Source organism: Leifsonia sp. Root4, from assembly GCF_001425085.1.
GTDB lineage: Bacteria > Actinomycetota > Actinomycetes > Actinomycetales > Microbacteriaceae > Microterricola.
The window spans coordinates 338756-394899 of record NZ_LMDN01000001.1 but is presented as its reverse complement, the minus strand read 5'-3'; the positions used below and the strand labels follow the sequence as shown (position 1 = coordinate 394899).

53 protein-coding genes (2 of these 53 running past the window's edge) are annotated in these 56144 nt (G+C 68.6%); 32 read left to right on the top strand and 21 right to left on the bottom strand.

Features of this window, described 5'->3' with window-relative positions; translation table 11 throughout:
* The 14 genes from ASC66_RS01910 to ASC66_RS01845 all read left to right on the top strand — a co-directional run.
* On the top strand, window positions 1-58 hold the 3' end of the coding sequence (locus tag ASC66_RS01910) for an ATP-binding cassette domain-containing protein (protein WP_055833936.1). 905 nt of this gene lie to the left of the window's left edge; only the last 58 of its 963 coding nucleotides appear in the window; its start codon lies off the left edge, out of view; its stop codon occupies window positions 56-58.
* Window positions 55-846 carry an ABC transporter permease gene (locus tag ASC66_RS01905; protein WP_055833934.1) on the top strand — a complete coding sequence of 264 codons (792 nt, stop codon included), beginning with the start codon at window positions 55-57 and terminating at the stop codon, window positions 844-846. Before ASC66_RS01910 ends, ASC66_RS01905 begins: the two co-directional genes overlap by 4 nt.
* 355 nt (window positions 847-1201) lie before the next feature.
* Complete coding sequence (locus tag ASC66_RS01900; RefSeq protein ID WP_055833931.1) at window positions 1202-2014, top strand: L-threonylcarbamoyladenylate synthase; 813 nt, start codon at window positions 1202-1204, stop codon at window positions 2012-2014.
* Entirely contained in the window at window positions 2011-3267 is a 1257-nt protein-coding gene (locus tag ASC66_RS01895) for an MraY family glycosyltransferase (RefSeq protein WP_055833928.1), read from the top strand. The genes ASC66_RS01900 and ASC66_RS01895 overlap by 4 nt, the downstream gene beginning before the upstream one ends.
* Window positions 3264-3779, top strand: a complete 516-nt coding sequence (locus tag ASC66_RS01890) for a Cg1360 family ATP-synthase-associated protein (protein WP_055833925.1) — start codon at window positions 3264-3266, stop codon at window positions 3777-3779. Before ASC66_RS01895 ends, ASC66_RS01890 begins: the two co-directional genes overlap by 4 nt.
* 174 nt (window positions 3780-3953) lie before the next feature.
* Window positions 3954-4751, top strand: a complete 798-nt coding sequence (atpB, locus tag ASC66_RS01885; RefSeq protein ID WP_055833922.1) for a F0F1 ATP synthase subunit A — start codon at window positions 3954-3956, stop codon at window positions 4749-4751.
* 48 nt (window positions 4752-4799) lie between these two features.
* A complete protein-coding gene (atpE, locus tag ASC66_RS01880; protein WP_055833920.1) occupies window positions 4800-5036 on the top strand; it encodes an ATP synthase F0 subunit C in 237 nt (78 codons plus the stop codon).
* A 28-nt stretch (window positions 5037-5064) separates the two neighbouring features.
* Entirely contained in the window at window positions 5065-5631 is a 567-nt protein-coding gene (locus tag ASC66_RS01875; protein ID WP_055833918.1) for a F0F1 ATP synthase subunit B, read from the top strand.
* A gap of 5 nt (window positions 5632-5636) precedes the next feature.
* Window positions 5637-6428: a F0F1 ATP synthase subunit delta gene (locus ASC66_RS01870; RefSeq protein WP_055833915.1), complete on the top strand. Its 792-nt coding sequence runs from the start codon at window positions 5637-5639 to the stop codon at window positions 6426-6428.
* Between the two features lie 89 nt (window positions 6429-6517).
* Window positions 6518-8155 (top strand): F0F1 ATP synthase subunit alpha, encoded by a 1638-nt coding sequence (gene atpA / locus ASC66_RS01865; RefSeq protein ID WP_055833912.1) that lies wholly within the window; start codon window positions 6518-6520, stop codon window positions 8153-8155.
* 55 nt (window positions 8156-8210) lie between these two features.
* On the top strand, window positions 8211-9110 hold the full coding sequence (locus tag ASC66_RS01860) for a F0F1 ATP synthase subunit gamma (protein ID WP_055833908.1): 900 nt from the start codon (window positions 8211-8213) through the stop codon (window positions 9108-9110).
* Between the two features lie 40 nt (window positions 9111-9150).
* A complete protein-coding gene (gene atpD / locus ASC66_RS01855; RefSeq protein WP_055833906.1) occupies window positions 9151-10614 on the top strand; it encodes a F0F1 ATP synthase subunit beta in 1464 nt (487 codons plus the stop codon).
* 2 nt (window positions 10615-10616) lie between these two features.
* On the top strand, window positions 10617-10877 hold the full coding sequence (locus ASC66_RS01850) for a F0F1 ATP synthase subunit epsilon (protein WP_055833903.1): 261 nt from the start codon (window positions 10617-10619) through the stop codon (window positions 10875-10877).
* A 119-nt stretch (window positions 10878-10996) separates the two neighbouring features.
* Window positions 10997-11758, top strand: coding sequence for a YaaA family protein (locus tag ASC66_RS01845; RefSeq protein WP_055833900.1), 762 nt, complete (start codon window positions 10997-10999; stop codon window positions 11756-11758).
* 147 nt (window positions 11759-11905) lie between these two features.
* On the opposite strand, the gene ASC66_RS01840 is transcribed toward ASC66_RS01845, so the two are convergent.
* Both ASC66_RS01840 and ASC66_RS01835 read right to left on the bottom strand, forming a co-directional pair.
* Window positions 11906-12481, bottom strand: coding sequence for a DNA-3-methyladenine glycosylase I (locus tag ASC66_RS01840; protein ID WP_055833898.1), 576 nt, complete (start codon window positions 12479-12481; stop codon window positions 11906-11908).
* On the bottom strand, window positions 12478-13098 hold the full coding sequence (locus tag ASC66_RS01835) for a methylated-DNA--[protein]-cysteine S-methyltransferase (RefSeq protein ID WP_082491941.1): 621 nt from the start codon (window positions 13096-13098) through the stop codon (window positions 12478-12480). The genes ASC66_RS01840 and ASC66_RS01835 overlap by 4 nt, the downstream gene beginning before the upstream one ends.
* A gap of 176 nt (window positions 13099-13274) precedes the next feature.
* Here ASC66_RS01835 and ASC66_RS01830 point away from each other — a divergent pair, with 176 nt between their 5' ends.
* On the top strand, window positions 13275-14303 hold the full coding sequence (locus ASC66_RS01830) for a hypothetical protein (protein WP_157509601.1): 1029 nt from the start codon (window positions 13275-13277) through the stop codon (window positions 14301-14303).
* 39 nt (window positions 14304-14342) lie between these two features.
* The gene (locus tag ASC66_RS01825) at window positions 14343-15311 is read left to right on the top strand and encodes an aldo/keto reductase (protein WP_055833892.1); all 969 of its coding nucleotides are present in this window, start codon (window positions 14343-14345) and stop codon (window positions 15309-15311) included.
* Window positions 15312-15375: 64 nt separating this feature from the next.
* Here ASC66_RS01825 and ASC66_RS01820 read toward each other — a convergent pair whose 3' ends face one another.
* Window positions 15376-16116, bottom strand: coding sequence for a zf-HC2 domain-containing protein (locus tag ASC66_RS01820; protein WP_157509600.1), 741 nt, complete (start codon window positions 16114-16116; stop codon window positions 15376-15378).
* Entirely contained in the window at window positions 16113-16619 is a 507-nt protein-coding gene (locus ASC66_RS01815) for a sigma-70 family RNA polymerase sigma factor (protein WP_055833887.1), read from the bottom strand. Before ASC66_RS01815 ends, ASC66_RS01820 begins: the two co-directional genes overlap by 4 nt.
* A gap of 210 nt (window positions 16620-16829) precedes the next feature.
* Between ASC66_RS01815 and ASC66_RS01810 the strand changes: the two genes are divergently transcribed.
* The 4 genes from ASC66_RS01810 (at window position 16830) to ASC66_RS01795 (ending at window position 22769) form a co-directional block, all read left to right on the top strand.
* Window positions 16830-17309: a COG4315 family predicted lipoprotein gene (locus ASC66_RS01810; RefSeq protein WP_055833884.1), complete on the top strand. Its 480-nt coding sequence runs from the start codon at window positions 16830-16832 to the stop codon at window positions 17307-17309.
* 255 nt (window positions 17310-17564) lie between these two features.
* Entirely contained in the window at window positions 17565-19298 is a 1734-nt protein-coding gene (locus ASC66_RS01805) for an ABC transporter ATP-binding protein (protein ID WP_055833880.1), read from the top strand.
* Window positions 19295-21379 (top strand): ABC transporter ATP-binding protein, encoded by a 2085-nt coding sequence (locus ASC66_RS01800; protein ID WP_082491940.1) that lies wholly within the window; start codon window positions 19295-19297, stop codon window positions 21377-21379. The genes ASC66_RS01805 and ASC66_RS01800 overlap by 4 nt, the downstream gene beginning before the upstream one ends.
* Before the next feature lie 142 nt (window positions 21380-21521).
* On the top strand, window positions 21522-22769 hold the full coding sequence (locus tag ASC66_RS01795; protein ID WP_055833877.1) for a DUF4192 family protein: 1248 nt from the start codon (window positions 21522-21524) through the stop codon (window positions 22767-22769).
* On the opposite strand, the gene ASC66_RS01790 is transcribed toward ASC66_RS01795, so the two are convergent.
* The 4 genes from ASC66_RS01790 to ASC66_RS01775 all read right to left on the bottom strand — a co-directional run bounded on the left by ASC66_RS01790 (window position 22702) and on the right by ASC66_RS01775 (window position 26587).
* Complete coding sequence (locus ASC66_RS01790) at window positions 22702-23205, bottom strand: DUF805 domain-containing protein (RefSeq protein WP_055833875.1); 504 nt, start codon at window positions 23203-23205, stop codon at window positions 22702-22704. The genes ASC66_RS01795 and ASC66_RS01790 overlap by 68 nt on opposite strands.
* A gap of 71 nt (window positions 23206-23276) precedes the next feature.
* Window positions 23277-24719, bottom strand: a complete 1443-nt coding sequence (locus tag ASC66_RS01785) for an NAD(P)/FAD-dependent oxidoreductase (RefSeq protein ID WP_055833872.1) — start codon at window positions 24717-24719, stop codon at window positions 23277-23279.
* Window positions 24704-26101 carry an aspartate aminotransferase family protein gene (locus ASC66_RS01780; protein WP_055833869.1) on the bottom strand — a complete coding sequence of 466 codons (1398 nt, stop codon included), beginning with the start codon at window positions 26099-26101 and terminating at the stop codon, window positions 24704-24706. Before ASC66_RS01780 ends, ASC66_RS01785 begins: the two co-directional genes overlap by 16 nt.
* Before the next feature lie 3 nt (window positions 26102-26104).
* Window positions 26105-26587 carry an Lrp/AsnC family transcriptional regulator gene (locus ASC66_RS01775; protein ID WP_055833866.1) on the bottom strand — a complete coding sequence of 161 codons (483 nt, stop codon included), beginning with the start codon at window positions 26585-26587 and terminating at the stop codon, window positions 26105-26107.
* Between the two features lie 43 nt (window positions 26588-26630).
* Here ASC66_RS01775 and ASC66_RS18255 point away from each other — a divergent pair, with 43 nt between their 5' ends.
* From ASC66_RS18255 to ASC66_RS01750, 5 genes are all read left to right on the top strand, one after another.
* Entirely contained in the window at window positions 26631-26828 is a 198-nt protein-coding gene (locus ASC66_RS18255; RefSeq protein WP_055833862.1) for a hypothetical protein, read from the top strand.
* 37 nt (window positions 26829-26865) lie between these two features.
* On the top strand, window positions 26866-27846 hold the full coding sequence (locus tag ASC66_RS01765) for an FHA domain-containing protein (RefSeq protein WP_055833859.1): 981 nt from the start codon (window positions 26866-26868) through the stop codon (window positions 27844-27846).
* 39 nt (window positions 27847-27885) lie between these two features.
* A complete protein-coding gene (locus ASC66_RS01760) occupies window positions 27886-28689 on the top strand; it encodes a PP2C family protein-serine/threonine phosphatase (protein WP_055833855.1) in 804 nt (267 codons plus the stop codon).
* Window positions 28690-28722: 33 nt separating this feature from the next.
* A complete protein-coding gene (locus ASC66_RS01755; RefSeq protein ID WP_055833852.1) occupies window positions 28723-29340 on the top strand; it encodes a double zinc ribbon and FHA domain-containing protein in 618 nt (205 codons plus the stop codon).
* Window positions 29341-29513: 173 nt separating this feature from the next.
* Complete coding sequence (locus ASC66_RS01750) at window positions 29514-32642, top strand: FtsK/SpoIIIE domain-containing protein (protein ID WP_055833849.1); 3129 nt, start codon at window positions 29514-29516, stop codon at window positions 32640-32642.
* Window positions 32643-32758: 116 nt separating this feature from the next.
* Here the strand turns inward: ASC66_RS01750 and ald are convergent, their stop codons facing one another.
* The 3 genes from ald to gabT all read right to left on the bottom strand — a co-directional run bounded on the left by ald (window position 32759) and on the right by gabT (window position 36340).
* Window positions 32759-33874: an alanine dehydrogenase gene (ald, locus tag ASC66_RS01745; protein ID WP_055833846.1), complete on the bottom strand. Its 1116-nt coding sequence runs from the start codon at window positions 33872-33874 to the stop codon at window positions 32759-32761.
* Window positions 33875-33952: 78 nt separating this feature from the next.
* Window positions 33953-34954 (bottom strand): asparaginase, encoded by a 1002-nt coding sequence (locus ASC66_RS01740; protein ID WP_055833843.1) that lies wholly within the window; start codon window positions 34952-34954, stop codon window positions 33953-33955.
* 3 nt (window positions 34955-34957) lie between these two features.
* The gene (gene gabT, locus ASC66_RS01735; protein WP_055833840.1) at window positions 34958-36340 is read right to left on the bottom strand and encodes a 4-aminobutyrate--2-oxoglutarate transaminase; all 1383 of its coding nucleotides are present in this window, start codon (window positions 36338-36340) and stop codon (window positions 34958-34960) included.
* Window positions 36341-36389: 49 nt separating this feature from the next.
* On the opposite strand from gabT, the gene ASC66_RS01730 reads away from it, so the two are divergent.
* A complete protein-coding gene (locus tag ASC66_RS01730; RefSeq protein ID WP_157509599.1) occupies window positions 36390-36860 on the top strand; it encodes an OsmC family protein in 471 nt (156 codons plus the stop codon).
* 550 nt (window positions 36861-37410) lie between these two features.
* Here ASC66_RS01730 and ASC66_RS01725 read toward each other — a convergent pair.
* Complete coding sequence (locus ASC66_RS01725) at window positions 37411-38469, bottom strand: LasA N-terminal domain-containing protein (protein WP_157509598.1); 1059 nt, start codon at window positions 38467-38469, stop codon at window positions 37411-37413.
* A gap of 57 nt (window positions 38470-38526) precedes the next feature.
* Window positions 38527-39321, bottom strand: coding sequence for a lysophospholipid acyltransferase family protein (locus ASC66_RS01720; protein WP_055833834.1), 795 nt, complete (start codon window positions 39319-39321; stop codon window positions 38527-38529).
* Window positions 39322-39463: 142 nt separating this feature from the next.
* Between ASC66_RS01720 and ASC66_RS01715 the strand changes: the two genes are divergently transcribed.
* Entirely contained in the window at window positions 39464-40546 is a 1083-nt protein-coding gene (locus ASC66_RS01715; protein WP_055833831.1) for a 1-deoxy-D-xylulose-5-phosphate reductoisomerase, read from the top strand.
* Between the two features lie 13 nt (window positions 40547-40559).
* Here the strand turns inward: ASC66_RS01715 and ASC66_RS01710 are convergent, their stop codons facing one another.
* Window positions 40560-41471, bottom strand: coding sequence for an NAD-dependent epimerase/dehydratase family protein (locus ASC66_RS01710; protein ID WP_055833828.1), 912 nt, complete (start codon window positions 41469-41471; stop codon window positions 40560-40562).
* Window positions 41472-41626: 155 nt separating this feature from the next.
* Here ASC66_RS01710 and ASC66_RS01705 point away from each other — a divergent pair, with 155 nt between their 5' ends.
* Window positions 41627-42958 carry a M50 family metallopeptidase gene (locus tag ASC66_RS01705; protein WP_157509597.1) on the top strand — a complete coding sequence of 444 codons (1332 nt, stop codon included), beginning with the start codon at window positions 41627-41629 and terminating at the stop codon, window positions 42956-42958.
* 364 nt (window positions 42959-43322) lie between these two features.
* Here the strand turns inward: ASC66_RS01705 and ASC66_RS01700 are convergent, their stop codons facing one another.
* A complete protein-coding gene (locus tag ASC66_RS01700) occupies window positions 43323-44873 on the bottom strand; it encodes a succinic semialdehyde dehydrogenase (RefSeq protein WP_235496630.1) in 1551 nt (516 codons plus the stop codon).
* A 58-nt stretch (window positions 44874-44931) separates the two neighbouring features.
* Between ASC66_RS01700 and ASC66_RS01695 the strand changes: the two genes are divergently transcribed.
* A complete protein-coding gene (locus ASC66_RS01695; protein ID WP_055836131.1) occupies window positions 44932-46308 on the top strand; it encodes an MFS transporter in 1377 nt (458 codons plus the stop codon).
* A gap of 2 nt (window positions 46309-46310) precedes the next feature.
* Complete coding sequence (locus ASC66_RS01690; protein WP_055833822.1) at window positions 46311-47861, top strand: pyridoxal phosphate-dependent decarboxylase family protein; 1551 nt, start codon at window positions 46311-46313, stop codon at window positions 47859-47861.
* Window positions 47862-48106: 245 nt separating this feature from the next.
* On the opposite strand, the gene ASC66_RS01685 is transcribed toward ASC66_RS01690, so the two are convergent.
* The 3 genes from ASC66_RS01685 to ASC66_RS01675 are packed head-to-tail and all read right to left on the bottom strand — an operon-like array spanning window position 48107 to window position 51174.
* A complete protein-coding gene (locus ASC66_RS01685; RefSeq protein ID WP_055833819.1) occupies window positions 48107-49276 on the bottom strand; it encodes an Mrp/NBP35 family ATP-binding protein in 1170 nt (389 codons plus the stop codon).
* Entirely contained in the window at window positions 49260-49838 is a 579-nt protein-coding gene (locus ASC66_RS01680; RefSeq protein ID WP_055833816.1) for a DUF1003 domain-containing protein, read from the bottom strand. The genes ASC66_RS01685 and ASC66_RS01680 overlap by 17 nt, the downstream gene beginning before the upstream one ends.
* Complete coding sequence (locus ASC66_RS01675) at window positions 49825-51174, bottom strand: magnesium transporter MgtE N-terminal domain-containing protein (protein ID WP_055833813.1); 1350 nt, start codon at window positions 51172-51174, stop codon at window positions 49825-49827. Before ASC66_RS01675 ends, ASC66_RS01680 begins: the two co-directional genes overlap by 14 nt.
* A gap of 55 nt (window positions 51175-51229) precedes the next feature.
* On the opposite strand from ASC66_RS01675, the gene ASC66_RS01670 reads away from it, so the two are divergent.
* Entirely contained in the window at window positions 51230-51859 is a 630-nt protein-coding gene (locus ASC66_RS01670) for a YflT domain-containing protein (protein WP_055833808.1), read from the top strand.
* Window positions 51860-51953: 94 nt separating this feature from the next.
* Here ASC66_RS01670 and ASC66_RS01665 read toward each other — a convergent pair whose 3' ends face one another.
* The 3 genes from ASC66_RS01665 to ASC66_RS01655 form a co-directional block, all read right to left on the bottom strand.
* Complete coding sequence (locus ASC66_RS01665; protein WP_055833806.1) at window positions 51954-52571, bottom strand: DUF6636 domain-containing protein; 618 nt, start codon at window positions 52569-52571, stop codon at window positions 51954-51956.
* Between the two features lie 208 nt (window positions 52572-52779).
* On the bottom strand, window positions 52780-54360 hold the full coding sequence (locus ASC66_RS01660) for an aminopeptidase P family protein (protein ID WP_055833803.1): 1581 nt from the start codon (window positions 54358-54360) through the stop codon (window positions 52780-52782).
* Between the two features lie 33 nt (window positions 54361-54393).
* On the bottom strand, window positions 54394-55428 hold the full coding sequence (locus ASC66_RS01655; RefSeq protein ID WP_055833800.1) for an endonuclease/exonuclease/phosphatase family protein: 1035 nt from the start codon (window positions 55426-55428) through the stop codon (window positions 54394-54396).
* Between the two features lie 78 nt (window positions 55429-55506).
* Here ASC66_RS01655 and ASC66_RS01650 point away from each other — a divergent pair, with 78 nt between their 5' ends.
* On the top strand, window positions 55507-56144 hold the 5' portion of the coding sequence (locus ASC66_RS01650; RefSeq protein WP_055833797.1) for a PHP domain-containing protein. It continues 232 nt past the right edge of the window; 638 of the gene's 870 nt are visible here — the first part of the coding sequence; its start codon is at window positions 55507-55509; its stop codon lies beyond the right edge, outside the window.

The window sequence follows — 56144 nt, the reverse complement described above, 5'->3', positions numbered from 1 at the left end:
CGATTCAGAGGCGCGGCGGGCGACCGTAGACACTCTCACCGGAAAGGCACTGCGATGATCCTCGAACCACTGACCACGCCCAGACGACTGCGCCCGTTCGTCGCAGAGGCCACGTTCATCAAGCGCAGCCTGCTGCACTCCGTGCGCAACGCCGACGTGTTGGTGATGGCCATCGTGTTGCCGACGATGCTGATGTTGCTGTTCACCTTCGTCTTCGGCGGTGCACTGGCCAGCGACGGTTCCTACGTGAACTACGTCGTACCCGGCATCATCCTGCTCTGTGCCGGATTCGGTGCGGCATCCGTCGCCGTCGACGTCTCCAACGACATGACCACGGGCATCATCGACCGCTTCCGCACCATGCCGATCCCTGCCGGAGCCGTGCTGGCCGGTCACGTCATCGCGAGCGTCGTGCGGAACCTCTTCGCCACCGCCGTCGTGGTGATCGTCGCCCTGCTCGTCGGGTTCCGCCCGACCGCCTCGTTCACGGATTGGCTCGCGGCGCTGGCCGTCGTCGCCGTGTACATCCTCGCCATCACGTGGCTCTTCGCCGCCATCGGACTCGCAGCGTCGAGCCCGGAGGCCGCAAGCGGCTACGGCTTCATCCTGCTCTTCCTGCCCTACCTCTCCAGCGCCTTCGTTCCGGTGGACACGCTGCCGAGCTGGCTGCAGTGGGTCGCGCAGAACCAGCCGATCACGCCCATCATCGAGACGATCAGAGGGCTCCTGCTCGGAACGCCCATCGGCGACTCCGTCTGGCTGGCGCTCGGGTGGTGCGGGCTGATCCTCGCCTTCTCGATCACCTGGGGCGCGATCCTGTTCGGGCACAGGACCGCCCGCAGCTGAGCCCGCCCCGCTGGTTGAGCTTGTCGAAACCCCGTCCCGCGGGTCGAGCACACGCCGATGGTTGAGCCTGTCGAAACCCCGTCCCGCGGGTCGAGCACACGCCGATGGTTGACCTTGTCGAAACCCCGGCAAGCAGCGGTTGCGGTTCGTGGGATTTCCTTGGTGGGGGCTGCCGCCTTTCGCGACGCTGCGCGTCGCGCTGGTTGAGCCCACCCCGCTGGTTGAGCCTGTCGAAACCCGCCGTGACGGATTTCGACAGGCTCAATCAACGGGAACCCCGATGGTTGAGCCCACTTCGCAGCCGCGGCCGGGCGTGCCAGATCTGTTCAGAAAGCCTGCAGTAGAATCATCGGAAATGGCTCCACACATCTACGACTGCTCGGTCGACACCGAACTCATGTCCGGAATGCGGCTGGCGCGCTCGGCGATCGGCCGTGGCGCGCTCGTCGTCATGCCCACCGACACGGTGTACGGCCTTGCCGCCGACGCCTTCAACCGCGACGCCGTGCAGCGACTCCTGGACGCCAAGGGCCGCGAGCGCAGCTCGCCGCCGCCCGTGCTCATCCCCGGCGTCGCAACGCTCGACGCCCTGGCCGCCGAGGTGCCGCAGGCCGTACGAGACCTCGTCGACGTGTTCTGGCCCGGCGGCCTCACCGTGATCCTGCGCGCGCAGCCATCCCTCAGCTGGGATCTCGGCGAGACCCGCGGCACGGTCGCGCTACGGATGCCGCGCAACCCCATTGCTCTCGAACTGCTCAGCGAGACCGGCCCGCTCGCCGTCTCCTCCGCAAACCTCACCGGCCTGCCGGCCGCGACCGACGCGGCGGGCGCCGCAGCGATGCTCGAAGACCGAGTCGACGTGTACCTCGACGGTGGGACGGCCGGCGTCGACTATGACGCCATCGGGGAACGCGCCGGCGACACCTCCTCGACGATCGTCGACGCCACCCACCTCGGCGAGCCCGGCGGACTGCTGCGCATCGTGCGCGCAGGTGTCATCTCCCGTGAACAGATCCAGGCCGTCGTCGGCGACCTCCTCGCCGGCGCGGACGCCGAAGCGCCCCAGGCGCCCGAGGTCAGTTCGCCTGCTGACGAGACCGTGACCCCCGAGGTCAGTTCGCCTGCTGACGAGACCGTGACCCCCGAGGCCCGGGAGCCGAGCGCGTGACGCTATTCGTGGTGCTCTCGCTGATCTCGGCGCTGGTCACCTTCGGCCTCTCGCTGCTGGTCTACCGTCTGGCGCACCGCTACAAGCTCTACCCGAAGATCCGCGCCAGGGATGTGCACACGCGTCCGACCCCGCGCCTCGGCGGCATCGCCATGTTCCTCGGCATCGTCATGGCCTTCCTGGTCGCCTGGCTGATCTCCGCTCAGTTCCCACCGCTCAAGATCATCTTCGACAACCCGGAACAGATCTTCGCGATCCTCGGGGCCGCGCTGCTCATCGTGCTGATCGGAGTCGCAGACGACATCTGGGACCTCGACTGGATGACCAAGCTCGCCGGCCAGTTCCTGGCGGCCGGACTCATCGCGTGGAAGGGCGTGCAGGTCTACTCGCTGCCTCTCGGCGGCGTGACGGCCATCGGCTCGTCCTGGATCTCGCTGCTCATGACGGTCTTCGCGATCGTCCTGGTCATGAACGCGATCAACTTCATCGACGGCCTCGACGGCCTCGTCGCGGGCGTCGCCCTGATCGGCAACGGTGCGTTCTTCCTGTACACCTACCTGCTGGTGCAGCAGACATCGCCGAGCAACTACTTCAACCTCGCCTCCCTCATCGCCGCCCTGCTCGTCGGGGCCTGCGTCGGCTTCCTGCCGCTGAACTGGCATCCGGCACGTCTCTTCATGGGGGATGCCGGCGCGCTGCTGATCGGCCTGCTGATGGCGACATCCGCCATCGCCGTCACCGCGCAGATCAGCCCGGCCTCGCTCGCCGGATCCGAGCTGTTGCCGGCGTTCATTCCGATCATCCTGCCGTTCGCCGTGTTGCTGATCCCGCTGCTGGACTTCAGCCTCGCCGTCTTCCGCCGGCTGCGCGCGGGCAAGTCGCCGTTCAGCGCCGACCGGAAGCACCTGCACCATCGTCTGCTCGACATGGGCCACTCGCACTTGCACGCCGTGCTGATCTTCTACGGCTGGACGGCCGTCGCCTCCATCGGTTGCCTGCTCTACTTCGTGCTGCCCGTCTACTTCGGCCTGTCGACGATGTACGCGACCGGTTTCATCGTGGTCGGCCTCGTCGTCTGCGCCGTCGTCACCCTGGCGCCCCTCAGCAAGCGCAAGGCGCTCGAGGTGGCCAGCCAGGCCGCGCCGGCCAATTCTCCGGATGCCGCGGCATCCGCATCGCTTGACCCGCTCGACGAGGCGTCAGAAGTACTCGATGCCATCGCCACACCCCCGATCCCCAAGGAAGCATCATGACCGGCACAACGCCAGCCAGCCAGCCCGCCAACAACACGCCGTCGTCGAACCCCGTGCTGCGCCGCGCCCTCGTGCTCGGCGGTGTGGTTGCGCTCGCGATCGCGGTGGTCGGCGGGCTCATCGGCTGGATCGTCGATGGCGGAGTCGGGCTCATCAGTGCGCTGATCGGCACCGCACTCGCCGTGATCTTCATGGGTGTCACCGCCGCCACGATCCTGTTGGCGAACCGCTTCAGCGGCTCCGATCTGTTCGTCGGCGCCTTCTTCGGCATCGTGCTCGGAGGCTGGCTGCTGAAGTTCATCGTCTTCCTCGTCGTTGTGATCGTGCTCAAGGACCAGAGCTGGATCAACCCGGTCGTACTGTTCCTCTCCCTGATCGCCGGCGTCATCGGATCGCTCATCGTCGACGTCATGGTCATGCTCAAATCACGCATGCCGTACGTGAGTGATGTCGTGCTGCCGAACCAGTCCTCGGACGCACCGGCCGCCGAGAATAAGTCAGACAACAACTAATTGCCAGAACCCTTGATCTCGATTCGGTCTCAGCCGTATATCTTGCTAGAGTGAGTGCAGTTCCCCCGGCTTTCTACGCGGCTTGATCGTGTCTGAAATCCGTTCCCATCGTTCGTCGCCGCGAGAGCAGAGCTCCCCGCCCCGAAACAGGAGATAGCGCTGCTAGCTACCGCTGTGAACCTGCTGGTCACATCCTCAACCGATGATGGCGGCTTCCACGCTCCGTCCATCGACGAATTCTTCCCGGAAGCGATCTTCTTCGCCGGTACGCCCTTCGAGATGAACCGCATCATTCTGGTGCAGTTCCTCGCGGTGGGCGTGCTGCTGCTGCTGTTCTGGCTCGGCACGCGCAAGATGAAGATCGTCCCCGGCCGATTCCAGAGCCTCATCGAGATGGGCCTGGACCTCGTCCGCGTCAACATCGCCGAGGACCTGCTGGGTCGTAAGGACGCCAAGCGCTTCCTGCCGATCCTGACGACCATCTTCTTCATGATCCTGTTCATGAACCTGACGGGAATCATCCCCGGCCTCAACATCGCCGGAACCGCCGTGATCGGCGTTCCGCTCGTGCTGGCGATTGTCGCCTACGTGACGTTCATCTACGCCGGCATCAAGAAGAGCCCGGGCAAGTTCTTCAAGAACTCGCTGTTCCCCGCCGGCGTTCCGCTGCCGGTGTACATCATCGTGACGCCGATCGAGTTCATCTCGACCTTCATCATTCGCCCGATCACCCTCAGCCTTCGTCTTCTGATGAACATGATGGTCGGCCACCTGCTGCTGGTGCTGTTCTTCGCGGCAACGCAGTTCTTCTTCTTCACAGCCGGTGGGCTGTGGTCAATCCTCGGTGTCGGCTCCCTCGCATTCGGACTCGCGTTCACGCTGTTCGAGATTCTGGTTGCCGTGCTCCAGGCCTACGTCTTTGCCCTACTTACCGCGGTCTACATCCAGCTCGCGGTCGCAGAAGAACACTAAAACGAACTCGGCAACCGCCGAATTCGCCCAACGGAAGGAAACACAAACGTGGACGCAACAACCGTTCTCGCCGAGATCACCGGCAGCATCGCAACGGTCGGCTACGGCCTCGCAGCAATCGGCCCGGCCATCGGCGTTGGTATCGTCGTCGGCAAGACCATCGAGGGTGTCGCCCGCCAGCCTGAGCTCGCCGGCCGCCTGCAGGTTCTGATGTGGATCGGTATCGCCTTCACCGAGGCGCTCGCCTTCATCGGTATCGCTACCGCCTTCATCTTCGGCTTCTAGTCCTCTTTTCGCTCTCTAAGGAGGCCTGATGCTTCACGCAGTGCTCGTAACTGCAGCCGAAGAAGCGGCACCAAACCCGCTTCTGCCGGCGACCTACGACATCATCTGGTCGGCCGTCTGCTTCGCCATCATCCTGTTCTTCTTCTGGAAGTTCGGACTGCCGAAGATGCAGATCATGCTCGACCAGCGTGCCGAGGCCATCGAAGGCAACATTGCCAAGGCCGATGAGGCGCAGCGCAAGGCCGAGGCCGCGCTCGAGGAGTACACCGCTCAGCTCGCCGACGCGCGCGCAGAGGCCGGGAACATCCGTGAGTCTGCACGTGAGGACGGCAAGAAGATCGTCGCAGAGGCCAAGACCTCCGCGTCGACAGAGGCCGCCCGCATCACTGCGTCGGCACAGGCTCAGATCGAGGCGGAGCGCCAGGCTGCTGTTGTCTCGCTGCGCTCCGAGGTCGGAACGCTTGCCATCGACCTGGCTTCCGGTGTGATCGGCGAAAGCCTCACCGACGACGCCAAGGCCAGTGCCATCGTCGACCGCTTCCTCGCAGACCTGGAGGCCGCCGAGAAGGCTGCGCCTTCGGCAGGAAAGAAGTAACAACCATGGGATCAGCGACCAGAGAGGCCCTCGCTTCGGCGAGAGCCGCACTGACCGCACTCAGCGGAGCCAACCTCGCCACCGGCGAGGAGCTCTTCGCTGCCAGCCGTGTCATCGGCAGCTCCAGCCAGCTCGTCCAGGCCGTAGCCGACCCGGGTGCGGATTCCGCAGCCAAGGTCGCGCTCGTTGACTCGGTCTTCTCCTCGCTCAGCGCCCCCGTGCGCGAGCTGCTCCGCGGCATCGCCGTGAGCCGCTGGTCGAGCCAGGAAGACGTGCTGGCGGCTATCGAGGAGTTGGGGCTGCGCGCGATCGCCGCCTCGGCTCCCTCCGGTGCCGCCATCGAGCAGGAGCTCTTCGCCTTCGGCGAAGCGGTCGCCGGCAACGCCGAGCTGGAGCTTGCGCTCTCGAACAAGCTCGGTGACCCGGTTGCGAAGTCGACCCTGGTCGCATCGCTGCTGGGCGGCAAGGCGTCGGCTCAGACCACGGCGATCGTGAACCAGCTCGTGCTGCAGCCCCGCGGCCGCCGCATCGGCGAGCTGCTGCGCTATGCGGCATCCGTCGTGGCCGACGAGGCGGGCTTCGGCATCGCCACCGTCACCTCGGCCGGGCCCATCGCTCCCGCACAGCTGCAGCGCCTCGCCGCGGCTCTCTCGGGCAGCTATGGCCGTGAGCTGCGGATCAACCAGGTTGTCGATCCCGCCGTCCTCGGTGGGCTCCGCGTTCAGATCGGCGACGATGTGATCGACGGCAGCATTGCATCTCGTCTCAACGATGTGCGAATTCAGCTTGCCAGCTGACCTTGTGTCAGCTGGAACATATTTGACCTCGACGCCGTAGGGCTTCGAAACGACAGAACCTGTACACCTCGTGCAGAAAAGGGAAGATGATGGCAGAACTCACAATCAGCCCCGATGAGATCCGCGACGCGCTCAAGGACTTCGTCAAGGCTTACGAGCCCGGCAGCGCTGCTGCAACCGAGGTTGGCCACGTGACGGATGCCGGTGACGGTATTGCTCACGTCCAGGGCCTCCCCGGCGTCATGGCCAACGAGCTGATCAAGTTCGCCGACGGCACCCTGGGCCTCGCCCAGAACCTCGACGAAGACGAGATCGGTGTTGTTGTGCTCGGCGAGTTCGGCGGCATCGTCGAGGGCATGGAGGTCACCCGCACGGGTGAGGTTCTCTCCGCCCCCGTCGGCGATGGCTTCCTCGGTCGTGTCGTTGACCCGCTGGGTGCTCCCATCGATGGTCTCGGCGAGATCGTCGCAGAGGGTCGCCGCGCGCTGGAGCTCCAGGCTCCCGGCGTCATGGCTCGCAAGTCGGTTCACGAGCCCATGCAGACCGGCATCAAGGCCATCGACGCCATGATCCCGATTGGCCGTGGCCAGCGTCAGCTGATCATCGGTGACCGTCAGACCGGTAAGACCGCTCTGGCGATCGACACCATCATCAACCAGAAGGCCAACTGGGAGTCTGGCGATGTCAACAAGCAGGTGCGCTGCATCTACGTTGCCATCGGTCAGAAGGGCTCCACCATCGCTTCGGTGAAGGGTGCGCTCGAGGACGCCGGTGCCATGGAGTACACCACGATCGTGGCCGCTCCGGCATCCGACCCCGCCGGCTTCAAGTACCTCGCTCCGTACACCGGCTCGGCCATCGGCCAGCACTGGATGTACGGCGGCAAGCACGTTCTCATCGTCTTCGATGACCTCTCCAAGCAGGCCGAGGCCTACCGTGCCGTTTCGCTGCTCCTGCGTCGTCCGCCGGGACGCGAGGCTTACCCCGGTGACGTGTTCTACCTGCACTCCCGTCTGCTCGAGCGTTGCGCCAAGCTCTCCGACGAGCTCGGCGCCGGCTCGATGACCGGTCTTCCGATCATCGAGACCAAGGCCAACGACGTCTCCGCCTACATTCCGACCAACGTGATCTCGATCACCGACGGCCAGATCTTCCTGCAGTCCGACCTGTTCAACGCCAACCAGCGTCCCGCTGTTGACGTGGGTATCTCGGTCTCGCGTGTCGGTGGTGACGCTCAGGTCAAGTCCATCAAGAAGGTGTCCGGAACGCTGAAGCTGGAGCTGGCGCAGTACCGCTCGCTCGAGGCCTTCGCGATGTTCGCCTCCGACCTCGACGCGGCCAGCCGTCGTCAGCTCGCCCGTGGCGCACGCCTCACCGAGCTGCTCAAGCAGCCGCAGTACTCGCCGTTCCCCGTCGAGGACCAGGTCGTCTCGATCTGGGCCGGAACCAACGGCAAGCTCGACGAGGTTCCCGTTGAGGACATCCTGCGCTTCGAGCGCGAGCTCCTCGACTACCTGGGTCGCAACACCGAGGTTCTGAACACGCTGCGTGCGACCAACGTGCTCGACGACGCAACCGTCGCAGAGCTCACGGCCGCCGTCGACACGTTCAAGCTGGAGTTCCAGACGGGCGAGGGCAAGCCGCTCGCTTCGGTCGGCAGCGAGAAGTTCGATGCCATCGCCGAAGAAGACGTCAACCAGGAAAAGATCGTCAAGGGCCGTCGCTAAGCGACGCCCGAGACGACTATTCGACTGTTACTGAACTAGGAACCACAGGAGAGACATGGGAGCGCAACTTCGGGTCTACCGGCAGAAGATCAAGTCTGCCCAGACGACCAAGAAGATCACTCGTGCCATGGAGCTGATCTCCGCATCACGCATCCAGAAGGCGCAGGCACGCGTCGCGGCATCAACGCCGTACTCGCGAGCCATCACCCGCGCCGTGTCGGCCGTGGCGACGTACTCGAATGTCGAGCACGTGCTCACGACCGAGCCGGAGAAGATCGAGCGGGCAGCCGTCGTCATCTTCACGTCGGACCGCGGACTCGCAGGCGCGTTCAGCTCCCAGGTGCTGCGTGAGGCCGAGGAGCTCAGCACACTGCTGCGCAGCCAGGGCAAGGACGTCGTGTACTTCCTCGTCGGGCGCAAGGCTGCGGCATACTTCACGTTCCGCAAGCGTGCATCCGAGCGAGTGTGGACGGGCGGCACCGACCAGCCTCAGTTCGAGGCTGCGAAGGAGATCGGCGACGCGCTGCTCGAGAGCTTCTTGCGCGACGCTGAGGATGGCGGAGTCGACGAGATCCACGTCGTCTTCAACCGTTTCGTGAGCATGGTCAGCCAGGTTCCCGAGGTTGTGCGTCTGCTTCCGCTTGAGGTCGTCGAGGGTGTGGAGGAGCCGGGTGACAAGCAGGTTCTGCCGCTCTACGAGTTCGAGCCCGACGTCGAGACGGTTCTGGACGCGTTGCTCCCGGTTTACATCGAGAGCCGCCTCTTCAACGCCATGCTGCAGTCGGCTGCTTCCGAGCACGCCGCCCGCCAGAAGGCGATGAAGTCGGCCAGCGACAACGCCGACAAGCTCATCACCGATTTCACCCGGTTGGCCAACAACGCGCGCCAGTCCGAGATCACGCAGCAGATTTCCGAGATCGTCGGCGGCGCCGACGCCTTGTCGTCCGCCAAGTAGACCTAGTTTTTTACGAAGTAAGCCCAGAAGAGAGAGAACAATGACTGACACTGCTACCGCGCCAGTCCAGGCTGAGAGCACTGCGGGCGCCGTTGGCCGGATCGCCCGTGTGACCGGCCCCGTGGTCGACATCGAGTTCCCGCACGACTCCATCCCCGGCATCTACAACGCGCTGAAGACCGTCATCACCATCGCCGGTGTGTCGACGACGATCACGCTCGAGGTTGCCCAGCACCTCGGTGACGATGTCGTGCGCGCCATCGCCCTGAACCCGACCGACGGTCTGGTCCGTGGCCAGGAGGTGACCGACACCGGTGCGCCGATCTCGGTTCCCGTCGGCGACGTCACCAAGGGCAAGGTCTTCAACGTCATCGGTGAGGTGCTCAACGCAGCCCCCGGTGAGACGATTGAGATCACCGAGCGCTGGCCGATCCACCGCAAGGCTCCGGCCTTCGACCAGCTCGAGTCCAAGACCACGATGTTCGAGACCGGTATCAAGGTCATCGACCTCCTGACCCCCTACGTGCAGGGTGGAAAGATCGGTCTGTTCGGTGGTGCCGGTGTCGGCAAGACCGTTCTGATCCAGGAAATGATCCAGCGCGTTGCGCAGGACCACGGTGGAGTGTCGGTGTTCGCCGGTGTCGGTGAGCGTACCCGTGAGGGCAACGACCTCATCCACGAGATGGAAGAAGCAGGCGTCTTCGACAAGACCGCCCTTGTCTTCGGCCAGATGGACGAGCCGCCGGGAACGCGTCTTCGCGTCGCCCTCTCGGCACTGACCATGGCTGAGTACTTCCGCGACGTGCAGAAGCAGGACGTTCTGCTCTTCATCGACAACATCTTCCGCTTCACGCAGGCCGGTTCCGAGGTGTCGACCCTTCTCGGTCGTATGCCTTCCGCCGTTGGTTACCAGCCGAACCTCGCCGACGAGATGGGTGTGCTCCAGGAGCGCATCACCTCGACCCGCGGTCACTCGATCACCTCGCTGCAGGCGATCTACGTTCCCGCCGACGACTACACCGACCCGGCACCGGCGACCACCTTCGCCCACCTCGACGCCACGACCGAGCTGTCTCGTGCGATCGCGTCGAAGGGTCTGTACCCGGCCGTTGACCCGCTGACCTCGACCTCGCGCATCCTCGACCCCCGCTACCTGGGTGAGGACCACTACCGCGTCGCGACTGCGGTCAAGCAGATTCTGCAGAAGAACAAGGAACTCCAGGAGATCATCGCCATCCTCGGTGTCGACGAGCTCTCCGAGGAAGACAAGATCACGGTGTCGCGTGCGCGCCGTATCGAGCAGTTCCTCTCGCAGAACACCTACATGGCCAAGAAGTTCACCGGCGTCGAGGGTTCCACGGTTCCGCTCAAGGAGACGATCGAGTCGTTCGACGCGATCGCCAAGGGTGAGTTCGACCACGTCGCCGAGCAGGCATTCTTCAACGTCGGTGGCATCTCCGACGTCGAAGAGAAGTGGGCTCAGATCCAGAAAGAGAACGGCTAAGCATGGCCACGCTGTCCGTGAGCGTTGTCTCGGCCGACCGGGAGATCTGGTCAGGCGAGGCAACCCAGCTCATCGCTCGCACCGTCGAGGGAGAGATCGGTATTCTCCCCGGCCACGAGCCGCTGCTCGCAATCCTCGCCCGTGGCGAGGTGCGCGTGACGCTGCCCGGCGGTGAGAAGATCACTGCTCAGGCGGATGACGGATTCCTCTCGGTTGAGAACAACACCGTTCAGGTCGTTGCCCGTCAGGCCGGTCTGGTCTAACCAGACCCGCTCCAGCTTCACCACATCGCCGGGACCTTGGCGCGCGCAAGCGCTGCCGGGTCCCGGCGATGTGCATTTCCCCGCTCGTTCGCCCGCTCACACACAGAGGCTCCCACTCGATGCTCATCCTCCTCCCGCCCTCCGAGACCAAGCGCGATGGCGGAGACGGGGCCCCGCTGGATCTCGGTGAACTCGCATTCGCGGGGCTGGCATCGGAGCGATGGGCGCTCGTGCGGGCGCTGCGCACGCTCGCCGACGACACCGACGCCTCGGTCGCTGCGCTCAAGCTCGGCCGCACCCAGCTCTTCGAGGTTGAGCGCAACCGTCAGCTCACGGCATCCGGAACGATGCCGGTCATCGACCGCTACACCGGCGTGCTCTACGACGCGCTGGACGCCCCGTCGCTCTCGAGCGATGCGCGGGCATTCGCCCACAACCACCTCGTCGTGCACTCCGCACTGCTCGGCCCCGTCGCAGCGCTCGACCCCGTTCCGGCGTATCGGATGTCACACGACTCCCGCCTGCCGGAACTCTCGCTCAAGCGGCACTGGGGCACGAGCATCCAGGCCCAGTTCGCGCCGCTGTCCGGCGTGCTGCTCGACCTCCGCTCCGAGGCGTACACGGCGCTCGGGCCGTTGCCCGTGCGGGAGGGCAGCGCCTACCTGCGCGTGCTGAGCGCGGGGGAGGACGGCCAGAAGCGGGCTCTCAACCACTTCAACAAGAAGTCCAAGGGGGAGTTCACCCGGGCCGTGCTCGAGGCCGGAGTCGACTTCGCGAGCCTCGATGAGCTGCTCGCCTGGGCGCCGAGCGCCGGACTGACGCTGCAGCGGCACAAGCCGGCGACCGCGGGCAAGCCCGAGGAGCTCGCACTCATCGTCTAGCCACCCACCGCGGTGCGCTCAGCTGGCGCGGCGTCTCGCGCAGCGCCCGGCGCGGCAGAAACTGCAGTCACGCGCCCCACATATCGGCCGCGCACGCGTAGTTTCTGCCGCGGGAGCGTGGAAGCGCCACGGGAGGGCGTGCGGCGCTCAGTCGGCGCAGTGGCAGCCGAGCACGTGATCGTCGACGAGGCCGGCCGACTGCATCAGCGCGTACATGGTCGTCGGACCGACGAAACCGTAGCCGCGGGCGCGGAGCGCCTTGCTGAGAGCCACGGACTCTGGAGTCGTTCCGGGCACATCGGCCAAGGTTGCGGCGCGAGTGCGCGTCGCGGCATCCGGAGCGAAGCTCCAGATGAGCTCGCTCAGGCCGTCGGCACCGAGCTCCTGGGTCACCCGGGCGTTTGTGATCGTCGAGGTGATCTTGCCGCGGTGCCGGATGATTCCGGCGTTGCCGACGAGCCGCTCGATGTCGCTCTCGTCCATCGCGGCGACGCGGTCGATGTCGAAGCCGTGGAAGGCCTCGCGGAAGGCGGGCCGCTTGCGCAGGATCGTGATCCACGAGAGCCCGGCCTGGAATCCCTCCAGGCAGAGTTTCTCGTAGAGGGCGCGCCCGTCGTGCAGCGGCGTTCCCCACTCCTCGTCGTGATAGCGGCGGTACTCGGCGTCGTCGCCGACCCAGCCGCAGCGCGCGACGCCGTCGGTGCCCGTCTCCAGATTGTTCACAGCGCGTACTCCGGCCGGGCCTCGGCGTCGACGAGCGTCTCCAAATCGATCAGCGCGACGGCACCGGTGGCCGCGTCGCGCTGCGCGACCGGGGGAGCGGGAATGCGATTCGTCTTGTGCCCGATCCCCTCGTGGTCGAGTAGCCAGACCTTGGTTGGGATGCCGTCGCCGCCGCTGTAGCCGGTGATGCGCCTGTCGCCGGCGAGGATGCGGTGGCAGGGAATGATCAGCGGGATCGGGTTCGCCCCGACGGCCCCGCCGATCGCGCGTGCGGCACCGGGCTTGCCGACCTCGTTGCCGAGCTCGCCGTAGGAGAGGAACTCTCCCCAGCCGATCGTGCCCAAGCGGTGCCAGACGCTCAGCTGGAACGGGGTGCCCTGTGGCGCGATCGGCAGCTCGAAGTCGTGCCGGGTTCCGGCGAAGTACTCGGAGAGTTGCTTGGCCGCCTCGGTGAGCACGGCGTTTGGGCGCTCCGGCATCTCGTGCAGGGGGACAACGCCCTGACGCGCGATGCTCAGGGACGTGATGTGCTCGCCGTCGCTGGTGAGCTCGAGCAGCCCGATGGGGCTCGCTGTGCGAAGAATATATTCGCTCGGGGTACTGGCGTTCTCGGTCATGATTCGACCCTATGCCCGGCCGGCGACAGCCGCTGGCGAGAATCGGACATCGGTGGAGAACGCGGCTTTCGGGCGCGCCTGTGCACAAGAGGTCGCCGCTTGATGGCTGCAGAGGCCGTCGTGCGATAGCGTCCTCAGCAACGGGTGGGCGGACCCGGTCGACGGGGGAGATGGCGATGAACATCGAGGTGTGGTTCACGTACGTGGTCCTGCCGCTGGCGGCCATGACTCTGGTTCCGCTCGGGGTTTTTGTCCACTACTGGAGAGCCGCCGATGCCCATCTGATTTCGCGCCGGCCCGACAGCGGAGACGATTCAGACTTCTCGGAGTGGCCAGCCGCTGCGCGTGCGCAGCTGGCGCGGGCTCGGGTGGCCAGCGCGCTCGTCGCCGCGGCCGTCCTGGCGAGCGCAGTGCATCTCAGCTTCGCCCTCCGCTCCGATCCTGACGGAGACGGCTACCTCGCGCCCATGCTGAGCGTCCTTCTGTGCACGGCCGTTCTGCTGATCAGGCCCGCGGCCATGGGCCGCCCCACCGGAGGGTGGGCGCGGGGATCGGCGAGTCCACCGGAGCATGTCTCACCGCCTTCCGCAGCCCGGTGGTGGTTCGTGGTGTGGGGTATGGCCCTCAGTGCGCTGATGCTGGCGGTGGTGTGGGCCGGGCTCCTGTCCGAGCCGGATGAGCACGGGCGATACATGGTGTACACCATCAGACTCGATCACCTTTCTGACGGGGTCTCCGTCTCGGGCAGTACATCGATGGCAGGCTGGTACTTCGGGGTGCCGATCATCCTCGCCGCGATTCTGCTTGCTGTGCTCGTGCTGATCGGAGTGCACATGCAGAACCGCGCGGCTCTTGCCCCGGACAGCGGCCGCGACCTCCATTTGCGCCGCACCGCGACACGCACCCTACTGACCCTCAGCGGCGGTGCGTTCGTCGCCACCCTCGGCTGGGTGCTCGGCTCTATCGGCGGCGCAGCCCGAATCACAGCTGGGATCGGCGAGATCACCGTGAGCTCGCCGCTGGCCCCGATCGCCGCGCCCGTATCCGTACTCGGGATGGTGCTGGAGGGGGTCGGCATCGCGTTGCTGCTGCTGCCGCTGTTCACTCGGCTGCCTCGGAGCGCGGGCGTCAGCGTCCACGGTGAATACGCCGTCCTGCAGTCGGAGCAAGGGCCGCTTCGAGGCGACACCCATCAGGCGGGATGACGCCCGCCCGGTCGCGGCATCCGCAATAGGCTGGCAGACATGGCTCAGATCGAATACCGCACTCTCGGCACCTCCGGCCTCCGCGTCTCGACGGTGGGGCTCGGCTGCAACAACTTCGGCAGGGCCGGCACGCTCACCGAGACGCAGCAGGGCACGGATGCCGTCATCTCGGCCGCGATCGACGCCGGCGTCACCCTGTTCGACACGGCCGACATCTACGGCCGCGAGTACGGCCTCAGCGAGAGCCTGATGGGAAACGCGCTGCGCGGCCGCCGCGACGAGGTCGTGCTCGCGACCAAGTTCGGTCACGCCGACTATGAGAGCCCGGTCAGCAACTGGGGTGCGAAGGGCTCGCGTCGCTACATCCGGCTCGCCGTCGAGGGCTCGCTGCGCCGGCTGCAGACCGACTGGATCGACCTCTACCAGCTGCACAGCCCCGATGCGCACACCCCGATCGAGGAGACGCTGTCGACTCTGGACGACCTGATCCGCGAGGGCAAGGTGCGCTACATCGGGCACTCGAACTTCGCCGGCTGGCAGATCGCGGATGCCGAGTACACGGCCGCCATGAACGGGCACCCGCGGTTCATCTCGGCGCAGAACGAGTACAACCTGATCGCCAGGGGAGCCGAGCGGGAGGTGCTGCCCGCCGCGAACGCCTACGGGCTCGGCTTCCTGCCGTGGTTCCCGCTGTACAACGGCCTGTTCACCGGCAAGTTCAGCCGCGACAACGGCCCGAGCGACAGCCGGATCATGCGCACCCGCAAGCACCTCAGCGACAACGCCCCGTGGGACGCCATGGAGGCCTACGCGGCATTCTGCGAGGAGCGCGGAGTCACCATGCTGGCCGCGACATTCGCCTGGCTGCTCGCCCAGCCGGGGCTCGCCAGCGTCATCGCCGGCGCGACCAAGCCGGAGCAGATCGAGCAGAACGCGATCGCCGCGACGGCCTGGCAGCCGAGCGCCGAGGAGGTCGCCGCGATCGGCGCCTTCTTCGCGACGGCCTAGCGACCGGCGCGGCCGGCGCGACCGCCACGCTCGGCCCCCGCGCCGCTCCCATAGCGCGCCGCGCTCAGAGTTCGGCAGCCGCCAGCGGGTCGATCCGACCGACCTCGCGGATCTCGACGCGGCTGATCTCGCTGCTCGGTGTGTTCGTCCTCGCGGCCAGGCTCGCGGTGTGATCTCCGACGCTGGTCCATCGCGCGAGCACGGACTCGGCGCCGGTGTGGTCGGTGATCACGAGCTCGAGTGTCGGGGCGCCACCCGGCCAGTCCGCCTGCAGATAGTCGCACTGCCAATCGAGGCGCGTGCCCCATGGCTTCGACTCGAGGGCGAGCGCCGCGGTCAACACGGCCGCGTCGGTCGCCTGCATCGGCGTGCCGGTCGCGATCGGGGCGGAGCTTGGGCCTGGTCCGGCTACGACCGCGTTCTGCGCAAGACTGGATCCGAGCTGGAAGGCGCCGAGGCCGACGACGAGCACCAGAGCGGCACCGCCGCCCACGATTGCCAACCGCAGCCGGCTCCGACGACGGGGTGTCCAGCTGCGTGACGCGCGGGGGAGCGGGCGCGGCGCATGCTCGGCGACGCGCATCCGCTCCTCGGACGAGGCTGGCGTTTCGTCGCTGAGCGCGAGTGCCTCGGCCGGCGAAAGCATGCTCAGGATGCCGGGCATCCCCGCCAACGCCGTGACGCCACGGGAGCAGTGCTTGCACTGGGCGAGGTGGCGCTCGTACTCCTTGCGTTCAGCCGGGCCGAGCATTCCGAGGGTGTACGCGGCATCCGAGTCGAGATATGGGTCGGTCGCATCCATCATTCGGTGACACCTCTTTCTTGCAGGGCCAGGCGCAGCGCGCGCAGTGCGTAGAACACGCGGGACCGGGCGGTGCCCTCCGGAATGCCCTCACGGCGGGCGGTTTCTGCGGCCGAGTGCCCCAGGTAGTAGGCGGAGATGACAGCATTGCGATGTTCGACGGACAGCGAGCGGAGTGCATCGGAGAGCAGCCATGTGTCCAGGTGGCGAGCAATGTCGTCGTCGCTGGGGGAGTCGGGAAGCTGATCGGGCTGGAACTCGTGTCTGCTCCGTGCGCTCCTCCGCTCATCGATCACCAGGTTGTGCGCGACTGTGAAGAGCCAGGCACGCGCCGAGCCAGCATCAGCGTCGAGAATCTTGGGGTTCTTCCACGCCCGGAGCAGGGTCTCCTGCACGATGTCCTGTGCGAGCGAGAAGTCGTGCGTGAGCCAGGTCACGTACCGCAGCAACGGTGCCGCGTTCTCGTCGTGCAACGCCTGCAGCCGTGCATCTCGTGTTGCCGTCATTGTGCCTCCAACCAGACAACGAGACCCGAGCGCATGTCGTTCAGCGCCCCAGGGATCGCACGTGCGGTCACACTCCAGCGTTCGTCCGCGCGCTGGGAATCGGCTGGGGGCGTGAACGTTTCGGGGCTCCACATCGTGTTCTCCTCAGTGGTCTCCATCAGGCCATGGCCGCGACGACGCGGTCGACACGGAACAGGATTGGAATGACCCATGAACACGAGAATGCTCGCGGCGTTGGCGGGAGTCGCCGTCGCGATGATGGCCTTGGCCGGCTGTGCAGAGGGTGCTCCTGCCCCGTCATCCACCGAGTCGGGCGACGCCGAGGTGGCCACAGCCGAACTCACCGTCGCCGGGAGTTCGATCGGAGAGATCGTCGTGAACGGGGAGGGCATGACGGCCTATGTCTTCGATAAAGACACGGCCGGTGCCGACACCAGCGCATGCACCGGGGACTGCGAGGCGGCGTGGCCGGCGATCACCTCAGAGTCGGACACGCCTGTCGTTGACGGCATCACGGGCACCGTCGGGACGATCACCGGCGTCGCCGGCGGCAAGCAGATCACGATCAACGGCCTGCCCCTCTACACCTTCGCCAACGACACGGCACCCGGCGATCTGAACGGCCAGGGCCTGAACGAGGTCTGGCACGTGATCGCCCCTGATGGCACCGTGGTCACCACCGCGCCATGAGCCGCCGCCAGCAGCGGTGAGCCGACGGGTGCCGGCCGGGCAGTGTGCCCCTTCCGGCATCTGTGTGCGGCTCGGTGGCGCCGCGCCACCCGGACCTGCGCCAACCGGATCTGCGTTCACCAGAGGCGAACGGGAAAGGCGCCGCAGCGCGCGACCGCTCGGTTAGGCTCGACGAGTGATCGAGGGCGAGAACGATGGCGATCGGGCCGTCGCGGTCAACCGGCTCCCGGATCGCGCACGATTCTGAGGAGACTCATGCTGCTTCCGTTGGTCTGGCGCTACCTCAAGCCCTATCGCTGGCTCCTCGTCGGGGTCGTGGTCTTCCAGCTCGCGCAATCGATCGCGTCGCTCTACCTGCCGACGCTGAACGCCGACATCATCGACCAGGGCGTCGCAACGGGCGACACCGCATACATCCTCTCCACCGGCGCCTGGATGCTGCTGATCACACTCGGCCAGGTCGTCTGTTCGATCGTGGCCGTCTACTTCGGGGCGCGGGCGGCCATGGCGCTCGGCCGTGACCTCCGCACGGGCGTGTTCGAGAAGGTCGGCGAGTTCTCCGAGCGGGAGGTGGCCAGATTCGGCGCACCCTCGCTGATCACCCGCTCCACCAACGACGTGCAGCAGGTGCAGATGCTCGTGCTGATGACCTGCACGATGATGGTCAGCGCTCCCATGCTCTGCATCGGCGGCATCATCATGGCCATGCAGCAGGACCTCCAACTGTCCTGGCTGATCGCCGTGGCCGTTCCCGTGCTGCTGATCGCCGTCGGGCTCATCATCTGGCGGATGGTGCCGCTGTTCCGTTCGATGCAGAAGCGCGTCGACCGCGTCAACACCGTGCTGCGCGAGCAGCTCACCGGCATCCGCGTCATCCGCGCCTTCGTGCGCGAACCGATCGAGACCGAGCGCTTCGCGGGCGCGAACGCCGAACTCACCGACACGGCGTTGCGCACGGGGCGCCTGATGGCGCTGATGTTCCCCGTCGTCATGCTCGTGCTCAACCTCTCGAGCATCGCCGTGCTCTGGTTCGGTGCGTTCCGCATCGAGGACGGCTCGATGCAGGTCGGAACGCTCACGGCCTTCCTCAGTTACCTGATGCAGATTCTGATGGCCGTGATGATGGCGACATTCATGGCCGTGATGATCCCGCGCGCCGCCGTCTGCGCCGACCGCATCCAGGAGGTGCTGGGCACAGAGCCGAGCGTGCGGCCGCCGAGCAACCCCGTCGTCACTCTGCACGGCATCGGCTCCATCGAATTCGACGGCGTCTCCTTCTCCTACCCGGGCGCGGAGCAGCCCGTGCTCACCGCTCTCGACTTCCGCACGGAGCCGGGAACGACGACCGCGGTCATCGGCAGCACCGGCTCGGGCAAGACGACGCTGGTCAACCTGCTTCCCCGACTCTTCGACGCCACGGAGGGCAGCGTGAAGGTCGACGGCGTCGATGTGCGCGACATCGACCCTGAACTGCTCTGGGCGCACATCGGCCTGGTGCCGCAGAAGCCCTACCTGTTCTCCGGAACCGTCGCAAGCAACCTGCGCTACGGCAAGAGCGACGCCTCAGACACCGAGCTGTGGCACGCCCTCGAGGTGGCGCAGGCGCGCGACTTCGTCGCGGCGATGCCCGGCGGCCTCGACGCCCCGATCAGCCAGGGCGGAACGAACGTCTCCGGTGGGCAGCGGCAACGACTGGCCATCGCCAGGGCGCTCGTGAAACGGCCGGCCATCTACATCTTCGACGACTCGTTCTCGGCCCTCGACCTGACCACGGATGCGAATCTGCGGCGTGCGCTGCGGGCCGACATCGGCGACGCGACGCTCTTCATCGTGGCCCAGCGGGTGTCGACGATCATCGACGCCGATCAGATCCTCGTGCTCGAGGACGGGGAGATCGTCGGACGCGGCAGCCATGACGAGCTGCTGGCGAGCTCGGAAACCTATGCGGAGATCGTCTCCTCGCAGCTCACCGCGGAGGAGGCAGCATGAGCACGACCGAGGACGCGGCGAACGAGACGAGCACGGGCAGCACGCCGGCCCAGCCAGCCCCGCAGCGCGGCCCGATGGGCGGCAGAGGCCCGATGGGCGGCGGCGGAGCCCCCGTCGAGAAGCCCAAGAACTTCGGAACCTCGCTGAAGCGGCTGATGGGGCGCCTGCGGCCGGAGTGGTTCCAGATCATCTCGGTCACGATCCTCGCCGTCATCGGTGTGATCTTCAGCGTGCTCGGCCCGAAGCTGCTCGGCGAGGGAACGAACATCATCTTCTCCGGTGCCATCTCCGCGCAGATGCCCGCCGGTGCGAGCAAGGCGGAGGTGATCGCCGAGCTGCGCGCAACCGGGCAGGACCAGCTCGCCGACATGATCGAGCCGATGCAGCTGACACCGGGCGCGGGCATCGACTTCGCGGCCCTCGGCGCGGTGCTGCTCGGCGTGCTCGCGCTGTATGTGCTGGCATCCGTCTTCATGTGGCTGCAGGGATTCGTGCTGAACGGCAGCGTGCAGCGCACGATCTACCGCCTCCGCGAAGACATCGAGACGAAGCTGAACGCGCTGCCGCTGAGCTACTTCGACAAGATGCAGCGCGGTGAGCTGCTCAGCCGGGTGACGAACGACATCGACAACGTGTCGCAGAGCCTGCAACAGACCTTGAGCCAGGCGCTGACGTCGATCCTCACCGTGATCGGTGTCGTCATCATGATGTTCAGCATCTCGCCGGTGCTGGCCGGGGTCGCACTCGTCACGATCCCGCTGACCGTTCTGATCACCGTGATCATCGGCAAGCGATCGCAGAAGCTCTTCGTCTCGCAGTGGAAGCACACGGGAGAGCTGAACGCGCGCATCGAGGAAACCTTCACCGGGCACTCACTGGTCAAGGTCTTCGGTCGCCAGAAGGAGACGAACGCCGAGTTCACCGCCAAGAACGAGCAGCTCTACGGGGCGAGCTTCGGCGCCCAATTCGTCTCCGGAATCATCATGCCGGCCATGATGTTCGTGGGAAACCTCGTCTACGTCGCCATCGCCGTGATCGGTGGGCTCATGGTGGCGAGCGGTCAGATGCTCCTCGGTGACGTACAGGCGTTCATCCAGTACTCGCGGCAGTTCACGCAACCGCTCAGCCAGCTCGGTTCGATGGCGAATCTGCTGCAGTCCGGCGTCGCGTCCGCCGAGCGGGTGTTCGAGTTGCTCGACGCCGATGAGCAGTCGCCGGATGCCGCGGCGCCGGCATCCGCACCGCTGAAGGCCGAAGGCAGCGGTCGCCTCGTCTTCGACGATGTCACGTTCCGCTACGCGGAGGACAAGCCGCTGATCGAGCACCTCAACCTCGTCGCGGAGCCCGGTCACACGATTGCGATCGTCGGTCCGACGGGAGCGGGCAAGACGACCCTCGTCAACCTGATCATGCGCTTCTACGAGCTGAATTCCGGTCGCATCACACTGGACGGCGTCGACATCAGCGCGATGACCCGTGCTGACCTCCGTGGACGCATGGGCATGGTGTTGCAGGACACGTGGCTGTTCGGCGGAACGATCCGCGACAACATCGCCTACGGCCGCTCCGGTGCGACGGAGGAGGAGATCCTCGCCGCGGCGAAGGCCACCTACGTCGACCGTTTCGTGCGCTCGCTTCCCGACGGCTATGACACCGTGTTGGACGACGAGGCGGGCAACATCAGCGCGGGCGAGAAGCAGCTGATCACGATCGCGCGTGCCTTCCTCGCCCAGCCGAGCGTGCTGATCCTTGACGAGGCGACCAGCTCCGTCGACACACGCACCGAGCTGCTCGTGCAGAAGGCGATGAGCGCGCTGCGCAGCGACAGGACGAGCTTCGTCATCGCGCACCGGCTGTCGACGATCCGCGACGCCGACCTGATCGTCGTCATGGAGAACGGGCACATCGTCGAACAGGGCACCCACAGCGGCCTGCTCGAGCAGGGCGGCGCCTACTACCGGCTGTACAACGCGCAGTTCGAGGCGCCGGCGATCGAGGAGGCCGAACTGCTCGCGGTGGAGACGCTGTTGGAGCAGGACGACACCGCGCGTGTTCATGACAACCAGGAGGGCGCGGCCTAGGCGGGCAGCCCCGGGGCTTCCGCGCGTCGCGGCCGCGGGATCGCGCGGTGGCCTCTCCTGCACAGGCGGGTGCGGCCCGTGTGTTGTGCACAGCCGGGTAACCGGGTCGGCGCCGGGCCGCGTCGCGGCGCAGACTCGCCGCATGACAACAATCATCACGGCCAGCGACGCGCAGGACTTCCTCGCCCTGGTGCCCGAGTTGGCAGGATTCCGGCCCGTCGAGAGCCTCGTGCTCGTTGCGTTCCGCGGCAAACGCAGCTGCGGCGCGCTGCGGGCGGATCTGCCGCGGACCACCGACGCCGACGTGCTCGGGGCGGTGGCATCCTCGTTGATCGGGCTGCTCTGCAAGATCCCCGAGGCGGATGCCGTCGTGCCGCTCGTGTACACCACGGCCCGCTTCGAGGGCGGCAGCGTTCCGCCGCACGGCGAGGCGATGAACGCGCTCCTCTTCCATGCGGAGGAGTCGGGATTCCTCGTGCGGGATGCGCTCTGTGTCGCGTCGGACGGCTGGGCCTCCTACCTCGACACGGCCGTGCCGCCGGGCGGGCACTCGCTGGCGCTGATAGCCGATTCAGCGGTCAGTGCGCAGCTCGCGGCCGAACGCCCGCGCGGCGCGCCTGCGAACCGGGCACTGCACGATCAGCGCGGGCCCGATCCGCGCAGCGGCACGGCCGACCTCGCCACCAGGCAGCGGATGGGGCGGTTGATCAACCGCTTCCGGACGATGGCAAGCGACCCGGCGACGCTCGGGGAGCCCTCGGCGGAGCTCGCCGCGCTGCTGGAGCTGCCGGCCGTCGCCGAGATGAGCCTGTGCTGCCCGGCCGAGACGGTGAGCGAGCTGGACGCTGCCGCGCTGCTCTTCGCGATGCAGGGCCCGCCGACGCGGGACATGCTGCTGATCCACTGGGCGTTCGGGGTGGAGGCCGGTGCGAGGGCCGAGCGGGAGAACCTGCGCTTCGCCGCCGGCGAACCCGGTGCTGGGCGGGAGAGTGCCGCACTGTTCTGGGGCGAGGGGCCACGGCCGGATCCGGAGCGGATCGAGGCGGCGATCGAGTTGCTCCTGGAGTTGCTCGCCCGGGCGCCCCGCCGCTGCAAACCGCCTGCGCTGTGCATGCTGGCCTGGCTCAACTGGGCACTCGGGCGCAGCAGCCGCGCGGCCGTCTTCGTCGAGATGGCGCTGGCGATCGACCCCGGTTACGGCTTGGCCGACATCCTCGAGACGATGCTCGCGATCGGCCGCCTGCCGGACTGGGCTTTCGCCGTGCCGGTGCAGCTCGGAGATTCGGCGGCGCGGCCCGATGGCCGCACCGCCGAGACCTCGACTAGGCGTTCTGCTGGTCGAAGCGCGCGCCGCGCGGGTCGGCGGGCAGCACAGCGAGGACGAGGATGATGAGCGAGCCGATCGACGGGATCAGGTTGAGCAGGTACATCCAGCCGCTCTGGTTGATGTCGTGCAGGCGGCGCACGCCGAGCGAGATGCTGGGGATGACCGTGGCGATGTACCAGATGCCGAGGAGCGCGGCGCCGAGGCCGAACATCGGGCCGGGGGTCGTGGTGCCGGTCGTGGTGTCGACGCTCGAACCCGAGAGGGCCAGGAACAGCGTGAGCAGGCCGAGGATCGTGGTGATGAGCAGCTGGATGAGCACCCACTTCCAGTACTCGCTGCGGCTGGCGCGACCGGCGAACGTCGCGTACTTCTTCCAGAAACGGGTGAATGCGGCGGAGAACGGTGCGCCGTAGTAGGGCGCCCACAGCGGCGGGATGCCGGCGGTCTGCGGCTCAGCCGGGATGTAGGGGGTCGGGGCGCTGGGCGCTGGTGTAGTCATGGTTGTGAGTGTAGGGGCAGAGTGGCCCCGAATGGGGGAGGCCTGCGCACGAAAGCGCGATTGGCGGGGCGTCAGTGCCCGAGCAACGGGCCCATCAGCTTCGCGGCCACGGATGGTCGTTTGGTGAGCCGCTCCTCGGAATCGGCGAGGCCCGTGGCGAGCAGGCCGAGGTTTGCGCCGACGAAGCGCAGCGGTTCCGGCTCCCATTGCGGGGAGCGGTGGTTGACCCACGGCAGCTCGGTGAGCGGGCCGCGCTCATCCCGGATCAGAGCGCTGAGGGTGCGCCCGGCGAGGTTCGTCGTGCTGAGCCCGTCGCCGACGTAGCCTCCGGCGAGTGCGACCCCGGTCTTCGGGTTGAAGCTCGCCGTCGCCCGCCAATCCCGGTTCACTCCGAGCGCGCCGCCCCAGCGGTGTGTGATGGCGGCATCCGCGACGGCGGGGAAGAGCTCGACGGGGGCCTTCTGCAGGTGCGAGAACACGCGGGGGTCGCGATCGTACTCCGGCCGGATCGCGCTGCCCCAGTGGTAACGGGCGCCGCGGCCACCGAAGGCGATGCGGTTGTCTGCCGTGCGCTGCCCGTACACGATGAGGTGGCGGTAGTCACCGAACGTCTGCCCGTGCTCGATGCCGATCTCGCGCCACAGCTCCTCGCTGAGTGGCTCCGTGGCGATCATGAGGGAGTACAGCGGGAGGATGTGCCGGCCGACCCGGGGCAGCGACGCCCCGTAGCCTTCGACGGCGATGACGATGTGGGTGGCAGAGACCGCCCCGTCGACGACGTCCCCATTCGCGCTCTGGCTGCGGAAGCGCACGCGCCGGGCGAACCAGTTGGTGACCTCGGTGTTCTCGAAGATGTGCACGCCGAGTCCCTCGACCACCGTGGCCAGTCCACGCACCAGCTTGGCGGGCTGGAGCCGGGCACAGGCGGGGTCGAAGACCGCGCCGAGGGGCGAGCCGCCGCCGACACCGCTCGCACCGAAGCGCTCGGCCACCTGCTCGCCATCCCAGAGCTCCAACTCGTCGACACCGAACTCGGCCGCTTCGCTGACGTCGGCGGATGCCGCCGCGAACTGCGGCTGGTTCCGCGCGAAGGTCACGGTGCCGCCGCGCACGAAGTCGCAGTCGATCCCCTCATCGCCGGTGACCCGGCTGACCTCATCGACGGTGTCGATCATCGCCTTCCGCATGGCGATGGCCGCATCGCGGCCGTGCGTGCGCTCCAGCGAGGCGGCCGAGCTCGGGAACAGCGCAGAGCACCAACCGCCGTTGCGGCCGGACGCCCCGAATCCGGCGATGTGCTTCTCGAGCACGGCGATGTTGAGACTCGGATCCGCCTTGGCCAGGTAGTAGGCGGTCCACAGCCCGGTGAGCCCGCCGCCGACGATGCACACGTCGAAGCGTGCATTGCGGGCAAGGGCCGGTCGCGGGCGCAGATCGTCTGCGCCGCTCTCCAGCAGCGCGTCGAACCAGAAGCTGAGCGGCTGGGCCGCATCGAGCCTCAGAGCCGCGACCATGCCTCGCTCAGAACCCCGCGCAGAATCTCGGTGATCTCGGTGAATTCCTTGGGGCCGATGGTGAGCGGCGGGGCGAGCTGCACGACGGGATCGCCGCGGTCATCCGCCCGGCAGTACAGCCCGGCGTCGTAGAGGCCCTTGGAGAGGAATCCGCGCAGCAGCCGCTCCGACTCCTCGTCGTTGAATGTCTCGCGGGTCGCCTTGTCCTTGACCAGTTCGATGCCGAAGAAGTACCCGTCGCCGCGCACATCGCCGACGATGGGCAGGTCGAGCAGCGTCTCGAGAGATGCCCGGAACAGCGGGGAGTTCTCCCGGACGTTCTCGTTGAGTTTCTCCTCCTCGAAGATGTCGAGGTTCTCCAGCGCCACGGCGGCAGAGACGGGATGACCACCGAAGGTGTAGCCGTGGTAGAAGGTCGTGTCGCCCTTGGAGAACGGCTCGTAGACCTTGTCGCTGACGATCGTCGCGCCGATCGGCGAGTAGCCGCTCGTCATGCCCTTCGCGCAGGTGATCATGTCGGGAACGTAGCCGTACTGCTCACACGCGAACATGTGTCCGATCCGGCCGAAGGCGCAGATCACCTCGTCGCTGACGAGGAGCACGTCGTACTTGTCGCAGATCTCGCGCACGCGCTGGAAGTAGCCGGGAGGGGGCGGGAAGCATCCGCCCGAGTTCTGCACCGGTTCCAGGAACACGGCCGCGACGGTCTCCGGGCCCTCGAACTGGATCATCTCCTCGATGCGGTTCGCCGCCCAGACGCCGAACTGCTCGAGGTCTGCGCTCGGCGCCCCGACCTCGGCCGCGCGGTAGAAGTTCGTGTTCGGAACCCGGAGTCCGCCGGGGGTGAGCGGCTCGAACATCTCCTTCATGGCCGGGATGCCGGTGATCGCGAGCGCTCCCTGCGGCGTGCCGTGGTACGCGACGGCGCGGGAGATGACCTTGTGCTTCATGGGACGGCCCTGAAGCTTCCAGTACTGCTTGGCGAGCTTGAAGGCCGTCTCGACGGCCTCGCCGCCACCGGTGGAGAAGAACACGCGGTTGAGGTCGCCCGGCGCGTAGTCGGCCAGTCGGTCGGCCAACTCGATCGCGGATGGGTGCGCGTAGGACCAGATCGGGAAGAACGCCAGCTCCTCCGCCTGCTTGGCCGCGGCCTCGGCCAGACGCTTGCGCCCGTGGCCGGCATTCACGACAAAGAGCCCGGAGAGACCGTCGATGTACTTCCGGCCGCGCGAATCCCAGATGTGGTGGCCGTCGCCCTTCGTGATGATGGGAACACCGCCGCTCTCCATGCTCGACTGGCGGGTGAAGTGCATCCAGAGGTGGTCCTTGGCCTTCTGCTGCAGCGATTCTTCGCTGAGCTGTGCGCGAGGTGAGTTGCTCATGTTTTACCGCGTTCCCCAGTTGTACAACTGCTTGTGAAGTCGGAGATAGACAAATGTCTCAGTGCTCGTGACGCCCTCGAGCGTACGGATCTGGGTGTTCAGGAGCGTGATCAGCTCCTCGTCGTCCTCGCAGACCACCTCGACCAGGAGATCGAAGCTGCCTGCCGTGAGGACGACGTAGTCGACGGCGGGAATCGCGGCGACGGCATCGGCCAGCTCGCGGGTGTCGCCGCTCGCCCGGATGCCGATCATGGCCTGGCGGTAGAAGCCCAGTTGCATCGGATCGGTCACGGCGACGACCTGCATCGCTCCGGCATCCGTCAGCTTCTGCACCCGTTGTCGCACGGCCGCCTCACTGAGACCGACCGCTTTTCCGATTTCGGCATAACTGCGCCGGCCATCCACCTGGAGCTGTTCGATGATGGCTTTCGACACATCGTCCAACTGCACAGGCTTGACCGGAGCTACGCGACCCAGCGTGTTCATGGCTTGATTCTGTCAGTGAGATGCCGCTTCAGCAAGGGATTCCGTGGTTCTCAGTCGATTCTTCGACGGAATCAATCGAAATCGCCACCCGGTCCCGCGCCTTCCCAGTGGCCCCCAACTGCCGAGCGTCACCGAGATGCCGCGTGGCGGATTCACGCAATCCGACTCCGGGAAGGAGCTCTCGATGTATCGTTTCGAGGACTACACGCTCAACACGCGGGTGATGAGCTGCATCGGCTGAGGCCGGTTGATCGGACGGGCACGGGAGGACCAGCGGGATGAGTGCTCCTCGGTGGCGGGCGGTTCCCGCCGCACCCGGACGTGATCCGGCCGCGCTCTGGCGCTACGTCATCGCCATGAATTGGGTGGCCGCGGTTCCTGCGAGCACCGATCCGGCCGTCGTGCATGCACTGCTGCGGCTGCGGGAGGATGCCACGACGACGCTGGAACGCGTTGTCGGGGCGGTTCCGCTCGGCGGCGAACACGCGGTCGAGGACTTTGCCGTCGTCGAGCTGGTGGCCACGCCCAGAGGCGCATCCGGCGCGGACACGACCGCGAGCGTGATCGTGCGTGGCCGTGCCAGCGTCGACGTGTTCGGGCCGGGCGGCTCGCGGCGGCACGAGAGTCGTGGCATCCGGCCGTGGCTGCTCGCCGACTTCCGCGAGGTGACCGCGCTCTCGTTCTCGGTCGCGGATGCCGGGGCGATCGCCGCATCGGAGCTGCCGCCGCCCGGGGCGAGTGCCAGCGTCGACGGCGACGGGCAATGGGCAGAGCAGGGCGGCGCGCAACAGGGCACAGCGCTCAGTGGGCAACGCCTCGACCTCGTGCTCGGTGTGCCGGGCGAGGAAGGCGAGCAGGCGGGCGGTGCACAGTTGCTGCCCGATGGATTGCGGGCGGCGAGGCTGCACAGGATGCGGGTCGCAGGCGAGGTCTTCACGCTCGATGCGGAGAGTTACATCGGGCGGCGACCGCGCGCCACGCCGCTCACCCACAGCACGGCGCGACTCGTCACGGTGCCGTCGCCGGCGCAGGAGGTGTCGGCGACCCACGCCCTCGTCAGCCAACACGACGACGAGGTCGTTGTGACGGACCTGAAATCGACGAACGGGACGCTCGTGGAACTGCCGGACGGATCGCAACTGCGCCTGCGGGCCATGGTGGCAACCGTGATCCCGTCGGGCAGCCGGATTCTGCTCGGCGACGGCGTCGTGGTGGAGCTGCTCGACCCGGCCGAGGATGGGTGGGCACGTGGGAGATAGTGTTGGAGCGACATTCACCACGCAGCGAAGGCGCACGACGTGATCCAGATCGGCCAGCAACGCACCGGCCACACGGTGACGATGGCGAGCGGGACGAATAGGGACGTCACCCTCTCGTGGGCGGCCCTGACCGACACCGGGCTGCGCCGGGACGGCAACGAGGACAGCTATCTGGGCCAGACGCCGATCTTCGCCGTCGCCGATGGCATGGGCGGGCACTCGGCCGGTGAAATCGCCAGCGCCGCCGTCGTCGGACGCCTGGCCGAGCACGCCAGCGCCGACTCCGTCGAACCGTCCGCGATCGAGAAATCGCTGCGTCTGGCCGTGGATGACATGCGCGCGAGCGCGGGCGATATCGAGACCGGAACCGGAACGACCGTGACCGGAATCGCCATCACCGTCTCCAATGGTGCACCGGCATGGCTGGTTTTCAACATCGGTGACTCGCGGGTGTACGTGCTGCGGCACGGCGTGCTCGAGCAGGTGACGAGGGACCACTCGGTGGTTCAGGAGCTCATCGACGCCGGGCACATCACGCCCGAGGAAGCCGACGTTCACCCGCACGGCAACGTCATCACCCGGGCTGTCGGATTCCACGAAGACCCGGTCCCCGACTTCGCGCTGCTGCCGATCGAGGAGGGCATGCGCCTGCTGATCTGCTCGGACGGGCTCACCAAGGAGCTGACGAACTACGGCATCCGGCACTTTCTGCTCGCCAATCCGCAGCCCCAGGCCGCGGTCAATCAGCTCGTCGAGGCCGCGCTCGGCAACGGCGGGCGCGACAACGTGACCGTCATCGTGGTCGACGTGCTGGCGGTGAGCGACGCCGAAGCCCGCCGATGACCGGTACGCTGGAGTGCGGAAAGGAGGGCGATCGTGAACTGCCAGATCTGTGGCGCTGAGCTGCCGAGTGACGCTCTCTTCTGCGGAGAATGCGGAAGCTCGACGAGTGCGACCCCGCAGTCGCGCCAGCGCGCTGACGCCCGCCCATCCGACACGACCGTGATCCAGTCGCTGCGGCCGCGCCAGACCACCGGCATCATCAGCGTCTCGCTGGACGGCGGGGCACTGGACTCCGCCACCGCCGAGACCGGAACGCCGCTCGCCGCCGCGGAGGAACCGCGCGAGGACGTCGTCACCCCCAGCGAACCGCGCGGTGCGGCCTCCGGCATCAGTTTCATGCTGCAGTTCAGCACCGGGGAGACCTTCGATGTCAGCGGGAACGGCCTGATCGGTCGGCGGCCGTTGCCGCAGGCCCAGGAACGATTCGACCACCTGCTTCAGATCACCGACCCCGGCCGCTCCGTCTCCAAGAGCCACCTCGAGTTCGGGCAGCACGACGGCGAGCTCTGGGTCAGCGACCGGGCATCAGGAAACGGCACCATCGTGCGCCGTCCGGATGGCACCGAGATCGTCTGCGAGGCCGGGCGACGCTACCTCGTCGGGCGCGGCACCCGAGTGGAAATCGGCGAACAGTTCTTCGTCGTCGCCTGAGCGAGCCGGCGGAAAAGCTGCCGCTGAACACCAGCGGCTGACGATCGGTCGCTGACGATCAGCGTCTGCGTCGCCGAGGCATCTGTTGTGCACAGCCTGCTGGAGCCGCGCGGTTCTCCACAGCTGAGGCCGCGCGGGGTGACAGCGTCCGAACGCGATGGTCGACTGGCCGCATGTCAGCCTCCCGCCAGCCTCGTCCGGCGTTCGCCGGTGGCGTGGGCCTCCCGGTTCCCGCCATCCCGCGGCGGCGCCAGCGCGCTCCGTTCCCGCTCATCGCCAGCGCTGCGCCGGTGCTCGCGGCCACCGCGATCTGGGCGATCACCCAGTCGCCGTTCGTGCTGCTCTTCGCCGCGCTCGGACCGATCGTCGCGCTCGCCGGCCTACTCGACGGCAGGCGCCACAACGCGGCCACGCTGCGGCGGGAGTCCGCGCGCTTCGCAGCCGAGCTGACCGAGCTCTCGGCGGAGCTCGACGCCAGACAGCACGAGGAGCGGGAGGAGGCCTGGCGGCAGACGCCGACAGCACAGCGCATCATCGATGAGGCCGATGACCCCGGTCGCTGGCAGGGCAGCGGCCTCTGCACGCTCTGTCTGGGATCCGGCAGTGTCCCGAGCGCGGTGCGCTTCGACTCCCGGCTGCCAGAGCCGGAGCGCGACGGGCTTGACGCAGCAGGGGCGGCCGCGCTGAGCTCCCTGCTTACGCTCGCCGAGCGCGCGGAGACCGTGAGCGATGCTCCGGTCACCGCTTCGCTCTCCGGCGGGATCGCCGTCGTCGGGCCGGCTGCGCTCGCGCTCGCGGTGATGCGGGGACTGCTTCTGCAGACGCTGCGGTCTGTGCACCCCGACTCCGTGCTGCTCGCTCTGCCGCCCGGTCAGGAATGGCGGTGGGCGGCGGGACTGCCGCACTGCACGGACCGGGGCTCCATGCGCGCCCCCGTGCCACGATCCGCCGATCCAGCCGCGGCAGCGGGCATGGCGGTGCAGGGGCCGAGCGCGCTTCGACTGCTGGACAGAACCGGCGGGGAGGGGAGCGCCGAAACGGTCGCGACGGCGCACGATCCGGTCGGGGCGATGCTCGTGGTCGCGGAGTCCGTCGAGCGGCTGCCGCCCGGTTGCGCCACGATCGTGCGGGTGGACTCCGCGCACACCGCACGGCTGGTCCGGGCGGCGGACGGAGCGACGGGCACGATGCTCGTTCCCGAGCTGCTCGGCAGGCAGCAGGCCGCGCTGGCCGCTGAGACGTTGATCCACTGTGCGGAGACCGCGGGGCTACTCGGGACGGCGGCCCGCGTGCCGGACCGCGTCAACCTGCACGCCGTGCCCGGATTCGGCAGGCACGGCTCCGGGCTCAGCTGCGTGCTCGGGATCGCCGCCCACGGCCCGATCGAGCTTGATCTCGTCGGACATGGCCCTCACGCGCTCATCGGAGGCACGACGGGCAGCGGCAAGAGTGAGCTCCTCGTCAGCTGGGTGGTCGCGCTCGCGGCCGCGTACCCGCCGGAGGAGTTCACGGTGCTGCTCGTCGACTTCAAGGGCGGTGCGGCCTTCAGCGGACTGGCCCGGTTGCCGCACTGCGTCGGCCTGCTCACCGATCTGGACGAGGCGGAGGCTGCACGGGCTCTGGCGAGCCTGCACGCCGAACTGCGTCATCGCGAACGCACCCTGCGGTCCGTGCGGGCCCGCGACATCGATGACGAGGTGATGCGCGGTCGGCTGCCGCGACTCGTGATCGTCGTCGACGAGTTCGCGGCGATGCTCGGCAGCGCGCCCGAGCTGCACGCCGTCTTCGTCGACATTGCCGCGCGCGGTCGCTCGCTTGGAATGCACCTCGTGCTTTGCACCCAGCGGCCGGCCGGCGTCGTGCGCGACGCCCTGCTCGCCAACTGCAATCTGCGTCTCTCGCTCCGCGTGAACAACCGCGCTGACAGTCGCGCGACGATCGGCAGCGACGCCGCGGCACTGCTGCCCCCTGGACGCCCCGGCCGCGCCGTAGTCGACGCCGGAGACGGGCGCCTCATCGAGTTCCAGTCGGCGGTCAGCAGAGCCGACGACCTCGCACTGCTCACGGGCATCGACGAGGGTGAGGGCTCCCCCGGCGCCGCACGACGACCATGGCTGCCACCGTTGCCCGCCAGCCTGAGCCTCGGCGAGCTCGACGCCATGCTCGCGATCGACACGGCACGGGATGACGGCGGCGCCGAAGCACCCGAGACGAGACCGGGCGGCGAAGCCTGGAGCGCGAAGGAGATCCGGTTCACCCTGGGGCTGGTCGACGAACCGGAACAGCAACGGCAGAGCAGGGCGATCTGGGGGCCGGGGGAGCACGGACCGCTGCTAGTGCTCGGGGTGGCCCGCAGCGGCCGGAGCACCGTGCTGGCCAGCATCGCCGATCAGGCGCGGGCCGGTGGCGTGCCGGTGCAGCTCTGCGACAGCAGGGAGCCGGAGGCCTACTGGGACGCGCTCCTCGCGGCCGCCGACCCCATCGCCGCCGGTTCCTCTGCCCCGGTCGCCGGCGACACGGCAGACGCGGGCGATGGCCCGAGCGGCCCGCGGGTGATCCTGTTCGACAACTGGGACGCGGTGTTCGCCAGATGGCCGCTCGAGTACCAGAGCGCCGCGAGCGAGTTTCTCGGGCTCGCGCTGCGCGAGGGTCCGCGGCGTGGCCTGATCATCGCGCTTGCCGCAGGCGTGCTCGGGGGCGCCGTGCAGACGCAGAGCGCACTCTTTGGCGGCAGGTTGCTGCTGCGCCAGGCCGAGAAAGGCGAGCACCTCCGCGCGGGTGGTCGCGTCGGAGGATGGAGCGCGTCCGCCCCTGCCGGACGCGGCGAGTGGCTCGGGTTGGAGATGCAGTCAGCGATGCCGAACTCGACGGGCGTGCTCGCTCCGGGTTGGTCGGGGCACCGGGAGCATGCCGATCCGCTGCTCGCCCTGGACGACGGCATCGTTCTGGTCGTCTCGACGTTGCCGTCGCGCGCACTCGCCATCGCCAGACAGCGGGCGGCATCCGCCGGTCGGCCGGACGTGGTGCAGGAGCTGAGCGCGGTCGAGCGGATGCCGGGCGCGCGGCCTGTCGGCCCGCTCGTCATCGTCGGTGATCCGGACGCCTGGCAGGCACGCTGGGGGCTCTTCGCCGAGCTTCGACCGCTGGCGACGCTCGCGTTCCACGAGTGCAGGCTCTCCGACTATCGCACGCTCTCGCGCTCGCGCGAGCTGCCGCCGCTTCTCGTGCGCAGCGCCGAGGAAGGCGAGCGGGTCATCGCCGTCGACCGCGACGGCCGGGCCCGCCGTGCGCGCCTCGCCTGAGCTCGCCGGTCGCCGCAGCGCGTGGTCAGTCGAGCCGCCCAGTCGAGCCGCTCAGCCGAGCCGCTCAGCCGAGCCGTTCTGCAGAATGCCTCAGTCCAGCACCTCAGTCCAGCACCTCAGCCGAGCACCTCTGCGAGCTCCCGGACTTCGAGCGCGTGAGCCGAGGCAACGGGGGCGTTCATCATGGAACCCTGGTGGGTGTTGAGGCCGCGCGCGAGGGCGGGATCGTTCCGCATGGCCTCCCGCCAGCCGTGGTTCGCGAGCGCGCGCACATAGGGCAGCGTCGCGTTCGTCAGCGCGTAGGTGGATGTCGTCGGAACGGCACCCGGCATGTTCGCGACGCAGTAGAAGATCGATCCGTGCACGGCGAAGGTGGGGTCGGCGTGCGTGGTAGGGCGGCTGTCCGCGAAGCAGCCACCCTGGTCGATTGCGATGTCGACGAGCACGCTGCCCGGCCGCATGCGCGAGACGAGCTCGTTGCTGACGAGCTTCGGGGCTTTCGCGCCGGGCACGAGCACGGAGCCGATCACCAGGTCGCTTCCGATCACGGCCCGCTCCACCTCGAGCGTGCTCGAGGCGACCGTCCGGATGCGGCCGCCGTAGAGCGCATCGAGCTCGCGCAGCCGGAACAGATTCGTGTCGAGCACGGTGACGTCGGCGCCCATGCCGACCGCGAGCTGTAGCGCGCTCGTGCCGGCGACGCCGCCGCCGAGCACGGTGACGCTCGCCGGATACGTTCCGGGAACGCCCGAGATCAGCAGACCTGGGCCGCCGCTCGGCTTGAGCATGGCGTTGGCTCCGACGATGGGCGCCAGGCGTCCGGCCACCTCGCTCATCGGCGCCAGCAGCGGCAGCGCCCTGCTCTCCAATTGCACGGTCTCGTAGGCGATGGCTGTGACCCCGCTCTCGAGCAGCGCATACGTGAGCGCCGCCTCCGCTGCCAGGTGCAGATAGGTGAAGAGCACGAGTCCGGGGCGGAAGAATCCGTACTCGTCGGCGACGGGCTCCTTCACCTTGAGAACGAGCTCACCGCGCGCCCAGGTTTCCGCTGCATCCGCGAGGATCGTGGCACCGGCGGCTTCGTAGGCGGCATCCGAGATGTTCGAGCCGACACCGGCCTGGGTCTGCACGAAGACCTGATGGCCGTGGCTGACCAGATCGTGCACGCAGGTGGGGGTGATCGCCACCCGGAACTCGTTGTTCTTGACCTCGCGGGGGACTGCGATTCTCATGTCGCTCCTTGCCTCTCAGCACGACGGTGTGCTGTGAGGGAGAGCCTACTCCGAGGCCGCCGAGTTGCATCCGGCGAGCTAGACGCTCGCCCGGATGCGGCCGACGATGCCGTCGCCGCCGGAGAGCAGCAAGCCGAGCTCCGGCTCGATCGCGTCGATCGCCTGGTGCTGGAGCGCGCCGGCATCCGCGAGCAGACGCAGGGCGACGATCGTGCCGACCCGCAGGCTGCCGTCGAGAGTCTTGAGCGTCACCGTCGTGCCGTTCGGGGCGACCATGACCATGATGCCCTCCGCACCGAATTTGGCGAAGACGCCGAGTCGGTCGATCGCGACGGTGTCCGCCTGGCCGGGGCCGGCAACGACCCAGCCGTTCTCACGAACGGCCTCAGCAAGCACGCCGGCTTCGCGGAAGATGGCGAACGGGGAGGCGGGGGTGGAGGTGCCGACGCGGTGCATGCCGCGGGCGAGCGCCAGCAGCGAGATGGCGTGTACCGGCGTGCCGCAGCCGTCGATTCCGCTGGCGACGGGGCGCTCGCCGGTGAAGCGTTCGATCACGTCGAGCACGCGCTTCTGCAACGGGTGCTCGGAGTCGAGATAGCTCTCGAGTGGCCAGTCGTTGGCGACGCAGGCCAGCAGCATCGCGGCGTGCTTGCCAGAACAGGTCATGTAGATGCGCTGCTTGCCCGTACCGGAGCGCACCACGGCGTCACGCGTTTCCACGTCCTGCGGGTAGGCGGGCGGGCAGCCGAGCGCGCTCTCCGGGATGCCGGCGCGCGCCAGCAGGCCGCGGACGAGCTCGACGTGCCGCGCGGTGCCCGAGTGGCTCGCGGTCGCGATGGCGGCGTCCTCGCCGCGCAGTGTGACCCCACTCGTCATCGACGCGATCGCCTGGAACGGCTTCAGCGTCGACCGGGGGAAGACGGGCGCCGCCGGGTTGCCGAGGCTGCGCAGCACGGTGCCGTCCGGGGCGAGAACGACGGCCGAGCCACCGTGGCGCGACTCGACGAAGCCGCTGCGCTCGACGACGGCGAGCTCGACGGCATCCGCGAAGGCGAAGGTTTCGGTTGCTGGAGTACTCACGTGCTACGCGGCCAGCTCGGCGAGGGCGTCGTCGATCACCGCGAGGGCATCGGCGATGAGCGCATCGGAGACGGCGAGGCTCGGCAGGAAGCGGAGCACGCTGCCATAGGTGCCTGCGGTGAGCAGAAGCACACCGCGCTGGGCGGCGTAGCTTGCGATGTGGCTGACGGCGGCGGCGTTGGCCAACTTGCTGCTGTCACCGGTTCCCGGCTGAACGAGTTCGATGGCGATCATGGCGCCGCGGCCGCGGATCTCGCCGATCACGTCGTACTTGGCCTTGAGGAGCTCAAGCCCGGCCGTGAGGGTGCGACCGATGCGCTCGCCCTCCGCCAGCAGATCGTTCGCCTCGATCGCCTCGAACACAGCGACCGCTGCGGCGCAGGCGACGGGATTGCCGCCGAACGTTCCGCCGAGCCCGCCGGGCTGGGCGGAGTCCATGATCTCGGCGCGGCCCGTGACGGCGGCCAGCGGCAGGCCGCCGGCGATGCCCTTCGCGCTCAGGATCAGATCGGGCTCGAGGCCGAAGTGCTCGCTGGCGAAGTACTTGCCGGTGCGGGCCATTCCGCTCTGGATCTCATCGGCGATGAAGACGATGCCGTTGGCCGTGCACCACTCCTGGAGCAGGTTGAGGTATCCGTCCGCCGGCACCATGAAGCCGCCTTCGCCCTGGATCGGTTCGACGACGAGGCAGGCGAGCTCGGAGGCGCCGATGATCTTCTCGAGGTAGCCGATCGTGCGTGCAGCGGCATCCGCACCGCTCAGGCCATCGTGATAGGGATAGCTGCTCGGCGCGTGGTAGACGTCGCCGGCGAGCGGACCGAAGCCGGTCGCGTACGGCGCGGCCTTGAAGTTCATGGCCATGGTCAGGTTCGTGCGGCCGTGGTACGCGTGGTCGAGCACGGCGACGCCGCGGCGGCCGGTGTACTTGCGGGCGATCTTGACGCCGTTCTCCACGGCCTCGGCGCCGGCGTTGACGAGAACGCTCTTCTTGGCGAAGCTGCCCGGCGTGTGTTCGGCCAGGAGCTCTGCCACGCGCACGTACTCCTCGTATGGAGTGACGGTGAAGAGGGTGTGGATGACGTCACCGAGCTGTTCGGATGCCGCGGCGACGACGCTCGCCTCCGTGTGGCCGACCGTGGTCACGCCGATTCCCGCACCGAAGTCGATGAACTGGTTGCCGTCGACGTCGACGAGGATCGCGCCATTCGCCTGGGCGATGTAGACGGGCAGCACGGAGGCGACTCCGCTGGAGACGACGGCGTTGCGGCGTTCCTGCAGTTCGATCGAGCGGGGCCCCGGGATGCTCGTCACGATCTTCCGCTCCTGCGGCACCGTGAATGCTGGGCTGGTCGACGCGGGCGCGGAAGAGGTGAGAGTCTCAGTCATGATGGTGTTCAGCTTATCGCGAGGCCTTGCGGGCACGAAGGAGCAAACGGTGCACAACGAACACAACTATGCGGTGCGCGTCGAGTGGCAGGGCAACCGCGGAACCGGCACGAGCGCCTACCGCGAATACGGTCGCCAGCACGAGGTGAGCGCGGAGGGCAAACACCCCATCGCCGGTTCGGCCGACCGCACCTTCCACGGGGATCGCGAGCGCTGGAACCCGGAGGAGATGCTGCTCGCCGCCCTCAGTCAGTGCCACATGCTCTCGTACCTGCACGTCGCCGTGCGTCACGGGGTTGTCGTGCTGGCCTACAGCGACGATGCCGTCGGCACCATGCACTCGGAGGCGTCAGGCGCCGGCCGTTTCACCTCGGCGACGCTCCGGCCGCGGGTGCTCGTGGCGGATGCCGCGCAGATCGAGCTCGCGAACTCGCTGCACGCCGAGGCGGCTGCCCTCTGCTTCATCGCCAACTCCGTCAACTTCCCGGTCGGACACGAACCCGACACCGTCGCGGCCTAGCGCTCCGCGCTCCGCTTCGCGCTCCGCTTCGCGCTCCGCTTCGCGCCTTCCCGCACGCTGGCTTGAGCGAGCGGCGCCGCGACGAAGGAGCAGCGACGCACGCGAAGCCCTGAGCGGACCCGCGGAGACCGTTGCCCCGGCATCCGCGGCGCCTGTGTTCGCGGTGGCACTCGGGTTCGGGGCTGCCTCGTTCCTCGGCTGCTCCCTCAGCCGGCGTGGGCTTTTGCACCCTCAGGATGGCGTGGGTGGTCGTGCCGCGCGACGCTCGCCGTCGAGCGGGGGCGTGCGCACCGTCGCGGGGGCTCGCACTGTGCAGAGGCACCCGTTCGGTGCGCGCCTTCCCGCACGCTGGCTTGAGCGAGCGGCGCCGCGACGAAGGAGCAGCGACGCACGCGAAGCCCTGAGCGGACCCGCGGAGACTGGCGCACCGGCATCCGCGCCTGCGTCGCGGCGGCACTCGGCTTCGGGGCTGCCTCGTTCCTCGGCTGCTCCCTCGAGCCAGCGTGAGTTGTCGTACGCCGGCGCGGGTGCGCACGCCAGCGTGGGTGACCTAGCTGAGCGCGGGCAGCGGGGCCAGCGGCCAGCGGGGAACGCCGCAGCCGTGGCCACCGACGAGGTTGGTGCACGCGCCGAAGAACGCCGGGAACGGCACGGTCTGCGGATCGCCGAACCACTTCGAGTAGAGCAGCCAGAAGTTCAGGTTGCCGTGCGTCGAGCACTCGTCGCCCTCACCGGCGAGGTCGCCGGTCGCAGCGGGGTTGGGCTGATACGGCGTGTAGTTGTAGAGGTTCGCGGTCGCCTGGTTCTCAATGCGCACCGTCGAGGCCCCGCACGCGGCGTTGGGGTGGTACTGCACGGGAACCGCGCCGATCTTGTACTGCCGATCCGGCTGTTCGGTGTACTGCCGCATCTGCCAGGCCGCGTTGTAGACCTGGTTGAAGAAGCCGAAGTACTGCGCGTCGCAGTCCGCGGTGTCCGGGCAGGCGTAGCCCATCGCCCGTTCGTAGCCGTACGCGCTCGGCCGCGTCAGCAGCGACTGCTCCTTCTGCAGCAGCACCAGCAGTGTGCGGGGGCTGATGCCGCAGGCGGCGGCGACCTTCGCCAGGATCCGGCTGGCCGGCTCCCGGCGCGCTCCCTCGTATGCGGCGCAGTGCTGGCCGCCCTCTGCCGGCTGCGACGTCGTCGTCTGGCGGAAGTCGGCGAGGCACAGCACGCCGTCCTTCGGCGCGCACTTCTGTTGCTCGAGGAAGTCCTGGATCTCGGCCTCGGTCATCGAGAGGCTGTCGTAGAAGTTCGCGTCGCTGATGATGAGCCCGGGATCGAACTCGCCGTAGACCCGGGGAACGAAGGCATCGGCTGCCGCGATGCCGGGAACCGCGATTCCGGATGACGCGACGGCGCCGTCCGCGGTGCTCGCGGCCGCCGTTGCCGCGCTCGCCGCGGCAACGGAGTGCGGCTGCCCGGCCTGGGCGGCGATCGTGCCGGTCGCGCTGAGCAGCACCACGGTGAGGGCGGCGAGCAGCGCGACGCCGAGCCGCGACATCCGCCCCTGGCGTGACCCACTCGCCCCGTGCTGTGGACGCGGGCTGAGGTGCCGTCGAGAAGTCATCAGGCTCGACCCTAGCGGCTCGTCCTCACAAAGTGCTGACCCCCGCGGGTGCGCCGGCTACAGGCGTTCCTTCGGGAACACCTTGTCGGCGATCTTGTGGAGCGTGCCAGACGGCGGGGCCTCGTTGTACTGACCGGCGAGCTCCTGGCCGGTGAGCGCGTGGATGGCGGCCATGATCTCGTCGGTGGCCTGGCGTCTGGCCTTGCCGGAGCTGGCCGCACCGTAGTGGGCGAGGTCGAGCGGCTCGCCGAACTTGACGGTGACCTTGCGCACGCGCGGCAGCTTGGCACCGATCGGCAGGATCTCCTCCGTGCCGATCAAGCCGACCGGCACAACGGTCGCGCCGGTCGTGAGGGCGAGCCAGGCGATCCCGGTGCGGCCGCGGTACAGGCGCCCGTCGATCGAGCGGGTGCCCTCCGGGTAGAGGGCGAAGGCGTTGCCGCCCTCGAGGATCTTCTTGCCCTGGTCGAGCGCGGCCTGCGCGGCCTGGCCGACGCCGCGTTCGACGCTCACGGCGCCGATGGAGGTGAAGAAGGTGCGCGACACCCAGCCCTTGAAGCCGGTGCCGGTGAAGTAGTGCGACTTGGCGAGGAACTGCACGCGACGCGGGGCGGAGATGGGGATGACGATGCTGTCGATGAATGACAGGTGATTGCTGGCCAGGATGACGGGGCCGGTCTTCGGCACATTCTCGCGCCCGGTGATGGTGGGGCGGAAGATCGTCTTGGCGACCACTCCGATGAGTCCGCGGCCGACGAGGTAGACGAGACCGGGCGATTTGGTCGCGGCGACGGCGTCATCTGCGACGTCATTGTCGGTCGCGGGCACGGCGGGTTCAGCTGCTTCGGTCACTCGACGACAGTACGCGCATTCATATGCCGATGTCGGCATTTGTCTTGTCGGATGTGCACAGTGTCGAGGAGCTCGCTGGCCGCTCCGGCCGACTCCGTCTGCCCTGGGTGCCCTTCGCCCTCGCTCGCCGTAGGCTGATGGCGTGCGCAAGGTGATCATTCTCGGTTCGACAGGTTCCATTGGAACGCAGGCCCTCGACGTGATTCGGGCGAACCCCGAGCGTTTCGAGGTGGTCGGTCTCGCCGCCGGCAGCAACGCCGACATGCTCGCGGCGCAGGCCGCCGAGTTCTTCGTCGACGACACGGCGCTCGGTGCCGTGGATGCCGAGGCGCTCGTGCGCAGCGTCGACGCGGATGTGGTGCTGAACGGCATCACCGGCTCCGTCGGCCTCGGGCCGACGCTCGCCGCCCTGGAGACCGGCCGCACCTTGGCCCTGGCCAATAAGGAATCGCTCATCGTCGGTGGCGAGCTGGTCACCGGCATCGCGAAGCCGGGTCAGATCGTCCCCGTCGACTCCGAGCACTCCGCGCTGGCACAGGCGCTCCTAGCCGGCAGGGCCTCCGAGGTGCGCAGACTCGTCGTCACGGCATCCGGTGGCCCCTTCCGTGGGCGCAGTGCCGAATCACTGGCCGGCGTCACCCCGGCCGAGGCTCTCGCCCACCCGACGTGGGACATGGGGCTCGTCGTCACGACCAACTCGGCCACGCTCGTGAACAAGGGGCTCGAGGTCATCGAGGCTCACCTGCTCTTCGACGTGCCCTACGAGCGCATCGACGTTGTCGTGCACCCGCAGTCGATCGTGCACTCCATGGTGGAATTCGTCGACGGGTCGACGATCGCCCAGGCCTCGCCGCCAGACATGAAGCTGCCCATCTCGCTCGGGCTGGACTGGCCGAACCGGGTTGGCGGCGTCGGCCGACCGATCGACTGGACGACCGCGCAGAGCTGGACCTTCGAACCCCTCGACGACACCGTGTTCCCGGCCGTCGCGCTCGCGAAGCATGTCGGACGGGCCGGCTCCAGCTACCCGGCCGTCTTCAACGCGGCGAACGAGCAGGCCGTTCAGGCATTCCACGCCGGCGCCATCCGCTTCACCGACATCGTCGAGACGGTGCGCATGGTCGTCGACAGCCACGAGGCCGTCGGCGAGCTCAGCCGGGAGTCGCTGGCCGCGGCCGAGCTGTGGGCCCGCGCCGCGGCAGACAAGCTGATCGCCGCGCGCTGAGCGGGTTGCGCGTTCAGCGGTAGGAGTCGGCGGTCGTCGCCAGCGCCTCAAACCATGGGGTGGCGTGCACTCCGAGCAGGCGTTCCGTCTCGGCGGAGTCGATGACGAACGGCATCCGGAACTGGTAGCTGGATGCCTCAACCTCGCGCATCATCGGGTTCACCGCGGCGAGGCCGCGGAGCAGCCACTGCGGGTAGCCGGCCACGCGCCCGCTGCCGCCGAGGTAGCTGTTCAACTGATCCATGATCACCGTTCGGGGGAGCGCCTGGCCGCTCGGCACATGCCAGACGCGCCCCCACTCGGTCGAATCTGCCGCGGCGATCAGCGTCGCGGCGATGTCGGGAAGGTAGCTCCAGCTGTGTGGCAGCGCCGGGTCACCGACGACCATCGCCTTCTTCGAGCGCAGCGCGGCGTGGAAGAAGGCCTCGCCGAGGTGTGCCGTGCCCGTCGCGCCCGGGCCGAAGTAGTCGCTCGCGCGCACCTCGACGGCGCGGATGTCGCCGCGCTCGTGCGCGGCGAGGGCGGCGTGCCAGCCGGCCAGGCGCACACGGCCCTTCGTCTCGGTGGTGAGCTCGGGGGAGTGCTCCGTCATCGGGCCGTCCGGCTCCCCATAGCCGTAGAGGTTGCCCATGATCACAAGTGCCGCCCCGCTCTGCTTCGCCGCCTCGATCGCCGCAGCGAAGACGGGCGGCCACTCCGTCGGCCATCGCGTGTACGGCGGGTTGGTGCAGAGGAAGATCGTGGCGGCGCCTCTCGCCGCGGCCGCGAAGTCCTCGGCGTTGCCCGCATCGAGGGTGATCGCACGCGCGCCGGCCAGTGCGGTTCCGCTCCGTGTGGCGAGCACGACCTCGTCTCCGCGCGCGACGAGCAGGCGTGCGAGCGCGCCTCCGATGAGTCCGGCGCCGACGACCAGCTGCTGTGACATTGCGTCCTCCTCCTGGCCCCGCGCGGAGCATGGCCATCCAAGCACAGCGCGCGGATGCCGCACAGCCCCGCGCGGCATCCGGAGGCGTGGAAAGCACAGCCAGCACGCAGCCTGACATCAGCGGGCTCGCAGCGAGAGAGGGCTACGCTGTCGACGTGGATTCCGTGCTTCTTTTCGTTCTGGGCGTCGCCATTTTGGCGATCGGCCTCGCCGTGTCGATCGCCCTGCACGAAATCGGTCACCTCGTGCCGGCCAAGCTCTTCGGCGTCAAGGTCACCCAGTACATGATCGGCTTCGGGCCGACGATCTGGTCCAAGCGCAAGGGGGAGACCGAGTACGGCCTGAAGGCGATCCCCTTCGGCGGCTACATCTCGATGATCGGCATGTTCCCGCCCGCCAAGGACGGCGGCGAGGCGCGCAGCGCCAATACCGGCTTCCTCAGCAGCCTCGCGCAGGACGCCCGCTCGGCCAGCGCCGACACGATCGGTGAGGGCGAGGAGCACCGCGCGTTCTACCTGCTGCCGGTGTGGAAGCGCATCATCATCATGTTCGGCGGGCCGTTCATGAACCTGCTCATCGCCGTGGTGCTCTTCGCCGTGCTGCTCATGGGCTTCGGCTCCGCACAGGCCAGCACCACGATCGGCAGCGTCTCCTCCTGCGTGCAACCGGCCGGCTCGAGCAGCACCGAGTGTGGTCCGAACGATCCGGCCGCACCGGGCGCCGCCTCGGGCATGCTGCCAGGGGATCGCCTCGTCAGCATCGACGGCACGCCGGTCACGAGCTGGGAGCAGTCGACGGAGACCATCCGCGCCTCGGCCGGAACGGCGCTCATCGTCGTGGTCGAGCGCGACGGCGTCGAGAAGACGCTCACCCTCACCCCGCTGCTGACCGAGCGCCCCGTGTTCGATGAGGCGGGCAAGCCGGTCACGGATGCCGCGGGCGCCACCGTCACGACCGAGGTCGGCTTCGCCGGCATCGGGCCGGCCGGCGAGCTCGTGCAGCAGCCGGCATCGGCCGTTCTGCCCGCCGTCGGCGAGAACATCTCCGGCGTTACGCACATCATCCTGAACCTGCCGCAGCGCATGGTCGATGTCGCGAACGCCGCCTTCGGGCCGGAGGAGCGCGACCCGAACGGCCCGATCAGCGTCGTCGGCGTCGGCCGGGTTGCCGGTGAGATCGCCGCGCTCGACAGCCTGAGCGTCGAGAGCAAGGTGGCCAGCATGGTCGGCCTGCTCGCCTCGCTCAACATCGCGCTGTTCGTCTTCAACCTCGTGCCGCTGATGCCGCTGGACGGCGGCCACATCGCCGGCGCACTCTGGGAGGCGATCCGCCGCGGCTTCGCGAAACTGTTCCGCAAGCCAGACCCGGGCCCCGTCGACATGGCGAAGCTGATGCCGCTCACCATGGTCGTCGTGATCGTGCTCGGCGGGATGAGCGCGCTGCTCGTCTACGCCGACATCGTGAAGCCGGTCAACCTCTTCGGCTGACGCACTCGTCGGCTGACGCACCTCGAAGGGGTGCAGCGCATGCTCGCGCTGGCTCGAGGGAGCAGCCGAGGAACGAGGCCGCTCACGCTGGCTCGAGGGAGCAGCCGAGGAACGAGGCCGCCGCGAAAACTCACGCTGGCTCGAGGGAGCAGCCGAGGAACGAGGCCGCGACCGAAGCCGAGCGCGCTGCGTGACCGGGTAGCGCCGGGTCCCGCGCGGGTGTGTCCACTGAACCGCTCAGGGCTTCGGTCGCTGGCGCTCCCTCAAGCCGGCGTGCGCGACGCGCAGCGTCGCGAAAGGCGGCAGCCCCCACTCAGGCAGACTCAGCAACCGCAATCGATGCTGGTGCAGTCTCAGAGTGACGTCAGCGGCGGCGGATGCCCTTGAGCACGGCCGCCATCACGAGCATCACACCGCTGAGGGCGGCGAACTCCGCGCCGGTGCGCGGCAGCTGGACCAGCCCGGTCGCATGCGAGATCGTGACGGGCTCGACGAAGCGCAGCAGGCCCTCGCGGCCGTTGCGGCGGCCGACGCCGGACTGCTTCACGCCGCCCATCGGGGCGTCGATCGAGCCGAAGCTCCCACGGTAGCCCTCGTTCACGTTCACGCTGCCGGCGTCGATGGCGCGGGCCAGGCGCAGCCCGCGCGCGGTCGACCCGCTGAACACGGAGGCGTTCAGGCCGTAGTCGCTGGCGTTGGCGGCGAGGATCGCCTCCTCCTCGCTGTCGACGACGCTGATCGCGACGACGGGGCCGAAGGTCTCCCCGGCGAAGCAGGCCATCTCGCTCGTGACGCCGCTGAGCACGGTCGGTTCGAAGAACAGCGGTCCGAGATCGGGGCGGGCCTTGCCGCCTGCGACGATCGTCGCGCCCTTGGCGACTGCGTCGGCCACGTGCTCCTGCACGCGGGCGAGCTGCGCCGGCGTTGTGAGCGAACCGACGTCGCTGCCGAAGTCGAAGTTCGCGCCCTGCACGAGGTTGCCCACCCGCGCGGCGAAGGCCGCGATGAACGGCTCGGCGATGCCGCGCTCGACGTAGACCCGCTCGATGGAGACGCAGAGCTGGCCCATCGACGAGAAGCAGGCGTACGCGGCATCCGCTGCGGCCTTCTCAGGATCGACGTCGTCCAGCACGATCAGCGGGTTCTTGCCGCCGAGCTCGAGGGAGGCGCCGACGAGGCGTCGGCCGGCCTTCTCTGCGACGCCGCGGCCGGTCGCCGTCGAACCGGTGAAGCAGATGTAGTCGGCCTCATCGGTGACGGCCCCGCCGATCTCGGCACCGTCACCGGCGACGACGGCCCAGAGGGCACGCGGAACGCCGGCGTCGATGAACGCCTGGCGAACGGCGAGGACGCTGAGCGCGCCCTGGTCGTCGGCCTTCTGCACGACTCCGCAGCCTGCCGCGAGGGCGGGCACGACGTCCATGGCGGCGAGGCTGAGCGGGTAGTTCCACGGCGTGATCACACCGGCGACGCCCTTCGGCTTGTAGCGTACGCGGGTGGAGACGACGGTCGGGATGCCGCTACGGCGACGCTCCCCGCGGAGCACCGGCCGTGCGGCCAGGGCGTTGTAGCGGGTGACGCTGAGCACCTGGAAGAACTCCTCGAAGGCCTGGCCGCGCGTCTTGCCGGTCTCGGACTGCAGCACGTCCAGCAGCGCCTCGCGGCGTTCGAGCACATTGTCGTGCGCCTGCAGCAGCACGGCGCGGCGGTGTGCGAAGCCGGCGCGGGCCCAGGCGAGCTGGGCCATCCTGGCGCGGGCGAAGGCGTCGGAGACATCGGAGACGCTGCTGTGTGGCAGCTCGTGGAGCACCTCACCGGTGAAGGGGGCGGTGACGGCGCGCGTCGTTCCGGAGGTGGCGACGAGGTCGCGATCGAGTTCGGCGATGAAGCTCGGGTGCAGCGGAGAGGCAGACATGAGCGCCATTCTAGGTCAGTTGACCCACTTCGTGCCCGACTCTCTGTACACTGCCGGAATGACCGCAACGGAGCGAGTGCTTTCCCGCAGAACAGTCGTCGGCTATGCCCTGGGTTCGCTCGGCACCGGCGGCTTCGCGACGCTACCGGGGCTCGTGCTCGTGTTCTACATGACCGACACCCTCGGGGTCGGCGCGCTGCTGGCCGGCGTGCTCGTGACGGTGGCCAAGATCTGGGATGTCATCATCGATCCCGTGATCGGCGCGCGGAGCGACAGCGCGCTGCGCCGGAGCGGCTCACGACGGGGCTTCATGCGCACCGGTGCCCTGCTGCTGCCGCTGTTCTTCGTGTTGACCTTCGCCGTTCCGGCCGGACTGCCGCCCGCGACATCCGGCATCTGGGTGCTGCTGGCCTTCGTGCTGACCGCCACGGCCTTCAGCCTGTTCCAGGTGCCCTACATCGCGTTGCCGGCCGAGATCGCCGACGGCTACGACCAGCGCACCCGGCTGCTCACGTGGCGGGTCGTCGTGCTGACCTTCTCCATCCTGCTGTTCGGTGCCGGCGGTCCGATGCTGCGCAGCCTCGGCGGCGACAACGAGTACCTCGGCTACCTGCTGATGGCGATCGTCGCCGGCGTCGTGATCGGCATCGGGATGCTGCTGGCCACCCGCGTCGCGCCGCGCGGTGTCGCGGCCCCGGCCCCGGTCGAGCCCTCGGGCGGCATCAGGCGGCACTACGCGGCCGGCATCGCGGTGTTGCGGCGCTCGCAGCCGTTCCGGGCGCTTCTCATCACCTTCATGTTGCAGGGGCTCGCGACCGGCGTGATGCTGGCCGGGGCGAACTACGTTGCCGTGTGGGTGCTGCACTCAAAGGACGCGCTCACGCTGCTGTTCGTCGCCCTGATCGCGCCCGCACTGTTCTGCGCGCCGCTCTGGGGCGTCATCGCCCGCCGCATCGGCAAGGAGCGCGGGTTCGTCTTCGCCAGCATGCTCTTCGGCGTCGCGGCGCTGGCGCTGACCGCGATGCTCTGGGCGCCCGGCAGCTGGGTCTACCTGCCCGTTGCCCTCGCCGGGGCCGGCTACGCGGGCATGCAGTCGCTGCCGATGGCGATGCTGCCCGATGTGATTTCTCACGATGCGGCGACGCACGGCGACGGCCAGGCGGGAACCTTCAGCGGCGTCTGGACGGCCGGCGAGACGATCGGCATGGCGCTCGGTGCGACCGCGCTCACGCTCATGCTCGCCATGACGGGCTACACCGAGAGTGTCGGCACGACGAGCGTCGTGCAGGGCGAGGCGGCTGTCGCGGGCATCGTGCTGAGCTTCAGCGTGCTGCCGGCAGCGCTCATCGGCCTCAGCCTGCTGACGTTGCGGCGCTACGCGCTGCGACGGGGCGACATCGACCGGAGTGACATCGAAGCGGAGGCGCTGGCGTGAGCATGCAATTCGAACAGGATTCAGTGGCGGTGCTCGGGCGCCTCGATGCGTTGCGCGCCGCGGACGCGCCGACGCACGGCGGCCGTGTGCTCTCCTACGTCTACGATTCCGGCATCGCCGAGATCGACGCGCTCGCCGCAGCCGCGGTGCGCGCCGTGCAGCCGGTGAACGCCCTGGATCCGACGACCTTCAGCTCGGTCGCGGTGATGGAGCGCGAGATCGTCGGCTTCGCCCGTGCGGTGTTCCACGGCGACGACTCCGTCGTCGGCACCGTCACGAGTGGCGGAACCGAGAGCTGCCTGCTCGCCGTCAAGACGGCCAGGGAGATCTGGCGGGCGGATGCCGCGGCCCGCGGCGTCGACCACCGGGCCACCGTTCCGCGGATCATCGCCCCCAGCTCCGTGCACGCCGCATTCCACAAGGCGGCGGACTATCTCGGGCTGCGGCTCGAACTCGTGCCGGTGGATGCGGCATCCGGTCTGCCGGCCGTCGCGGACTTCGCCGCGCTGCTGGCCGACGCCGACGACGTCGCGCTCGTCGTGCTCAGCGCACCGAGCTACCCGCACGGCGTGATCGACCCGATCGCCGAGGTGTCCGCGCTCGCCGCGGCCGCCGGCGTCAGCTGCCACGTTGACGCCTGCTTCGGCGGCTTCGTGCTGCCGTGGTGGCCGGGCCTCGATGCGGCGGGCTGGGATCTACAGCTGCCCGGTGTCACGAGCCTCTCCGCCGATCTGCACAAGTACGGCTACACGCCCAAGGGGGCGTCTGTGCTGCTGCAGCGCGGTCGCGACCGACAGCGCAAGCAATACTTCGCGACGACCGGCTGGCCGGGCTACCCGGTCGTCAACTCGACGCTGCTCGGCTCGAAGTCCGCCGCGGCGCTCGCAGCCGCGTGGGCGATCACGCAGACCCTCGGGCAGAGTGGTTTCGCCGAGCTGACGGCGAGCTGTGCCAGGGCGACCGAGACGCTGCTCGGCGTGATCCGGGGCATCGAAGGCCTCCGCGTGGTCGGGGAGCCGACGGGCCCGGCGATCGCCGTCACCACCGACGAGAGCGTGCCGGCCGAGCGCCGCGTCGACCCGCACCACTGGGCCGATCAGGCGCGCACGCACGGGTGGCAGCTGCAGTTGCAGCCGGGCTTCGACCAGGCGGGAACCACTCGGCCCGGCGGCGCACGGCTCCCCGCGACGGCGCACCTCACGGTGACACCGGTGACGGAGTCGCGCCTGCCCGAGCTCTCGGCCGCGCTGATCGCCGCAGCGGCGGAAGTACGCGGTGTGCCCCGCGTCGACGTCGCTCCGCTGCTCGGATCGCTCGGTGCGGCCCTCGGCGGCGCGCTGCCGGCGACGCTCGACGCTGCGACGGCCTTCGCACTGCTGCAGGGCATCGGGCTGGCCCAAGCCGGCGCCTCGGATGCCGGTGCCCCGGATGCCACGGCCACCGGAGCGCTGCCGGAGCGGCTCGCGCCGTTCCTCGCGCTCGTCGAGGCGCTGCCGCCCGCGGTGGCCGAGCCGCTGCTCACCGAGCTGATCGCCCGCCTCGTCGAGCCCTGAGCAACGTTTCACGCGGTGTCAGGGCTTCGGGGGCGGCCTCGTTCCTCGGCTGCTCCCTCGAGCCAGCGTGAGAATGCACGAGGCACCATGCTGCACGCTGGCTTGAGCGAGCGGCCCCGCGACGAAGGAGCAGTGACGCACGCGAAGCCCTGAGCGGATCCGCGGAGGCCGTTGCGCCGGCAGCAGCGGATCCGCGATGGGAGTTGCGCCCGCGGCAGCGAAATCGCTGATTGAGCCTGTCGAAATCAGCCGACGCTGAAGGGCAGCGCGCGACCGGCGAGGCCGCGGCCGCTGCCGGCGACGGCATCCGCAACGCGCAGGATGGCCTGACTTGCCGGGTCGCTCGGATCGCTCAGCACGATCGGCTCGCCGGCGTCTCCTCCCTCGCGCAGCGCGATGCTGAGCGGGATGCGGGCGAGCACGGGCACGGGGGCAGCGCCGTCCGGCTGCGAGGCGCTCAACCGCCGGGCGACCTCGTCGCCGCCGCCGGAGCCGAAGAGGTCGAGCACGCTGCCGTCCGGCTGTGCCAGCCCGGCCATGTTCTCGATCACGCCGAACACGCTCTGCCCGGTCTGCCTGGCCACGACGCCGCTGCGCTCGGCCACGTCGGCAGCGGCCGGCTGCGGTGTCGTCACGACGAGAACCTCGGCGTGCGGCAGCAGCTGGCCGATCGAGATGGCGACGTCGCCTGTACCTGGCGGCAGATCGAGCAGCAGCACATCGAGGTCGCCGAAGTAGACGTCGGTGAGGAACTGCGTCATCGTGCGGTGCAGCATTGGACCACGCCAGGCGACGGCCGCCGATGCGTCCTCCACGAACATGCCGATCGAGATCACCTTCACGCCGTGGGCGACGGGTGGCAGGATCATGTCGCCGACGCGGGTCGGCTTCACGGCGCGGAGCGTGCCTGTCGCCGCACCGGGAACCTGCTCGACCAGGCCGAGGATGGCCGGGATCGAGAAACCGTAGACGTCGGCGTCGAGGAGCCCGACACGGAGGCCCTTCGCGGCGAGGGCGACCGCGAGATTCGCGGTGAGCGTCGACTTGCCGACGCCGCCCTTGCCGCTCGTGACGGCGAAGACACGGGTGAGCGCATCGGCCGTGAACGGCATGGTACGCGCGCCGGTTCCCTGCAGTTTCGCGGTGAGGGCCTTGCGCTCAGCGACGGTCATCACCGTCATCTCGAGTTCCGCGTTGCCGGCCCCGACGACGGCCTCGAGCGCGCCGCGCACGTCGTCCTCGATGCGGCGGGCGGCCGGGCATCCGATGATCGTCAGCTTGATCACGGCGTGCGCGTGCCCGGCATCATCGACGCTGAGCGCGCCGACCATGTCGAGTTCCGTGATGGGCTTGCGGATCTCTGGATCGATCACCCGGGCCAGCGCCTCGCGGAGCTGCTCAGGAGTTGCCGGCATCCCGCGTCCCGTTCTCTGCGTCGTTCCCGGCGCCGTTCTCGTACTGGGCCTTCGCCGCCGCCGCATCGCGCTCGTCGAGCTGTTCGAGCAGGCTGCGCAGCTCGGAACGGATGAAGTCCTTCGACGCCATGTCGGAGATCGACAGTCGGAGGGCGACGACCTCGCGGGCGAGGTACTCGGTGTCGGCGAGATTGCGCTCTGCACGCTGCCTGTCCTGCTCGATCTGCACGCGGTCGCGGTCGTCCTGACGGTTCTGCGCGAGCAGGATCATCGGGGCGGCGTACGAGGCCTGCAGCGAGAGGATCAGGGTGAGCGCGGTGAAGCCGATGGCGGCGGAGTCGAAACGCCACTCCTCAGGGCCCCAGGTGTTGAAACCGAGCCAGAGCAGACAGAACAGCGAGAGGCCGGCGAGGAAGCCGGGCGTGCCCATGCCGCGGGCGATCGATTCGGTGAAGCGGCCGAAGCGGTCGCGGCTGGCCGCCTTGTCGCGGGCGGTGATTGCCGGGCCGCGCAGGCCTTTGGGGGAGTCGAGGCGGATGTCGCTCTTGCTAGCTCGTGCCATTGCCCGTCCTCCGTCCCGTCGTGTCGGTCGGCAGCAGGATGCTGCCCGTTTCAAGCTTGGCGCGCGCGGCCGCGCGCACGGCTACGTCGTCGTTGTCGTCGGGATGACTTCGCCAGTCAGCCGGCAGCAGATAGTCGAGGACATCGTCAATGGTCACCACCCCGACGAGTCGGTGGTTTTCATCGACAACGGGGACCGAGACGAGGTCGTAGCTGGCGAGGATGCGGCTGACCTCGGCCGCGGAGGTGTCGGCGGTGACCGGCTCCAGCCCCTGGTCGAGCAGGGTGCCGAGGCGCTCGTGCGGCGGGTAGCGCAGCATCCGCTGGAAGTGCACCATGCCGAGGAAACGGCCGGTCGGCGGTTCAAAGGGCGGCAGCGTCACGCAGATCGCGGCGCCGAGGGCGGGCGCGAGGTCGTGCCGGCGGATCAGCGCGAGGCCCTCCGCGACGGTCGCATCGGCGGAGACGATGATCGGCTCCGGCGTCATCAGGCCGCCGGCGGTGTCCGGAGCGTAGGAGAGCAGGAAGCGCACGTCGTCGGCTTCCTCCGGCTCCATCAGTTCGAGCAGCGTCTCGCCGCGCTCCTCCGGTAGCTGCGCGATCAGGTCGGCCGCGTCATCCGGCTGCATGTGGTCGAGCACGTCGGCGGCACGGGCATCGCCGAGGGTGGCCAGGATGCCGATCTGTTCGACCTCCGGCATCTCCTCAAGCACATCGGCCAGGCGGTCGTCCGAGAGCTCACCGGCCACCTCGAACATGCGCTCGGTCGGCAGGTCGAGCAGGGTCGAGGCGAGGTCGGCCGGGTTCAACTCGGAGTACGTGGCGATCAGGTGTTCGGCCGATTGCGCCTCGCCGGCCGTGACCGTCTCGCGCACCTCCGACCAGTTGGCGAACGCCGTTGCGCCCTTGGCGAAGGGGGACGGGCTCGTCTTGGGGCGACGCACGAAGAGCTGGCTGATCGCCCACTCGCTCTGGTCCTGACCCTGCTCCTCGATCGCGACATCTTCGACGGTCGCCTCGCCCGAGCCGTCGATGAAGCTCACCTTGCGGCCGAGCATCTCGGCGATGACGCGCACCTCTCCACCGCGCTGCTCGAAGCGGCGCACGTTGATGAGGCCGTCGGTGATGATCTGGCCGCTGCCGATGCTGCTGACCCGCCCGATCTCCATGAAGACGCGGCGGCGGCCGGGGATCTCCACGATCAGGCCGACGACGCGGGGCGGATCCGATTTGCGATAGACAACCAGAACGTCGCGCACCTTGCCCACGCGGTCGCCCGCGGGGTCGAAGACGGTGCACCCTGCCAGACGGGCGACGAAGACTCTGTTGGCACTCACCTCTCAAATCTAGGCCACCCACGGGGTTTTCAGGCCCACATGGAAGAATGAGCACATGAGTTCTCAGAGCCCCTTCAGTGCCAGCCGTTCCGCACGGGGCGGCGGTCGATTCCCCGTGCTGCCGCAGGGAGAGGTCGTCGAGAACTACTCCAGCTACGCCGAGGCACAGAGCGCCGTCGATACGCTCGCCCGCGCGGACTTCCCGGTGAAGCAGCTGGCGATCATCGGCAACGACCTGAAGAGCGTCGAACTGGTCACAGGCAAGATGAGTTACGGCCGTGCGGCGATCGGCGGGGCGGCATCCGGAGCCTGGCTCGGCATCTTCCTCGGGCTCATCCTGTTCATCTTCTCGCCGAGCGGGGAGAGCACGCCGATGGTCTTCGCTGCGCTGCTGATCGGTGCCGGATTCGGCATGCTCTTCGGCCTGGTCAACTACTCGATCAAGCGCAAACGGCGCGACTTCAGCTCGGTGATGCAGGTCATCGCGGTGAGCTACACCGTTCTCGCCCCCGGCGAGCTCGTGCACCGGGCGCGCAACCTGCTCCGCGGCGAGACGCCGGCAGAGCCCGCAGCGCCCGTCACACCCGTCGCGGTGCCGCAGGCCCCCGCCCCCACCGAGCCGCCGAGCGGGGCGGATGCCGGCAGCGAAGCGACTCCGACGCAGCAGACGCCGCCGAGCGCCTAGCGGAGCTTGCCACCGCTCCGCTGAACCGCACTACCGCAGCGGGCGATCGACCGGACCGCTCGCTCAGACGGCTGCTGCAGCGAGTTGAGCTGGCTCACCAGATGTCGTTGTTCGTTTCGGACAAGGCGAATCCGTGGCCGCTCAGCGCGTTGGAGCAGGCGATCCCTGCCTCCGTCGAGGTGCACAGCACGTTCCCATAGCGGATGGATGTGCCTACGGGAAGCGGAAGGCTCGACTCGGAGTACTCACTCTCGAATGCGACATCGCCGCGCATGCGTGGGTGCGGCTGCTCGGATCCGACAGCCTCGATGCCGTTGCCGCACGGGACCTGCGCATCGAAACAGAAGTCCGAGGGATCCGAACGGGGGAACTCCCACTCCTTCTCTCCGATCGCGCAGCCCCACAACGCACTGTCCGCTTCGGCGCTCTGCGTGGTGATTCCGCAGCGCAGATTGCGTGATGGTGACGTGAAGACGACTCCGGTACCGAAATCGAGGGGAGCGTAGTCGGCCGGCTCGACGGCAATCGGCTCCGCAGTGGGAACCGGCGACGCGGCGGCGTCCGGAGTTGCGGTCCCCGGCGCCGTCGAGGTCGCCGTCGGGCCCGTTGCGGTGGGCTGGATCGGTGAACCGCTGGCGCCGGCACAGCCGCTCGCCGTCAGGCCGACGATGAGCAGCGCAGCTGCCGAGAGGATGTGCCGGGGTCTCGTCATGGGGCACACGTTAGTGCAGAGGGCGAGGATGCCGGTCACGACACGCAATCCCAGACGCGGCTCGGCCCGCGCGGCAGGCGTCGCGCCATCCGCCGGTCCGGCGCTCGCGCGCAACGGCCCGCTKCACGTGCAGCGGCCCGGGAGATATCCCGGGCCGCTGCACGTTGTGCGGGCCGCGAATGTGCGGCGGGCGCTATGCGGGGGAGCGCTAGCTCCAGCCGCCGGCCTGCACCCACGCCTCCACGGCCGAGGCCGTGCGCGGGATGCCAACGGAGAGGTTCTCGGCGCCGTCGGCGGTGACGAGGATGTCGTCCTCGATGCGCACGCCGATGCCGCGGAACTCGGCAGGGACGGTCTCGTCGTCACTCTGGAAGTACAGGCCGGGCTCGATCGTGAAGACCATGCCCTCCTCGATGACACCGTCCATGTACATGTCGCGACGCGCCTGGGCGCAGTCGTGCACGTCGATGCCGAGGTGGTGGCTCGTGCCGTGCACCATGTAGCGGCGGTGGTGCTGGTTGTCGGGGAGCAGGGCCTCCTCGGCCGAGACGGGCAGCAGGCCCCACTCTGCGGTGCGCGCGGCGATGACCGCCATCGCGGCGGCGTGCACCTCGCGGAACACGATGCCGGGCTTCACGATCGCCAGGGCGGCGTCCGCCGCATCCAGAACGGCCTCGTAGATCATGCGCTGCACCGGGCTGAAGGTGCCGTTGATGGGCAGGGTGCGCGTGACGTCGGCCGTGTACAGGCTGTCGACCTCGACGCCGGCGTCGAGCAGCATGAGCTCACCGGGGCGCACGGGGCCGTCATTGCGGGTCCAGTGCAGGATCGTGGCGTGCGGGCCGGATGCCGCGATCGTGTCGTAGCCGAGGGCGTTGCCGTCGAGGCGGGCGCGCGTGTAGAACACGCCGTCGACGATGCGCTCGCCACGCGGGTGTGCCGAGATGCGCGGGAAGTCGGCGATCACGTCGTTGAAGCCGCGCTCGGTGGCGTTGACGGCCAGACGCATCTGGGCGATCTCGTAGCTGTCCTTGACCAAGCGCATCTCGCTGACGACCTCGGCCAGCAGCGCGTCTGGCTCGTGCTCGCTGCCGACCTCGATGCTGAAGGGGGAGTCGCTGGCGTTCGTGCTCAGCGCCGCCTCCGCCGCGAAACGCAGACGGGCGGAGTCGACCCGGTCGGTCACGGCCGGGTCGGCCTCGCGCAGCACGAGGGTGCTGGCGTCGACGGCGGCGTACACACCCTCGAGCCCGGCGATGCCGTGGGTGGCCAAGCCGAGGTCGGCTGCCACCTGCGCGAGCGACGGGCGGGCACCGATCCAGAACTCGCCGATCGCGGGGTTGTGGTAGAACTCCTCGGAGTCGCGGCCTGCACGCTCCCGGAAGTAGAGGGTGGCGTCGTGGCCAGCCGCCGTCGGCTCGAATACGAGCACGGCCTCCGGCTCTGAGTCTGCGCCCCAGCCGGTGAGGTGGGCGAACGCCGAGTGGGCGCGGAACGGGTAGTCGGTGTCGTTCGAGCGCTGCTTCGGGCTTCCGGCCGGAACGATCAGGCGCTGACCGGTGAAGCGCGCGGAGAGCGTCGCGCGACGTGCCGCGGCGAATGCGGCCTGCTCGCGGGCGATGGGGAGCGCGTCGGTGCGCTCGGCCCAGCCGCTGCCGATATAGGCCTTGAACCCCTCGGAGCTTGGCGTCGTCGAACGGTTCGCATTCGGGCTGGTCTCGCTCGGGATCGGGCTGGCGTCGATGGTGTCGGTGCCTGCGGCATCCGTGCTGATGTTGGCGTTCTCCATGCCCCCATTCTGGCACCGATGGCTGGGCGGGCCCTACGAGTCGGCGGGCACGTAGCGGGCAAGCAGCGGGCGGTGGTCGCTGCCGGCGCCGTCGACATCATCGAGCACGCGGAACGCGTCGATGCGCCAGTTGTCTGTCGCCAGCACGTGGTCGATCGGGGCGCCGAGGAGCGGCGGGACGTCGGTCGGCCAGGTGCCGAGCGCCGCGCTGCCGGCGGAGAGCGCGGCATCCGTGCACCGGCCGAGCGTGCCCCCGTCGACGCCGCGGGAGGCCATGTGGTCGATCGTCGCGTTGAAGTCGCCGGCCATGATGACATCGGGCGCATCGCACTGTTCGGCCAGCCAGTCGAGGTCGCTCTGCCACGCGCTCATCGCGCCCTCGATCGGGGAGCCAGCGTGCACGGCGACGATCGTCGGCCCGACGCCGTTCACCGGCGTCGCGACGACGGTCGGCGACACGTTGGTATTGCCGGGCGGGCCTGCGCCCGGTGCGGATGCCAGCGTGTACTCGCCGAGATCGGGGCTGATCAGCAGGGCCGTGGAGCGTGCCTTGTACCAGTCGTTGAAGTTGAGCGTCCAGACCCACATCGGTCGACCGCCCTCCTTCATGGCGATGGCCACCTCCGTGCCGAGTTCGTCGGTGGTCTCTGGCAGGGCGACGATGTCGGCGCCGCTCTCCAGCGCCAGCTTCACGATGGCGTCGACGCCGGGCTCCTCGCCCTGCGTGTTCCAGCTGAGCACCGTGATCGACTCGTCGGCTCCGGCCGTCGCGAGCGTCACGTCGCCCTGATTCGTGCCGCGCACGGCGAGGATCCCGACGTTGGCCACTCCGAAGACCAGCAGCAGCACGGCGAGGGTCCCGGTGAGGCGGCGGAGCGGGCGGATGACGCCGATCAGCAGCATCACGATGACACCGACGGCCGCGGCCACGACGAGCAGTCCGCGGAACGACACGATCTGCGCGATCATCCACGTGTTCTCCAGGCCGAACAGCTGCGGCCAGGCCAGAATGAGCAGTCCGATGGCTGCGGCGAGCACGATGACGGCGCTGAGGAGGCGAGAGAGCATGGCTCGTCCACCTTAGGTGAGCTTCCTGCACGGACGCTGCCGACTCCCGGCAACAGCCCGCAGAACTAGCATGGAAGAATGAATTCTCGGCGTTTCCGTGGCCCCATCGATTTGCACGCGCACTCGAGTGTCTCGGACGGGACCGAGACGCCGAGCCAGCTCGTGCGGGCCGTCCTGGCGGCCGGGATCGGCACCGTCGCGCTGACCGACCACGATTCGACCGCCGGTTGGGTCGAAGCGGCGTCCGCGGCCAAGCAGGCCGGGATCACGCTCATCCCCGGGATGGAGCTCTCCACCCGCATCCAATACGCGAGCGTGCACATGCTCGCCTACCTCTTCGACGCCGGCAATGCCTCCCTCGTCGCCGAGACGGCCCGCATCCGCCAGGCCAGGCTCACCAGGGCGGAGGAGATCGTGCAACACATCGGCCGCGACTTCGCGCTGAGCTGGGATGACGTGCTCGCCCAGTCGACGGAGGGTGCGACGATCGGGCGGCCGCACATCGCGGACGCGCTCGTCGCCAGAGGGCACGCGCCCACCCGTTCGGAGGCGTTCGCCGGGATCCTGCACTGGAAGCGTGGCTACGCCAAGCCGCACTACGCGCCGGATCCGCTGACCGGCGTCCGCCTCGTGCGTGAGGCGGGCGGAGTGCCGGTGCTCGCGCACCCGGGCACGCGCGGTGCTGAGCACGTGTTGCCGGAGGCGGAGCTGAAGCG

Bases quoted from the DNA above. Each gene is read 5' to 3' on its own strand.
- ASC66_RS01905 (WP_055833934.1), top strand. From the start codon at position 55: ATGATCCTCGAACCACTGACCACGCCCAGACGACTGCGCCCGTTCGTC.
- ASC66_RS01900 (WP_055833931.1), top strand. From the start codon at position 1,202: ATGGCTCCACACATCTACGACTGCTCGGTCGACACCGAACTCATGTCC.
- ASC66_RS01890 (WP_055833925.1), top strand. From the start codon at position 3,264: ATGACCGGCACAACGCCAGCCAGCCAGCCCGCCAACAACACGCCGTCG.
- ASC66_RS01875 (WP_055833918.1), top strand. From the start codon at position 5,065: ATGCTTCACGCAGTGCTCGTAACTGCAGCCGAAGAAGCGGCACCAAAC.
- ASC66_RS01870 (WP_055833915.1), top strand. From the start codon at position 5,637: ATGGGATCAGCGACCAGAGAGGCCCTCGCTTCGGCGAGAGCCGCACTG.
- atpA (WP_055833912.1), top strand. From the start codon at position 6,518: ATGGCAGAACTCACAATCAGCCCCGATGAGATCCGCGACGCGCTCAAG.
- ASC66_RS01860 (WP_055833908.1), top strand. From the start codon at position 8,211: ATGGGAGCGCAACTTCGGGTCTACCGGCAGAAGATCAAGTCTGCCCAG.
- atpD (WP_055833906.1), top strand. From the start codon at position 9,151: ATGACTGACACTGCTACCGCGCCAGTCCAGGCTGAGAGCACTGCGGGC.
- ASC66_RS01850 (WP_055833903.1), top strand. From the start codon at position 10,617: ATGGCCACGCTGTCCGTGAGCGTTGTCTCGGCCGACCGGGAGATCTGG.
- ASC66_RS01845 (WP_055833900.1), top strand. From the start codon at position 10,997: ATGCTCATCCTCCTCCCGCCCTCCGAGACCAAGCGCGATGGCGGAGAC.
- ASC66_RS01835 (WP_082491941.1), bottom strand. From the start codon at position 13,098: ATGACCGAGAACGCCAGTACCCCGAGCGAATATATTCTTCGCACAGCG.
- ASC66_RS01830 (WP_157509601.1), top strand. From the start codon at position 13,275: ATGAACATCGAGGTGTGGTTCACGTACGTGGTCCTGCCGCTGGCGGCC.
- ASC66_RS01825 (WP_055833892.1), top strand. From the start codon at position 14,343: ATGGCTCAGATCGAATACCGCACTCTCGGCACCTCCGGCCTCCGCGTC.
- ASC66_RS01820 (WP_157509600.1), bottom strand. From the start codon at position 16,116: ATGATGGATGCGACCGACCCATATCTCGACTCGGATGCCGCGTACACC.
- ASC66_RS01815 (WP_055833887.1), bottom strand. From the start codon at position 16,619: ATGACGGCAACACGAGATGCACGGCTGCAGGCGTTGCACGACGAGAAC.
- ASC66_RS01810 (WP_055833884.1), top strand. From the start codon at position 16,830: ATGAACACGAGAATGCTCGCGGCGTTGGCGGGAGTCGCCGTCGCGATG.
- ASC66_RS01805 (WP_055833880.1), top strand. From the start codon at position 17,565: ATGCTGCTTCCGTTGGTCTGGCGCTACCTCAAGCCCTATCGCTGGCTC.
- ASC66_RS01800 (WP_082491940.1), top strand. From the start codon at position 19,295: ATGAGCACGACCGAGGACGCGGCGAACGAGACGAGCACGGGCAGCACG.
- ASC66_RS01795 (WP_055833877.1), top strand. From the start codon at position 21,522: ATGACAACAATCATCACGGCCAGCGACGCGCAGGACTTCCTCGCCCTG.
- ASC66_RS01790 (WP_055833875.1), bottom strand. From the start codon at position 23,205: ATGACTACACCAGCGCCCAGCGCCCCGACCCCCTACATCCCGGCTGAG.
- ASC66_RS01785 (WP_055833872.1), bottom strand. From the start codon at position 24,719: ATGGTCGCGGCTCTGAGGCTCGATGCGGCCCAGCCGCTCAGCTTCTGG.
- ASC66_RS01780 (WP_055833869.1), bottom strand. From the start codon at position 26,101: ATGAGCAACTCACCTCGCGCACAGCTCAGCGAAGAATCGCTGCAGCAG.
- ASC66_RS01775 (WP_055833866.1), bottom strand. From the start codon at position 26,587: ATGAACACGCTGGGTCGCGTAGCTCCGGTCAAGCCTGTGCAGTTGGAC.
- ASC66_RS01765 (WP_055833859.1), top strand. From the start codon at position 26,866: ATGAGTGCTCCTCGGTGGCGGGCGGTTCCCGCCGCACCCGGACGTGAT.
- ASC66_RS01750 (WP_055833849.1), top strand. From the start codon at position 29,514: ATGTCAGCCTCCCGCCAGCCTCGTCCGGCGTTCGCCGGTGGCGTGGGC.
- ald (WP_055833846.1), bottom strand. From the start codon at position 33,874: ATGAGAATCGCAGTCCCCCGCGAGGTCAAGAACAACGAGTTCCGGGTG.
- gabT (WP_055833840.1), bottom strand. From the start codon at position 36,340: ATGACTGAGACTCTCACCTCTTCCGCGCCCGCGTCGACCAGCCCAGCA.
- ASC66_RS01725 (WP_157509598.1), bottom strand. From the start codon at position 38,469: ATGACTTCTCGACGGCACCTCAGCCCGCGTCCACAGCACGGGGCGAGT.
- ASC66_RS01710 (WP_055833828.1), bottom strand. From the start codon at position 41,471: ATGTCACAGCAGCTGGTCGTCGGCGCCGGACTCATCGGAGGCGCGCTC.
- ASC66_RS01700 (WP_235496630.1), bottom strand. From the start codon at position 44,873: ATGTCTGCCTCTCCGCTGCACCCGAGCTTCATCGCCGAACTCGATCGC.
- ASC66_RS01695 (WP_055836131.1), top strand. From the start codon at position 44,932: ATGACCGCAACGGAGCGAGTGCTTTCCCGCAGAACAGTCGTCGGCTAT.
- ASC66_RS01690 (WP_055833822.1), top strand. From the start codon at position 46,311: ATGCAATTCGAACAGGATTCAGTGGCGGTGCTCGGGCGCCTCGATGCG.
- ASC66_RS01685 (WP_055833819.1), bottom strand. From the start codon at position 49,276: ATGCCGGCAACTCCTGAGCAGCTCCGCGAGGCGCTGGCCCGGGTGATC.
- ASC66_RS01680 (WP_055833816.1), bottom strand. From the start codon at position 49,838: ATGGCACGAGCTAGCAAGAGCGACATCCGCCTCGACTCCCCCAAAGGC.
- ASC66_RS01670 (WP_055833808.1), top strand. From the start codon at position 51,230: ATGAGTTCTCAGAGCCCCTTCAGTGCCAGCCGTTCCGCACGGGGCGGC.
- ASC66_RS01665 (WP_055833806.1), bottom strand. From the start codon at position 52,571: ATGACGAGACCCCGGCACATCCTCTCGGCAGCTGCGCTGCTCATCGTC.
- ASC66_RS01660 (WP_055833803.1), bottom strand. From the start codon at position 54,360: ATGGAGAACGCCAACATCAGCACGGATGCCGCAGGCACCGACACCATC.
- ASC66_RS01655 (WP_055833800.1), bottom strand. From the start codon at position 55,428: ATGCTCTCTCGCCTCCTCAGCGCCGTCATCGTGCTCGCCGCAGCCATC.